Origin of the sequence: Chelativorans xinjiangensis, from assembly GCF_009812055.1 — a bacterium.
In the GTDB taxonomy this organism is placed as follows: domain Bacteria; phylum Pseudomonadota; class Alphaproteobacteria; order Rhizobiales; family Rhizobiaceae; genus Chelativorans; species Chelativorans xinjiangense.
Window position 1 is genome coordinate 1 of the sequence record NZ_WQNH01000026.1, and the last position, 56,667, is coordinate 56,667.

The window sequence follows — 56,667 nt, forward strand, 5'->3', positions numbered from 1 at the left end:
CCCCCTACGAATACATCTGCAAATGCTGGACAAAGGAGCCCGAACGCTTCAGGCTCGATCCAATCTATCAAATGCCGGGACTAAACAAATAGGTCGTCTCAACGGAAGACCGGCAATTCAGCGCCCGATGCCGGCTCGCTTGTAACGTTATGTCGCATAACGTTAGCGCCGGCCCAGTCGTCGCGCACGACATTGGATGCTAGCTTGGCTGCCAGGCACCGAATTTCAGGTATAGGATTCTCGTGATGAGCACTATTCTAAACGCCCGAGGTGTCCCTCTCTCCTACAGCACCAAGTCCGTCAACCATTTTTCGGCAACGAACTCCGGGCCGCAGCTATCCGGCACGGACAGCCATGACTCCCTCTGGGGCGACGGCAGTGTCGATGTCACCATGTATGGCGGTGCCGGCGACGACATCTACTACCTGTACTCATCGACCAACAGGGCATTCGAAGCGTCGGGCAAAGGCGTCGACACGATCGTCACCTGGATGGATTATACGCTGCCGGACAATTTCGAGAACCTGAAGGTTACCGGCGACGGGCGCCGGGCCACCGGCAACGATGCCGACAACATCATCATGGGCAAGAACGGGACCCAAACCCTCGACGGCGGCAAGGGCGACGATGTGCTCGAGGGTGGCGCGGGAGCCGACAAATTTTTTGTCAAAGCCGGCAACGGAAGCGACCTGATCCTCGATTTCACGGCCGAGGACAGGGTGCGCATCGAAGGATACGGGATAACCTCATTCGCCGACCTCAAGGCGAGGATGGTCCAGTCGGGCACCGATGTTCGGGTCGACCTCGGCGGGGGCGAGATACTTGTTTTCGCGAACACCACCATCGATCAACTCGATGAGAGCCAGTTCACGATTGACGACGCACCGGAGAACAGCGTGCTCAACGCCAAGGGCGTCCCGCTTTTCTATAGCGGAGCCTCGGTCAACCACTACTCGGCGTCGGATGCCGGCCCGGAGCTTTACGGCAGCGCCGATAACGACACGATGTGGGGCGATGCGAGCGTCGATGTCACCATGTATGGCGGGGACGGAGACGACATATATCGTCTCTATTCGGCGACCAACCGCGTTAGCGAAGCCTCCGACGAGGGCGTCGACACGATCGTCACCTGGATGAGCTACACCTTGCCGGACAATATCGAGAACCTGAAAGTCACCGGCAACGGGCGTTATGCCTTCGGCAACGATGCCGACAACATCGTCATGGGCGGAGACCGCTCGCAAACGCTGGATGGCGGCAAGGGCGACGACGTTCTCGAAGGCGGCGGGGGTGCCGATATATTCAACGTCGAAGCCGGCAACGGGAGCGACCTGATCCTCGACTTCGGGGCCGAGGACATGGTGCGCCTAAACGGCTACGGGATCACCTCGTTCGAGGAGGTCCTGGCCGGAATGACCCAAGCAGGCAATGACGTCCGGCTTGACCTTGGCGGCGGCGAGACCCTGGTTTTCGCCGACACCACCGTCGACCAGTTCGAGGAAAGCCAGTTCCAGCTTCAGCTCGACAGGTCGAATTTCCAGCTGACCTTTTCGGATGAATTCAACACGCTGGATCTATGGAACGGAGAGTCCGGCACCTGGGATACGAACTTCTGGTGGGGTCGGGAGAACGGAAGCACGCTCTACAAGAACGAAGAGTTGCAATGGTACGTCCAGCCCGACTACGAGCCCACCAATCCGGTCAACCCGTTCAGCATGGACAATGGCGTTGTCACGATCACTGCCGAGCGCGCGCCAGAGGATATCCGCCCCTATATCGAGAACTATGAGTATACCTCGGGCCTGTTGACGACCTACGAGTCCTTTGCCCAGAAATACGGCTACTTCGAAATGCGTGCCGACATGCCGGAGAACGACGGCACCTGGCCGGCTTTCTGGCTTTTGCCGAAGGATCAGTCGTGGCCGCCCGAACTCGATGTCGTGGAGATGCGCGGACAGGAGCCGAACAGGCTCGACCTGACCGCCCACACGAAACAGACGGGCAGCCAGACCGAAATCCTTTCGTCGGTCAACGTCTCGGACACCGCGGGCTTTCATACCTATGGCGTGCTGTGGACCGAGGATGATCTCGTTTGGTATTTCGACGATGTCGAGGTCGCGCGCACGTCCACGCCGGCCGACATGCATAAGGAAATGTACCTGCTTGCCAACCTCGCGGTGGGCGGTATCGCCGGCGAGCCCGATGACGGCTTGGCTGTGCCTGCCGAGATGCAGATTGACTATATCCACGCGTATGCGCTGGACGATCTTCAGGCCGGTGTTGCCGCTACTGCAGACAGCGACGGGACGTTCTGAAGGGCGCGGCGGGTCTCTTGCCGGACTACTGCGGGGACAAGTGGCTCAGTAAACGATCGCGAACCGGTCGGGCGCTTTTCCCGGGTCGGCCCCCTCGGTCGCCACATCGGCAACGGAAGCCGCCGGCGGGCCCTTCGCCAGACGTTCCAACATCGTGTCGACCGCACTCCCGCGCCCGACGATCAGCGCCGTCACCGCGCCGTCAGGCTCGTTGCGCACCCAGCCGGTCAGCCCCAGCCGCTCGGCTTCCGCGCGTGTCCATGCACGGAAGTTCACGCCCTGCACCCTGCCGGTGATGCGCACGCGCCTCGCCTCCAGACCATCCTTCACGGCAGCCTCCTGTTCCCTTCGATTGGAATCTGCCGCAATGATCCGGAAAATCCAGTCGCAAACATGTGGTGGAGGAAGATCGCCGAGGGTCCACGGCTAAAGAGGCGCACTGGTGGGGGCAGCGCGATCTACCGCCCTCTCTCCTTCCGCCATGCGGCGAACTTTTCCAGATTCTCATCCTTCGTCGCCGGATAAAGGCCGATGATCGTCGCGCCGGCCTTGACCTGCTCGGCCACGAAATCCTCGTATGCCGTCATTTCGACCGCCTCATCCGCCACTTCGTCGGCCAGATGCGCGGGTATGACGATGACGCTGTCCGCGTCGCCCACCACGATGTCGCCGGGGAAGACGGCAACGTCGCCGCAGCCGATGGGCACGTCGATGTCGATGGCCTCGTGGAGCGTCAGGTTCGTCGGGGAGGAGGGGCGGTTGTGGTAGGCGGGGATGTCGAGTTCGCCGATCACCGCCGCGTCGCGAAAACCGCCGTCGGTGACGACGCCGGCGCCGCCGCGCACCATCAGCCGCGTGATGAGGATGTCGCCGGCCGACGCCGCACGGGCGTCCTTGCGGCTGTCCATCACCAGGACTGCGCCGGGCGGGCAGATCTCGATGGCCTTGCGCTGGGGGTGGTCGGGGTTGCGGAACCCGTCAAGCTGGTTGCGGTCCTCGCGGGCAGGCATGTAGCGGAGCGTGAAGGCGGAGCCGACCATGTTTCGCCCTTTGGGCGCCACGGGGCGCACGTCCTGGATGACTTGGTTGCGCAGGCCGCGCTTGAAGAGGGCGGTCGCCAGGGTGGCGACGGAGACCTGCATCAGCTTCTCGCGGGTGCCTTCAGAAAGCGTTTCAATGCCCATCGCGTCATCCATTCCTCAGTTGATTTCCGGCCTCAGTTGATTTCCGGCTCGTCTACCCTGGGGCCGAACTCGGTGCCCAGGAAGTCGAAATCGCAGCCCTTGTCGGCCTGTTGAATGTGGCGCGAGAACATCCAGCCGTAGCCGCGGCCGTAGCGCGGGGCGGGCGGGGTCCAGGCTTTGCGGCGGGCGGCGAGTTCCTCGTCGCTGACGCGCATGTCGAGCGTGCGGTTGGGGACGTCGATCTCGACGATGTCGCCGGTCTTCAAGAGCGCCAGCGGGCCGCCGACATAAGCTTCGGGCGCCACATGCAGCACGCAGGCGCCATAGGAGGTGCCGGACATGCGCGCGTCGGAGAGGCGCAGCATGTCGCGGTGGCCTTTTTTCAGAAGCGCCTTGGGCATGGGGATCATACCCCATTCGGGCATGCCCGGCCCGCCCTGGGGCCCGGCGTTGCGCAGCACCAGGACGGTGTCGGGCGAGATGTCGAGGTTCTCGTCGTCGATGATCTTTTTGAGTTCCGTATAGCTGTCGGCGACGAGCGCCGGGCCGGAATGCTTGTAGAATTTCGGGTCGCAGGCGGCGGGTTTGATGACGGCGCCGTCGGGGGCGAGGTTGCCCTTGAGCACAGCTAGCGAACCCTCGTGATAGACGGGATTGTCGATCGTACGGATAACGTCGTCGTTGTAGACCTCCGCGCCCTCCAACCCTTCCTCGAGCGGCCGGCCCGTCACGGTGAGCGCGGTGCGGTCGAGTTTGTCGCCGAGGTTCTTCATTAGCGCCCGCAGGCCGCCGGCATAGTAGAAATCCTCCATGAGGTAGGTCTGGCCGGCCGGGCGTACGTTGGCGATGACGGGGGTGGTGTGGCCGATGGCGTCCAGGTCTTCCAGGCTCAGATCGAGGCCTGCCCGGCGGGCGATGGCGATCAGGTGAATGACGGCGTTGGTGGAGCAGCCCATGGACATGGCCACGGTGGCGGCGTTGCGCACCGCGGCCTCGGTGAGGATGCTTTCGGGCGTCAGGTCTTCCCACACCATGTCGACGATGCGGCGGCCGGCGGCCGCGCACATGCGCTGGTGGTTGGAATCGGCGGCGGGGATGGAGCTGGCGCCGGGCAGCGTCAGGCCCAGGGCCTCGGCGATCGCCGTCATGGTGGAGGCGGTGCCCATGGTCATGCAGTGGCCGTAGGAGCGGGCGATGCCGGCTTCGACGCCGAGCCACTCCTCCTTGGTTATGGTGCCGGCGCGGCGCTCGTCCCAATATTTGAAGCCGTCGGTGCCGGAGCCCAGCACCTTGCCCTTGTAGTTGCCGCGCAGCATCGGCCCCGCCGGCACGTAGATGAAGGGCAGGCCCATGGAGAGCGCGCCCATGACGAGGCCCGGCGTGGTCTTGTCGCAGCCGCCCATCAGCACCGCGCCGTCGACCGGGTGCGAGCGCAGCAGCTCTTCCGTCTCCATGGCCAGCATGTTGCGGTAGAGCATGGTGGTGGGCTTGACGAAGTTCTCGCTGAGCGAAAGCGCCGGCAGCTCCATCGGGAAGCCGCCCGCCTGGAAGATGCCGCGCTTGATGTCGTCCACGCGGTGCTTGAAATGGGCGTGGCAGGGCTGGGCATCGGACCACGTGTTGACGACGGCGATGACGGGCCTGCCCACCCAGTCTTCCGGACCGTAGCCCATCTGCATGGTGCGCGAACGGTGGCCGAAGGAGCGGAAGTCGTCCGGCGCCATCCAGCGCGCGCTGCGCAGATCTTCGGGGGAGCGCCTGTTTGCGATTGTCATCTGTCCTCCAGTTGCCGCCGAGCGGCCTTTGCAGGGCTTCGAGCGGCGCGGGCGCCCAACCCTTTTCCACCCGCCGCGTGTTCGTGTTGGACGCCTGTCCGAAAGTGATGTATTAATATATCAATCTCGGACAGGCAATGTGTACGGCCGGTTACGGCGGCGTTCGAGGCAAGAATACGGGATCGAGCATGGATACCGCCATCGAGAATCGGGCCGAAACTGCGCCCAAGCACTGGGCATTCGACCGCAAGCTGCCCCTGGCGGACCAGCTTTACGGTCATCTGCGCGAGCGTATCATATCGCTGGAACTGCCGCCGGGCACCAGTCTCTCGCGCAATGAGCTCTCCGACTTTTATCGCGTCAGCCAGACGCCGCTGCGCGACGCCATCCTGCGGCTGGAGAAGGAGGGGCTCGTCGAAATCTTCCCGCAGTCGCGCACCGTCGTCACGCGCATCGACACGGGGCGTGTGCGTGAGGACCAGTTCCTGCGTTCCGCCGTTGAGACGGAGATCATCGCCCTGATCGCCGCAGACCCGGACAAGAGCCGGCTCGCCCCCGTCCGCGACGCTTTCCAGCGGCAGGTCGCCATCAGTGACCGGAATGGCGATTTCCAGGATTTCGTCAAGCTCGACAAGGCGTTCCACCGGCAGCTCTTCGCCGCTGCCGGCAAGCTCGGCCTCTATGCTCTGATCGACGAGAGGAGCGGCCAGCTCGACCGGGTGCGGCGCTTCCATCTTCATCTGCCCGACGAGGGAAAGATGCAGCAGGTGATCGCCGACCACCGCGCCATCCTTGCCGCCGTCGAGGCGGGCGACGTCGAAGGGGCGCGTACGGCCATGCGCAGCCATCTCTCCGGGACGCTGAGCAAACTCGACGAGTTGGCGGCGCGGTTTCCCGACAGCTTCGGCTGAGGCGCTGATCATCGCGCCGGCCCCATCACCGCGTCGGGGAGGAACAGCACCACCTGCGGGAAGAGTGCCATTATCGCCACGAGCGCCAGCATGGCCGCCAGGAACGGCCAGGACCAGCGGATGAACTCGGTGAAGCTGCATTTGAGGATGCCGCAGACGGTGTACATGATGACGCCGACCGGCGGCGTGTTGCCGCCCATGGTGACGAGGATGATCATCAGGACGCCGACATGCACGGGGTCGAAGCCGGCGAGCACCAGGCTCGGCAGCACCAGCGGCGTGATCAGGAGCACGTTGACCGTCGCCTCCATGATCGTGCCTGCCAGGAAGACGATGATCAGCACGACGAACAGCGTCAGGTAGCGTTCGCCGGCGAAGTCGGTGAGAAAGACGGCGATGGCATGCGGCGCCTGCTCGATGGTGAGCGCGTGGCCGAGCACGGCACCCATGGCGACGATGAGCATCACCATGCCGATGTCGCACACCGAATCCTCCATGGCCTTGAGGAAGCGCGAGAAAGTGAGCTCGCGGTGCATGAAGACGCCGACGATAAGTGCGTAGACAACGACAATGGCGCCGGCTTCCGTTGCCGTGAAGAAGCCGTAGCGGAAGCCGACCAGCAGGAAGACGGGAAAGGCGAGCGCCCAGAAGCAGCTCAGGAAAGCGCGGCCTACTTCGCCCGCGCGCGGCCTTTCGGCAAGCTCCGGCGCATAGCCGTTCCTGCGGGCGATGATCGCCGTGGTGAAAAGGAGGGTGAGCGTCATCAGGAGGCCCGGCACGACCCCGCCAAGCAGAAGCCGGCCGATCGAGACCTCCGCCACGAAGCCGAACAGGATGAGGCCGATGGAGGGCGGGATGGTCGCGGTGATGATGGAGGAAAAGGCGATAACGGAGGCGGAAAAGCCCTTCGGGTAGCCGCGCTGCGCCATCGCGTCGCCGAGCAGGCGCGCCTCCATTGCCGCGTCGGCCACCGCCGAGCCGGAGATGCCGCCCATCAAGGCGCTCAAGGCGATCGACACCTGCGCCAGCCCGCCGGTCATCCAGCCGGTGAGGAGCCGCGCGAAATGCAGAAGCCGCTCGGTGATGCCGGTGCTGTTCATCAGGTTGCCGGCGAGGATGAAGAAGGGGACGGCGAGCAGCGGATAGGACTGGGTGGCGCCGTACATGCGCTGCAGCGCCACCGTCATCGGCATATAGTCGCCCAGCATGAAGACCGGGATCGTCGCCAGCGCCAGCGCGAAAGCGACCGGAACGCTGACGAAGAGGAAGAGGAAGAAGAGGAGCGCGACGGCGGTCAGCATCACATGACGTCCCGCGCCGCGTCGTCATAGCTGGATTGGCCGCGAAGGAGGGCGACCGTCTGCTCGACGATGGTGATGAGCATCAGGGCGAAGCCGACCGGCAGCGCAGCCGCCGCCCAGGCGGTCGAAACGCCGGTCATCGGCAGCGGCCGGAACTTCGATATGCCGACCAGCTTGATGCCGAAATGGACGAGCAGCACCAGGAGCGCGAGGAGCACCAGCTTGATGGCCAGCTCCAGGGCGACTTGCAGCGGGGCCGGTAAAGGCTTCACGGCAAAATCGATGCGGAAGTGACCGCGGCGCTGCAGCGTCAGATCGGCGGCCAGGAAGACCAGCCAGGGAAACAGCGCCTGCGCCACTTCGTCGCTCCACAATACCGGTTGCCCGCCGTAGCGGCCGATGGTGCCGGCGAACACCACAGTGACGATGGCGCCGAGGACGAGGATCGCCAGAAAGAGCTCGGCCTTTCTGAGGGCCGTCAGAAGATGCGCCATCGGAAACGGAAGCCTCCCCTCACGGTCGGCGGGCTGGAGCAGGACGGGATCGGGTTGTGTCATTCTGCCGGACGGACTTTGCGGTGGGTGGGAGGGGCGGTCAAGGTCGGGGCGTCTCCCCCCTTGAGGGAGGGGCAGTCGCATATGAACGGAGTTTTTGTCCGGCGAAGCCGAACAAAAACTCCATATGCGACAGCCCTCTCGCAAAGGGGAAAGGCGTCACTCCCCAAGTGCGGCGCGGACCTCTTCCACCATTTCCGTCAGGTTGAGTTTTTCATAGACGGGCTTGACGGCTTCCTTGAACGGCGTGGTGTCGATCTCCGTCACGTTGACCCCGGCCTCGCGGATGTCGGCGAAGATCGTGTCGGCGCTTTCCACATTGTCCTTGAGTGCCGAGGCGCCCCAGTTCTTCGCCTCCTCGGTGAGGATCGCGCGCAAATCCTCGGGCAGCGACTGCAGCCAGGCATCGCTGACGAGGAGCCCGCTCATCAGATGAATGTGGCCGGTCAGCGTGATGTCGCTCACCACCTCATGCAGCTTGGAGCCCCAGATGGCCGATGGCTGCGCCTCGGCGCCGTCGATGGCGCCGGTCTGGATGGAGGGATAGACCTCCGCCCAGGCGAGCGGCGTCGGCACCGCGCCCATTGCGCCGATGGTCTCCACCCATAGGGGTTGGCCGATGGTGCGTACGCGCACGCCGTCGAGGTCGGCCGGCGTGCTGACGGGTTTCTTGGTCAGAAGATGCCGCGCGCCCTGGTACCAGTTGAACGACAGCAGTGTCAGGCCGCTCTTTTCGCGCAGCTGGTCGTTCCAATTCGCGAAGGTGTCGGTCTCCACGAAACGGGCGATTTCCTCGACGCTGTCGAAGGCGTAGGGCGCCACCAGGACGTCGAATTGCGGCACGAAGACGGAGACGCGCGAGGCCTCGACGAAGGTGCCGACATTGGCGCCGGCCGCCGCCTGGTCCATCATGTCCTGCGTGTCGCCCAGCTGGGAGCTTGGATAAAGCTCGATCTCCAGCTGGCCGCCGGAGCGCTCCTCCACCGCCTTCTTCATGCCCTCGGCCGCGACCTGCAGCGGGTCGGTTGGGGCAAGGACGGAGCCGAGCTTGAGTGTGTAGTCGGCGGCCGAAGCGCCGAACGGCATCGCCACGAGGGCGGCCACAGCCGCCGGCCAAAAGATGCGACCGATGTTCATATTCTTCCTCCCTGGTGCCGGTCCCCATGGGGTCCCAGCTTCGTTGTTACCCAAACCTCTATACTAATATATTAGTACATTAATAAAAGGGGACGTCAAGGGGAGGCGAGGCTGCCGGTGTATCCCTGCTGCCAACGCCGACGTCCGCAAATCGCGTTTTGCTATTTTGTTGCTGCGCGCCGCGTCTCGGCCCCCCACGTCCGCGCGTAGGCATCCCACGCGGCACCCGGGCTGGCGATGGGCCGGCTTTTCTGCGCTCGGGACTCGCGGGCCTCCGCGGCCAGAAGTGCGGCGCCGATGCTGGTGCCGGTGGCGCCGGCGAGGTCGGCGATGACGGGGCGGGCGGTGGCGGCGGCGAGCATGCGTGTGAAGAGGGTGTTGCCGGCGAAGGGGCCCTCGACGATCGTCTCGCCGGCCGCACCGACCAGTTCGAGGCAGGTCGCCGTCATCAGCGCCAGATAGAAAGAGGCGGCCGCCTGCTTTTCGCCGGCGCCGGCGGCCTCGCCGCGCCATTCGGATTCGCGGTCGGGGAAGGGGCCGGAGCCCTGCTGCACGGACGGGAGGAGGAAGAGCCGTTTCCTCAGGGCGGCCTCGGCGTCCGCTTCGGTCCAGCTCTCCCGGCCTTCGGTCAGCAGGGAGAACTCCCGCCCGCCCATGAAGCGGGCCGAGGGCACCGGGTCGCCGAAGGCGTTGACGTTGACCAGTGTGTCGCGCTGGGGATCGAGGTCGGGCTCCTTGCCGCCGATCGCCATGGCCACCACCCAGGTGCCCGTCGAGACAACCGAGAAGGGCGGGCGGCGGGCAATGAGATGCGGCAGCAGCGAGGCGTTGGAATCGTGCACGCCGCACAGGACCGGCGTCGAAGGGTCGAGGCCGGTCGCTTCCGCCACCGACGGGAGGACGGGGCCGAGCTTCGCGCTTGCCGGCCGCATGGGCGGCATGAGCGGCCGCCAGCCCATGCGCTCGACGAGGCTGGAGAAATCGCCGGCGGAGGGCGACCAGAGATCCGTGTGGCAGCCGAGCGAGGTCACCTCGCATGCGGCCACGCCGGTCAGCCGCAAGGCCCAGTATTGCGGGTAGGGGAGGATCGCCCGCGCGCCGGCAAAGGCGTCGGGGAAGGCTTGTCTCTGCCAGAAAAGCTGGGCGCCGAGATTGAGGCCGACCGGCAGGCGCGGCGAGCCGGTCTCGGCGAAGGGCGGACGGACGGCATCGTATTCGGCGGCGGTCCCGTCCGGTCCCGCATGCTCGTAGTCGAGCACCGGCAGGGCGAGTGCGCCCTGGCCGTCGATCAGTGTGGCCGTGGCACCGTGGGTGGTGACGGAGACGGCGTCGATGGTGCTTTTTCGCCGCAGGGCGGAAAGGCTCTCGAGGATGAAGGACCACAGGCCTTCGATGTCGTAGTGGGGGTAGGGGCGGTCCGTCAGCACCGTGTTCGGGGTGCGGCGCTGGTCGGTCTCCGCGCCGCGCTCGAGGTCGACCAGCGCCAGCTTGGCATTGGTCTTGCCGATGTCGATGACGGCGACATCGCGGATGGAACCCGTCACGCCGAACGCTCCCCCTTGAGCCGCTGCCACAGCATCGGCGCGCCGATGACGGTGATGAGAAGCAGGCCAACGAAGATGGACATGACGATGCCCGGCACGTTGGCAAGCCCGAAGCCGAAGGTGACGAGGCCCATGATGACTGCGGCGATGACGACACCGGGAATGCCGCCCGAGCCGCCCAGGATGCTGACGCCGCCGAGCACCACCATCGTCACCACCTCGAGCTCCCAGCCGAAGGCGATGGAAGGCCGCGTCGAGCCGAGACGCGCGGTGAGGCAGATGGCGGCGATGCCCGACATCAGCCCGGTCATGAGGAAGAGGATGAACTTGGTGCGTCCCACCCGCACGCCGGAGAAGAGCGCCCCGACAAGGTTGTTGCCGATGGCGTAGACCGTGCGGCCGAAGCTCGTCCAGTGCAACAGGATGCCGAAGAAGAGGGCGATTGCCAAAAACAGTACAAGTTCGAAGGAGATCACCCACCACACATATCCCTGGCCGAACCAGGCAAAGCCGGGCGGGTAGCCGGTGAAGGCCTTATCGCCGAGGATGATGTAGGCGATGCCGCGGAAGAGGCTCATGGTGCCGATGGTCACCACGATGGACGGCAGGCCGAGCCCGGTGACAAGCCAGCCGTTGAAGGCGCCGCATAGAAGCCCGACGAGAAGGCCGGTGAGCACCAGCTCCGGCGTGCCGGCGCCGTATTGCAGCGCCACGCCCATGGCGGTGGAGGCGAGCGCGATGATGGCGGCGACGGAAAGGTCGATCTCGCCCGAGATGATCAGCAGCGCCATGGCCATGGCGATCATCGCCTTCTCGGTGAAATTGAAGGTGGCGTCCGAGAGGTTCCAGGCGTTGAGGAAGTAGGGCGAGGAAAGCGCGTTGACGATGAAGACGACGATGGCGACGGCGATCAGCAGTGTCTCCCAGCTCTTGAAGAGCGAGGACCAGCGGCCTTCCAGCCGGTCGGGGATAGCGCGTGGCCCTGAGCCTGTCGAAGGGGCGTTCATGCCGCCGCCTCCCTGTTCCTGAGGATGAGCCGGCCCTTCTTGCGCTCTGCGCGGGCGTTGAAGGCGACGGCGAGGATGATGGCGCCGCCGGAGATGGCAAGCTGCCAGAAAGGCGAGATGTTGATGACGGGCAGCGCGTTCTTGACGACGCCGAAGAACAGTGCGCCGAGCACCGCTCCGCCCACCGAGCCGATGCCGCCGGCAATGGAGATGCCGCCGATGACGCAGGCGGCGATGATGTCAAGTTCGAAGCCGCCGGCGATGTCGACATAGGCCACCGCGTAGCGCGACACCCAGAGATAGCCGGAAAGCCCTGCCAGCGCGCCGGCGAAGGTGAAGGCGGCAAAGCGTGTGCGGCCGACGTCGATGCCCGTATAGACAGCGGCCGTCGGATTGCCGCCGACGGCGTAGAAGGCGCGGCCGAGCGGCGTGCGCGTGATGACCACCACCATCAGGGCGATCATGAAGAGCGCGACCCACGAGAGGACCGGCAGGCCGAGGAGAGGCGTGCGCGGGAACGCCTTGAAGGCGGCGCTCATCTGGTGCGCGTTGATCCAGGCGCCGCCCGACATCACGAAGATGATGCCGCGGAAGATGGTGAGCGTGCCGAGCGTGACGACGATGGGCGGAATCTCGACCTTCCACACGAGAATGCCGTTGAAGGCGCCGAGGGCGGCGCCGAGGAGAATGCCGAGCGCGATCAGGAGGGGGACGGGGATGCCCGGCATCGCCGCGTTCAGCATCGCCACCGTCATGCCGGTTAGCGCCAGGTTCGCCGCCATGGAAAGATCGATGCAGCGGGTGAGGATGACCATCATCTGGCCGAGCGCCAGGATGATGAGGATCGAGGTGTCGTTGAAGACGTTGGCAAGGTTGCGCGGCCGCACGAAGCCGGGGAAGCGCCAGGCGATGACGGCCAGCAGCAGGACGATGACCGCTGCCAAAAGCAGTTCGCGGGATTTGAGGAGCTTCTGCATTGGCTATGGCCTTTTGGGATGTAGAGACTGATGGACCAGCGCCCCTTCACTTCCGATTCGCATCATTCCCTCCAATCCCCGCCGCCGCACGCACCAGCATCTCCGCATCCAGCCCCTCGCGCGTATATTCACCGGCGATCCGGCCCTCGCGCATGACGATCACGCGGTCCGACATGCCGAGGACCTCCGGGATTTCGGAAGAGACCATGATGATGCTCAGGCCCTCCGCCACCAATTCGCTCATGAATTCGTGGACGGCCGCTTTGGAGCCGATGTCGATGCCCTTGGTGGGCTCGTCGAGGATGATGACCTTCGGGTGGGTAGCGAGCCATTTGGCGATCACCACCTTCTGCTGGTTGCCGCCCGAGAGTGTGCCGACGTCGCGGTCGAGGCTTGCCGCGCGCAAGTCGAGGCGGGAGGTGTATTGGCGGGCCAGCTTGAACTCTTCCGCAAGGCGCAGGAAGCCCCGGCGCGAGGTGCGCGAAAGGGACGGCAGGGTCACGTTCTGGAAGATGGGCAGGCCGGCGATCGCCCCCTGGCGGCCACGCTCCTCCGGCACGTAGACGATGCCGCGGCGGATGGCCTCGGCGGGGCTGCGGATGACGGCCACCTCGCCGCCGATCCTGACCGCCCCCCGCGAAGGCCTGGTGACGCCGAACAGCGCCTGCATCAATTCGCTGCGGCCGGCACCGACGAGGCCGTAGAAGCCGAGGATCTCGCCGTGCTTCAGTTCGAAGCCGATGTCGGCGAACTCGGTCGGGTGGTTGTAGCCGGAGACGGTCAGCACAGGTTGGCCGATCTCGACGTCGCGCTTGGGGAAAATCTGCCCCACCGGTCGGCCCACCATCAGGCGCACCAGTGCATCGTGGTCGGTCTCGGAGATGAGGCCGGCGCCGACGCATTCGCCGTCGCGGAAGACCGTGTAGCGGTCGGCGATGCGGAAGATCTCATCGAACTTGTGGCTGATGAAGAGGATGGCCTTGCCTTCCGCCTTCAGCCGCTCGACCAACGCGTAAAGTTCCTCGATCTCCTTGTAGGAAAGGGCCGCCGTCGGCTCGTCCATGATGACGATGCGCGCCTCGACCGACAGGGCGCGGGCGATGGCGACGAGATGCTTGCTGGCGATGCCGAGGTCGCGCAGGCGCACGTCGGGGTCGATCGCCGCGCCGATGCGCTTGAGGACGGCCGAAGCGTCGCGGTTCATGCGGGCCCGGTCGATAAGGCCCAAGCGTCCGCGCGGGGCGTGGCCGAGATAGATGTTCTCGGCCACGGAAAGTTCGTCGAAGAGGACGGTTTCCTGGTGGATGGCCGTGATGCCGGCCTGCGTGGCGTCATAGGCGGTGGGGAAGGAGACCTCCTCGCCGCCGAGCCGGATCGCGCCTTCGTCCGGCTGGTAGATGCCGGTGAGGATTTTTACGAGCGTCGACTTGCCGGCGCCGTTCTCGCCGACGAGGGCCGTGACGGTGCCGGGGTAGAGCTCCAGCGACACGCCGGAAAGCGCGCGCACGCCGGGGAAGCTCTTGGAGATGCCGGAGAGCGCGAGGACCGGTTCGTTGGCCGGGGTTTGGGCCTTGTTCACCGTTGCAGGTTGGGCTTGTTGGAGCATTGTGCGACTTTATCACGTTGGGCCGTGGAGGCGCCTTTCCCCTCCCCCATGTGGGACCCTTGTGGGGGAGGGTGGGCCCGCCGGCCTGCCGGCGGGGTCGGATAGGGGTGGTAGAGGCCGTGTGCCGGGTTTCAAAGGTTGTACCCGTCGCGTCGACCCCCACCCCTAACCCCTCCCCATCCTGAGCTTGTCGAAGGGGGAGGGGGATCGGCAACCCCTCAGAAGATATCCTTGAACTTGTCGATGTTCGAGGCGTCGTAGACGAACGGCTCGGCCATCGCGCCCTCCCGGTTCTCGTCGAGCGTCACCGTGCCGACCCGGCCCATCGCGATCTCCGCGCCGGGCTCGGCCGTCGCCTGATCGGTCGCCAGGTTGTAGGCGATCATGGTAGCGGCGTAGCCGAGGTCGATCGGGTTCCAGATGGCGAAGCTCTTCGAGGCGCCGGACTCCACGTGGCCGGCCATCTCCGAGGGCAGCCCCAGGCCGGTGACGTTGATCTCGCCCGCCTTGCCGGCGTCGGTGACGGCCTGTGCCGCGGCGACGATGCCGACCGAGGTTGGGGCGATGATGGCCTTCAGGTCAGGGTAGCTCTGGATGAGGCCCTGCGCCTCGCGGTAGGACTTGTCGGCGAGGTCGTCGCCATAGACCGTGGTGACGAGGTTCACGCCGGGATAGTCGGGTAGGACCTTCTTCATCTCGGCGATCCAGTTGTTCTGGTTGGTGTGGGTGGCCGAGGCCGAAAGGATCGCCACCTCGCCGCCGCCCTCGGGCAGATGCTCGGCCGCCATCTTCACGCACATCTCGCCGATCAGCTGGTTGGACGAGGGGTTGAGGTTCATCTCGCGGCCTTCGGGCGCCACGCCCGAATCCCAGGAAATGACGGTAATCCCACGGTCCATCGCCTTCTTGAGCGTAGGCACGAGCGCATCGGTGTCGTTGGCCGAAACGGCGATGGCGTCGACGTTCTGGGCGATCAGCGAGTTGATGACCTCGATCTGGCCTTCGGCCGTGGTGTCGGTCGGCCCGGTGTAGATGATCTCGACATTGCCCAATTCTTCGGCTGCTTCCTGGGCGCCTTCGTTGGCGGCTTCGAAGAAGCCGATGCCGAGCGCCTTGACGACCAGCGCGATGCGCACATTGTCCTGTGCGTGTGCCTGGACCGCGCCGATGGTCAATGCGGCGGTGGCCGCCGCGGTTACCAGCAATTTCCTTAGAATGCTCATTGTTTCCTCCCTTGAGCGCTTGCTTCATCGGCCCTGCCCGCTCATGCCGGCAGGGAAGTCTCCTCTTGGCCTCGTGCCGTTCCGCGGGCGACGATCAGCCTGACGCCTGATGCCTCCAGCATCTTCGCCTCGCGGTCGGTCACGCCTTCGTCGGTGACCACCGTGGCGATCCGTTCCAGCCCGCACAGGATCAGGCTCGAGCGCTGGCGGAACTTGGACGAATCGACCAACACCACCAGTTCGTCCGCCTGGTTGATCAGCTTCTGCTCGGCCTGGATCAGCAGCGGGTCGCCCTCCATGAGGCCGAGCGGGCCCAGCCCCTGGGCGCCCATGAACATGCGGCGGGCGTAGAAATTGGCCGTCACGTCGTTGTCGAAGGGCGACAGGACGATGTTCTGCTCGCGGTAGATGGTGCCCCCCGGCAGCACCACCGTATTCTTCGAATGTTTTAGAAGATGCTCGGCGATGACGAAGGAATTGGTGAGGATGGGCATCCGGCGGCCGGCCAGGAAATGCACCATCTGGAATGTGGTCGTGCCGCCGTTGATGATGATCGGCTCGCCGTCCCGGCATAGCTCCACCGCCTCGCGGGCGATCGCCCGCTTCTTGTCGGCGTTCAGTGTCTCGTTGACCTTGAAGGGGCGGCCGGCAAGGCCGATCACCTGCGGCGGGGTGTTGGCCTCGGCGCCGCCGCGCACGCGCCGCAGCTTCTGCTGCACGTGAAGTGCTGCGATGTCGCGCCGTATCGTCGCCTCGGAAGCGCCGGTGAGGTCCACCATTTCCTGCACGGTGACGACCGGCTTCTCCTGGATGGCCGACAGGATGATGCGGTGGCGTTCCTTTTCGTGCATGGTTCCTCCCTCCGTGCCGAATTAACGCACTGGAAACGCACAGTGTCAATCACATTCCGTCACAAGTGCGCATATTGCAGCGCGATATGAGTGAACGTGAGCGATATTGATTGACATGGTAGGGCCCATTTGCCACCTTGTCGGCACGAAACGTGCGTCCGCCGAGGGCGCTGCGAGGGAGGATTCCATGCTTGAGACGCGCGGCGGAACGCGGCTTGCCGACCTTTGGGACGAGGCGAAGGCGGCCTCCATGAGCGAGCCGGAGCGCCTGCTCTACCGGTCGAACCTGCTGGGATCCGACAAGCGCATCACCAATTACGGCGGCGGCAATACCTCGGCCAAGGTGACGGAGAAGGATCCGCTGACGGGTGAGGCGGCCGAGGTCTTGTGGGTGAAGGGGTCGGGCGGCGACGTCGGCACGATCAAGCTCGACGGTTTTGCCACGCTTTATATGGAGAAGCTCGAAGGCCTGAAAAAGCTCTATCGCGGCGTCGAATACGAGGACGAGATGGTGGGGTATCTGCCTCACTGCACCTTCAACCTCAACCCGCGCGCCGCCTCCATCGACACGCCGCTGCATGCTTATGTGCCCTACCGGCATGTCGACCACATGCACCCCGACGCCGTGATCGCCATCGCCGCGGCCAAGAACAGCAAGGAGCTGACGGCGAAGATCTACGGCGAAGAGATCGGCTGGCTGCCGTGGAAGCGTCCGGGCTTCGAGCTCGGCTTGTGGCTCGAGAAATTCTGCCGCGAGAACCCGGGTGCCAAGGGCGTGGTGCTGGGCGGGCACGGGCTCTTCACCTGGGGTGATACGGCCAGGGAGTGCTACGAGACGACGATCCGCATCATCAACCGCGCCATCGAATGGTTCGAGGCGGAGACGGGGGGAAAGCCCGCTTTTGGCGGCGAAGTGCGGCCGGTCCTGCCCGAGGCGGCGCGGCGCGGGATCGCCGAGCGGCTGATGCCCGCCATCCGCGGCATGATCTCGGGCGCAGAGCGCAAGGTGGGGCATTTCGACGACCAGCCCGCCGTACTGGAGTTCGTCGCCTCGCGCGACATGGAAGGCCTCGCCGCGCAGGGCACGAGCTGTCCCGACCATTTCCTGCGCACCAAGATCAGCCCGCTGGTGATCGATTTCGATCCGGCGAAGCCCGATCTCGACAAGACGCTTGCCGGCCTCGATGCCGCGGCGGAGGAATACCGCAAGGGGCACGCCGCCTATTACGACCGCTGCAAGAGGCCCGACAGCCCGCCCATGCGCGATCCCAACGCGGTGGTCTATCTGGTGCCGGGCGTCGGCATGATCACCTTTGCCAAGGACAAGGCGACGGCGCGCGTTTCGGCCGAGTTCTACGTCAACGCCATCAACGTCATGCGCGGGGCCTCCAGCGTGTCGGCCTATGTCGGCCTGCCCGAGCAGGAGGCGTTCGACATCGAATACTGGGTGCTGGAGGAGGCGAAGCTTCAGCGCCTGCCCAAGCCCCGGCCGCTTGCCGGCAAGGTGGCGCTGATCACCGGCGGGGCAGGGGGGATCGGCAAGGCGACCGCCGAGCGCCTGCTCGCTGACGGCGCCTGCGTGGTGCTGGCGGACATCGACAAGGGAGCGCTGGAGGCGACCAAGACGGAGCTTGCCGGCCGGTACTCGGCCGATCTCGTGCGCCAGGTAAAGCTGGACGTGACAAGCGAGGCCGACGCGGCCGATGCCTTTGCATACGCTGCGCGCGAATACGGCGGGCTCGACATCCTCGTCTCCAATGCCGGCATCTCCTCGGCCGCACCCGTCGACGAGACGGATCTTGCCACGTGGAACCGCAACATGGAGATCCTCTCCACCGGCTATTTCCTCGTCGCGCGTGAGGCCTTCCGGCTGATGAAGCGGCAGAAGACCGGTGGTGAGATCGTCTTCATCGCCTCGAAGAACGGTCTTGCCGCCTCGCCCAACGCGGCGGCCTATTGCACGGCCAAGGCCGCCGAAATCCACCTCGCGCGCTGCCTGGCGTTGGAGGGGGCGGAATTCGGCATCCGCGTCAATACGGTGAACCCGGACGCGGTTTTGCGCGGCTCCAAGATCTGGTCCGGCGAGTGGCGCGAGCAGCGCGCGGCCGCCTATAATATGAGCCCGGACGAACTGGAGGAGCACTACCGCAAGCGCTCGCTTCTGAAGCGCAGCGTCTATCCGGAGGATGTGGCGGAGGCGGTGTTCTTCTTCGTGTCGGAGATGTCGGCGAAGTCGACGGGGAATATTCTCAATGTCGACGCGGGGAATGCGCAGAGTTTTACGCGGTGAGGTAACTTGAGACGGCAGCGCCCCTTCGCGCCCCCTCAGAGGAGGAAACCGTGACCGAACACCCGATTGCCACAGACCTCGTCGAGCGCGAGAACGCCGCGCACGAGACCGCCCTTAGGCGCGACTACGAAGCCTTAGGCGAAAAGCTTGACCGCCGCGGCATCGCCATCGATGCCATCCGCGACCGTGTCGCCGCCTTCGGCGTCGCCGTCCCCTCATGGGGCGTGGGCACGGGCGGTACACGGTTCGCGCGCTTTCCCGGCCCCGGCGAGCCGCGCGACATCTTCGACAAGATCGAGGACTGCGCCGTTATCCAGCAGCTCACCCGCGCCACGCCGACGATCTCGCTCCACATCCCGTGGGACAAGGCGGAGCCCGGGCGCCTGAAAGAGGCAGCAAGCCGCTTCGGCCTCGGCTTCGACGCCATGAACTCCAATACCTTCCAGGACCATCCCGGCCAGGCGCATTCCTATAAGTACGGCTCCCTGTCGCACACGGACGCGGCGACGCGCGCGCAGGCCGTGGAGCACAATCTGGAATGCATCGAGATCGGCAAGGCGGTCGGCTCCAAGGCGCTGACCGTGTGGATCGGCGACGGCTCGAACTTCCCGGGCCAGAGCGATTTCGCGCGCGCCTTCGAGCGGTATCTCTCCTCGATGAAGGAGGTCTACGCCGCACTGCCGGACGACTGGCGCCTTTTCACCGAGCACAAGATGTACGAGCCGGCCTTTTATTCGACCGTCGTGCAGGACTGGGGCACCAACTACATGATCGCGCAGGAACTGGGGCCAAAGGCGTTCTGTCTCGTCGATCTCGGCCATCACGCGCCGAACGTGAACATCGAGATGATCGTCTCGCGGCTCATCCAGTTCGGCAAGCTTGGCGGCTTCCACTTCAACGATTCGAAATACGGCGACGACGACCTCGACGCCGGCTCCATCGATCCCTACCGGCTGTTCCTCGTCTTCAACGAGCTGGTCGAGGCGGAAAAGTGCGGGGCGCCGGGCTTCGACCCCGCGCACATGCTCGACCAGAGCCATAACGTGACGGACCCGATCGAAAGCCTGATGGTCTCGGCGATCGAGGTCACCCGCGCCTTCGCCCAGGCGCTTCTGGTGGACCGCAAGGCGCTTGCGGCCTGCCAGGAGGAGAACGACGCATTGATGGCGAGCGAGACGCTGAAGGCCGCTTTCCGCACGGACGTGGGGCCGATCCTCGCCATGGCGCGGCTGAAATCCGGCGGCGCGGTCGATCCCGTCGGCGCCTACCGCGCCAGCGGCTACCGGGCGAAGGCCGCGGCGGAGCGGCCGGCGATCATCGGCACGGGCGGCGGGATCGTCTGAGAAACGGTCTCACCGCGCTCGCCGACGAAGGCCTGTACCGCGTAAAGCCTGCCGCCGGCGGAAGCGATCCCGAAGCCGAAACTTTTCACCCGTGGGTCGAGGATATTGCGCCGGTGGCCGGGGCTCCCCATCCAGCCGGCGTGGAATTCCCGCAGCTGTTCGGTGGGCGTCCGGCAGGCGATGCACGAGGCGATGTTCTCGGCGATGATGTCCCACAGCCCGCCGCCATTGGCGCGGTAGCGATCCGCCACGTCCTGGCCCTGGGGCGAGCGGTGGCTGTAGAAGTCGCGCCGCGCCATGTCCTCGGCATGGGCCTGGGCGGCGGCGTTGATCGGCGCCGTCAGCTTAAGGCCCGGCAGGCCCTGGCGGGCGCGCTCCTCGTTGACGAATGCAAGGGATGCCCGGCGCAGGCCTTCAAGGTCGGCAACCGCGTCCAGCGAGCGTTCGGGTCGCGCCGCGCAGGCAGCGCACGCAAAGGCGACGAGCAGAAGGCATGCCGCCCGCCACGAGCCGGCGTTTTCAATCAATCGAATCATGGGCGCTTGGCTAGCACGGGAATATGGCTTGTCCAGCCATCGTTCCCGCTGCGCCCTCGGTTTTTCAGCACACGGTCTCGAAGCGCTCGATGCAGGTGGAAAGCACTTCGTCGCCGGGGCGTTTCCACCAGTTGTCGCGCGAGAAGATCTCCACTTCCTGAGGACCGTTGAAGCCCGCCTCCTCGACCATGCGGCGGATGGCCGGCAGGTCGATGACGCCGTCGCCCATCATGCCGCGGTCGAGCAGGAGGTCGGTGGTGGGCACAAGCCAATCGCAGATGTGGTGGGCGAGGATGGCGCCCATCTGGCCGGCGCGGGCGATCTGGGTGGCAAGCTCCGGGTCCCACCAGACATGGTAGACGTCGATAGCCACGCCGACGCCCTCGCCGAGCTCCACGCACAGGTCCAGCGCCTGGGAGAGGGTATTCACGCAGGCGCGGTCGGCCGCGTACATCGGATGCAGCGGTTCGATGGCGAGCGGCATGCCCGCTTCGCGCGCGTAAGGCAGGATGGCGGCGATGCCGTCGGCGACCATTTTGCGCGCCTCCGGCATGTTCTTCGAGGCGCCAGGCAGGCCGCCGACCACGAGCACCAGGCAGTCGGCCTTGAGCGCGGCCGCCTCGTCGATGGCGCGCTTGTTGTCGTCGATGTTCGCCTGGATCCCGGCTTTGTCTTCGGCGGGGAACATGCCGCCGCGGCAAAGCCCCGTCACCTGAAGCCCGTTTGACTCGACGATGCGGGCGGCCTCCTTGAGCCCGATCGCCTCCACTTGGTCGCGCCAGGGGGCGATGGCCGTGATGCCGTGCCGGAGGCAGCCGTCGACGGCCTCGGCAAAGCCCCAGCTTCCGCGCGTGGTGGCGAGATTGATCGACAGACGGCCTTCAAGGCTCATGGTGCGGGTTCCTTCCTGATGTCGTCATCCCGGCCGAACCCCCGGGTCTCGCCTTCGGCGAGCCCGAGGACAGGCTCCGTGAGAGCCGGGATCCATTCCGTGACGTCGCCGTTCCGGAATGGGTCCCGGACAGCCGCGGCTTCGCTGCGGCTTCCGGGATGACGAGACTTCTCTTGCTTAGTCAAAATTGAACGCATCATGCCTAAGACAGCCGCTGCATGGCCGACCGGTCCGGCTCCACCGCCGATCCGAGGCCAGCGGCGGCGGCGAGCGTGCCGAGCGACAACCGGCCGCCGTGGATGTTGAGCCGCGTGCGGCCGTTCTGGCTGTGGTAGAGATCGCCGTGGGCGGCAAGGTAGCTTGCGGCCTCGGCATCCGGCGCGCCGGCCATGCCGTCGACAAAGTGATGGCCGTTGCGCTCGATGTGTTCGGCGCCGATCAGGCCGGCGAGCGCGAGGTCCTGCTGGATGCCGATGCCGGCCTGCGTGGTGAGGTCCTCCGCCGACATGAAATATGTGTCGGAGCCGGCTTCCGCATTCCATTTCGCCATGCGGGCGCGGTTGAGGAGGGCGCGGTAGAAGCCCTTGCAGGATTTCGAGGAAATGCCGGTGTAGCCGAGGCCCTTCGCGGTTACGAAAGATTCGATATCGGCGTCCGACTCGTCGATCTCCACGGCAATACGGGCAGCAAGCTTCGTGACGGGGGAGGCGAGCGCCTTGGCGCGGGCGATGGGCTGTTCGAGGAAGAGGATGCGCTCGCGGAGCCGGGCAAGCTCGGGCTCGGCCTCCACGGCGTCGAGCAGCGCCAGCACGTGCGCCTCGTCTTCATACTGTTCGTTGCCGTCGAGGGTCGCCCGGTAGTCGGGCTGGAAGCGGTCGAGGGCGGCGGCGATGCGGGTGAGGCGGGCGACGTCGGCGGCCACGTCGCCCGATATCTTCAGCTTGAAATAGCGGTGGCCGTAGGCGGCGATGACCTCTTCGAGCGTCTCCGGCAGGCCGTCGTTGAGGCGCTTGGCGAGGTCGCCGGCGACGAGCGCGTCGCCGAGGCCGACCGTGTGGCGGACCTCGATGGTTTTAGGCACCGACAGGCCGGCAAGGAAGGCGTCGAGGTCGAAGCCGGCGAGGTCCGGCGCCGTGCGGGCGTCGATGCCGAGGCTGTTCTGGTTCACCAGCTTTTGCGCGGGCACTCCCTGGAGCCGGCCGAGCGCGTCGATGACCGCGCGGTCGACGAGCGCCAGGCCGAAGGAGGCGATGAGGCCGTTGAGGCCAGCGCGCGCTGAGGCCGCGTGATGGGCGGGCTCCACCGCCGCGTGCAGGCCGAAGGCCGTGTCGGAGCCGGCGGTCAGCATGACATCCTTGGCCAGCCGCAGGGAGGTTCTGAGCTGGTCCGTGTTCTCGTCTGGCGTCAGCTCGGGGCTCTTGTCGAACCATTTCGGCATCATCATTTCCGCCGACCAGCCAACCGCCTCGCGCCCCGCCTCGTCGGCAATGCGAACGCGCAGGAAGGCTTGCGCAGCCGAAGTCACCTCGGCCACGCCGAAGCGGAAGGCGAAGCGGAAGGGCACAGGCCGCTCGAAGGCATCGGCCGCGATCAGGCGTATGCGGGGTGCCGTGCCCGTCATGGCTGCGCGATACCGTGCACGGCCATCACCTGGCGCATGCGGGCCGTGGCAAGCTCGGGATCGATCAGCACGCGCGCCTGGTCCGCAAGCCGGAAGAGCTCGGCCAGATGCAGCGTCGAGCGTGTCGATTCCTGACCGCCGATCATGGTGAAGTGGTCCTGCAGGCCGTTGAGATAGGCGAGGAAGACGACGCCGGTCTTATAAAAGCGCGTCGGCGCCTTGAAGATATGGCGCGAGAGCGGAACGGTCGGGTCGAGCAGGTCGAAGAATTTCTTCTCCTCGCCGGCGCCCAGCGCCGCAAGGGCGGCGGAGGCCGCTGGCGCGATGGCATCGAAGATGCCCAGAAGCGCATCCGAGTGCCCTTCCGCGTCGCCGGCGATCAGCTCGGCGTAGTTGAAGTCGTCGCCCGTATACATGCGCACGCCCGCTGGCAGGCGGCGGCGCATGGCGATTTCCTTTTCCTTCGACAGAAGCGAGATCTTGATGCCGTCCACCTTGTCCGCATGGGCGGCGATCACGCCGAGCGCCACTTCCATCGCCGCCATGTGGTCCGGGGCGCCCCAGTAGCCGTCGAGCGCGGGATCGAACATCTCGCCCAGCCAGTGGATGATGACCGGCTCCTTCACCTGGGCGAGGATGCGGTCGTAGACGCGGGCATAGTCGTCCGGGCCTTTTGCTGCGGCGGCGAGCGCCCGGCTCGCCATCAGGATGATGCGCCCGCCATGCGCCTCGATCGCCTCGACCTGCTCTTCGTAGGCGGCGATGATGCGGTCGATGGTGACGTCGGGGCCGGGCACGAGATGGTCGGTGCCGGCACCGCAGGCGATCAGCGCGCCGGAGCGGCCCTTCGCCTCCTTCAGGGCGCGCTCGATCAGCTCACGGGCCTCGGGCCAGCCGAGCCCCATGCCGCGCTGGGCGGTGTCCATGGCTTCCGCCACGCCGAAGCCGAGGTCCCACAGGTGATGGCGGAAGGCCATCGTCCTGTCCCAGTCGATGGCGGGGGTGAGCCAGGGGTCGCTATCGGCCAGCGGATCGGCCACCACGTGGGCGGCGGCATAGGCGATGCGGTTGAAGCCGGAGGCCTCGCGCCTGGCGGTCTCGACCGGGGCGTTCCTGATCTCGTAGGGCGAGATAGTGCGGTCGGCATTGGGCAGGTTGAGCATGGGCGGTTCCTAAGACGGGATGAATTTAGGTGGGGTCAATCCCACACGCGTCATCCCGGCCGAGCGGAGCGAGGGCCGGGATCCATTCCGTGACATCGATGTTCCGGAATGGGTCCCGGACAGCCTCCGCTTCGCTCCGGCTTCCGGGATGACGCGCGTTGAGTTAACTTGAGCTGAATCCATGACACCTTAGAACTCCAGTTCCGGCACATCCAGCCACCGCCGTTCGGCCCACGACTTCAAGCCCAGCTCGGCGAGCTGCACGCCCTTGGCGCCGGCCTCGAGACCGTAGGCCCACGGAGCGTCCTCGGCCACGTGGCGCAGGAACTGTTCCCACTGCACCTTGAAGCCGTTGTCGGCGGGCCAGTTGTCCGGCACCTCCTCCCAATCGTCGAAGAAGTTCATGGTCTGCGGCTGGTCCGGGTTCCACACGGGCTTCGGCGTGTTGACGCGGTGCTGCGTCCAGCACTTGTGGAGGCCGGCGACGGCCGAGCCATGTGTGCCGTCGACCTGGAAGGTCACGAGATCGTCGCGGCGCACGCGCACCGCCCAGCTCGAATTGATATGGGCGACGATGCCGCCTTCCAATTCGAAGGTGGCGTAGGCCGCGTCGTCTGCATCCGCCTTATAGGGCTTACCCTGCTCGTCCACACGCTCTGGGATATGGGTGGCGCCGAGGCAGGAGACCGCCTTGACCGGTGCGAAGGTGTTGTCGAGCACGTAGCGCCAGTGGCACAGCATGTCGATGATGATGCCGCCGCCATCGGCCTTGCGGTAGTTCCAGGAGGGGCGCTGCGCGGGCTGCCAGTCGCCCTCGAAGACCCAGTAGCCGAACTCGCCGCGCACCGAGAGGATCTTGCCGAAGAAGCCGCTATCGCGCAGCATCTTGAGCTTCATGAGGCCGGGCAGGAACAGCTTGTCCTGCACCACGCCGTGCTTGAGGCCGGAGGCGCGGGCCTTCCTGGCGATGTCGACGGCGACGGCAAGCTCGTCCGAGGTCGGCTTCTCGCAGTAGACGTGCTTGCCGGCAGCGAGCGCCTTCTCCAGGAGGCCGGCGCGGATTTTCGTGGCTCCGGCATCGAAGAAGATTTCGTCGTCCTTGCCCGCGAGCGCGGCGTCGAGATCGTCGGTGAAGCGCGAGACGTTGTGCTTCTTGGCGATCGCCCCCACTTTCTCGATGTTGCGGCCGACCAGGATCGGGTCCACCACAAGCGTATCGCCGTTGGCAAGGGCGATGCCGCCCTGGTCGCGGATGGCCAGGATGGACCTGACGAGATGCTGGTTGTAGCCCATCCGCCCGGTGATTCCGTGCATGATGATGCCGATGCGCCGCTGGGCCATGAATCCTCCCTAGGAAACTTCTCACTTGTAACTACCCAGTTACTTACTTAGGCGAAAGCGGAGTGTCAAGCCGGGCCTGGTGCATATGCGAGCCTTGACAGGCGCCGACCCTTCCTACCGACATAGGGGAGCCGAAATCGAGGAGAAGGCATGCAGATCACCCTGTGCAACGAGGTCCTCAGGCCGATGACCCTCACCGAGCAATGCGCCTTCGCGCGCGATGTCGGCTATGACGGGCTGGAGGTGGCGCCGTTCACGCTCGCCGAGGACCCGACGCGCATGACCGCGGGAGAGATCGCCGACGCGCGGCGGACGGTCGAGGATCACGGTCTCGTGGTCTCCAGCCTGCATTGGCTGACCATGGCCCCAGCTGGGCTCGATCTCACCGCGCTCGACGCGCAAGCGGTTGCGCGGACGCGGGAGGCCCTCATACGGCTGGTGGACCTTGCGGCGGGGCTCGGCGCCGGCGTCATCGTGCACGGCTCGCCGGCACAGCGGCGGCTTGGCAGCGAGCCCGAGCGCCAGCGTGCCGTTGCCATGGCGCATTTCGAGGCGGCGGCACGACGGGCGGGCGAGCACGGCATCGCCTATTGCCTGGAGGCCATCAACCGCAAGGAATGCAACTTCCTCAACACGATTGCCGAGGCCGATGCGATGATCGCCGAGATTGGCGCGCCGGCGCTGAAGCTCATGCTGGATGTGTGCCACGCCGCGCAGGAGGAAGAGGAAAGCCTCGCCGCCCTTGCCACCCGGTATATCCGGGAGGGCATGCTCGCACACATCCAGCTCAACGCGGCGAACCGGCGTGGACCGGGAGAGGGGACAAGCCCCGACGGCCCCGACGCCATAGCGCCGCTTCTGCGGGCGCTTATGGACGGCGACTATCGGGGAGCGCTGGCGATGGAACCGTTCGAATATGTACCCGACGGCCCGGCCTGCGCGGCCCGCGCCGTCGGCTATGTGCGTGGGGTTCTGGACGGGCTTGACGGAAACGCGGGTTAAGGAACTAACCAGTTACTTACTTGACAGGCCACCGAACTGACTTCACAGTTCTGGCCCAACGCCGGGGGCCGAATAGGGCTGCGGCGTTGAAGCACATCAAGGGAGGAAACCATGGGTCTTTTGACCAGAGCCGCGCTCGGCGTGGCCGTATCCGCATTCGCGCTTTCCGCCGCCGCGCCGGCCCTTGCCCAGGAGTGGCAGCCGGATCGCCCCATCAACATCATCGTGCCCTGGGGGGCCGGCGGCTCGACCGACCAGGTGACCCGCGTCACCGCGCCGATCCTTGCCGAAGAGCTTGGCCAGGCTGTGGTGGTGGTCAACCAGCCGGGCGCCTCGGGCGCCGTCGGCACGCAGGAGGTGCTGAACGCGCCGAAGGACGGCTATACCTGGACAGCCAACGCCATCGCCAACAACGCCACCTATTCGGTGACCGGGCTGGTGCCCGACACCAGCATCGACGACTGGCACATCTATCTGTCGGTCGCCAACGTTCCCGTCGTCTCGGTGCCGTCCGACAGCGAGTTCGAGGATTTCGGGCAGTTGCTCGAAGCCTTCAAGGAGCGGGGCGGCGAGATCACCGTCGGCACGGCGGGCGTCACCTCCTCCGGCGGCATGGCGATTGCCGGCCTGGGCACGGAAGGTGAATTCGAATACCGCATGGTGACCTATGACGGCGGCGGGCCGGCCGCGATCGCCACCGCGGCGGGCGAAGCCATGGTCACCACGCAGCTTGCCGTGGAGCAGGCCGAGCTGATCCGCGGCGGCCGCCTGCGTCCGCTTGCGGTCTTGAGCGACCAGCCGCTGACCATCGAGGGCGTGGATCCCATCCCGCCGATTACCGAATGGCTGCCGGAATTCCCCATCGCACCGGACTATTTCGGCATCTTCATCCCACAGGGCGTGCCCGAGGAGGTGGTGGCGACGGTGAACCGCATCTGGGAGGAGAAGGTGATGAACTCCGAGGCGCTGAAGAACTATGCCCAAACCAACGGTGCCGTCTTCGCTCCCTCCTATGGCGAGGAAGCGCGTGAAGTGGCCATGCCGGTGGTGATCGAGGAGGCCTGCGCGGCGGAAGAGCGCGGCCTGGAGGTGAACGACCCCTCGACCATCGGCATCGACTGCGAGACGAAGAGCGAGATGTAGCCCGAGCGGGCTAGAGCAATTCCAGGAAACCGGTTTTCCGTCCGGAATTGCGACAAAACAACGAGTTGGATCAGTTCATCGATTCCAACGAAACGATGAACCGGTCGAGCGAAAAGCCGGCACCCTTCCGGGGTGTCGGCAATACCGGCAGATCAGAGGTATTCATGACCGATCCTTCGGCCGATCCGCAGACGGAACGCCATATGAACCGTGTCGATCTCATCACCGGCGGCGTGTTCGCGGTGCTGGGACTGGCGATCGCCTACCTGTCCTGGACCATGCCCCGGCTGGAAATGCGCGGCATCCACCCTGCCACCGTGCCGGGCCTCGTGCCCGGCCTCCTGGGGCTTGCTCTGGCGTTTTGCGGCGCCGTGCTTGGCCTCAAAGCCTATCGCGAGGGGCGCGGCGCGGGGGGCTGGAGCGATCTCCTGGCGCTCTTCCGCACCGAAGAGGCGGGGCGTTTCTGCGCCGTGGCGGGGCTGGCGCTCGTCTATGCGCTCGTTCTGGTGGGGCTCTTGCCGTTCTGGCTCGCCAGCACGGCCTTCGTCTTCGCCTTCATCGTCGTCTTCGAGGCCTGGCTGTCGCCGCAGCCAAGGCCGCTTCTGCGCTCAGCCCTCTGGGCAGCCGTCCAGGGTGTGATCGTCGGCGTCGCCGTCACCCTCGTCTTCCAATACGGCTTCCTCGTTCGCCTGCCCTAACCCGAGAGCTCAATACATGCCTGAAGGCCTTACCCTTCTTGGACACGGCATCGCCCATTTCCTCACCTGGGAGGGGTTGTTCAACCTCGCCTGGGCGAGCCTGCTCGGCATCGTCATCGGCGCGCTTCCGGGCCTGACGGCGACCATGGGCGTGGCGCTGCTCGTCACGCTCACCTACAAGATGCCGCCGGACCAGGCGATCCTGTGCCTGATGGCGCTCTACGTGGGGGCGATCTATGGCGGCAGCCGGTCGGCCATCCTGCTCGCCATTCCCGGCACCCCGGCAAGTGCCGCCACCACGCTCGACGGCTATCCCCTGGCACGCGCCGGCAAGGCCGGCATGGCCATGGGGATCGCCACCACCTCCTCGGCGCTCGGCACGCTGGTCGGCATCTTCTTTCTGGCGCTGATCGCGCCTTGGCTGGCTGAATTCGCGCTGCGCTTCGGCTCCTATGAGTTCTTCTGGCTGGCGTTGTTCGGCGTCCTGATCTCGGGCCGGCTGACCGCCATCGAGGATCCGTTGAAAGGCTATATCGCCGGCATTCTGGGGCTGCTCGCGGCGATGATCGGCATGGAAGGCCTGCATGCCTTTCAGCGCTTCACCTTCGGTGTCAGTGCGCTCGGCGGCGGCATCAACCTCATCCCTGCCATGGTCGGCGCCTTCGGCTTCGCCGAGATCCTCGCGGTCATGAAGCGGCGCTTTACGGCCGAGCTCGTCACCAGCGACGACAGGGTGCTGCCGCGGCTGGCCGATATCACGCGCTACTGGCGCACCACGATCCGCTCCGGCATCGTCGGCACGATCGCCGGCATCATCCCCGGCGTCGGCGAGGACATAGGCGCCTGGGCCTCCTACGCGGCCGCACGGCGCGCGAGCAAGGAGGCCGACCAGTTCGGCAAGGGCTCCATCGAGGGGCTGGTGGCCGCGGAGACCGGCAATTCGGCGGTCATCCCCGGCGCCATGATCCCCACGCTCACCCTGGCGCTGCCGGGCTCGGCGGCGGCCGCGGTGCTGATTGCCGCGATGTTCATCCACGGCATCAGGCCCGGGCCGCTGCTGATGACCGAGAATCCCGCTTTCCTTTATCAGATCGTCGGCATTCTGCTTCTGACGACCATCGCCATCACCGTCTTCGGCCTGTCGCTTACCAAGCTCCTGGTGCGCGTGCTGCTCGTCCCGCGCGAGAAGCTGATGCCGGTGGTCTATGTGCTGTGCGTGGTCGGCTCCTTCGCCATCACCCAGCGCATGTTCGACGTCTATGTGATGATCGCCTTCGGGCTGATCGGCTTCGTCTTGCGCGAGATGCGCTATCCGATGGCGCCGCTGGTTCTGGGCATCGTTCTCGGCGACCTGCTCGACGTCAATCTGCGCCGCGGCCTGCTTCTGTCGGACGGCGACGTCACGCCCTTCTTCACGCGACCGATCAGCGCCGTGCTCTTCGCGATCATCGCGGTGACGATCCTCATGAGCCTGCCCATGGTGAGCCGACGTGTCACGGACCTCTTCAAGCGCCTCGACCCGCAGCGCCGTGCCGGCTGAAGCGCAGGCGCCCCGCACCCGCGATCCCGTCCGCACAAGGGCGGCGATCCTGGCGGCGGCGCGCGTGGAGTTTTCAGAGCGCGGGCTCGAAGGCGCGCGCATCGATGCCATCGCCGCAAGGGCGGCCACCAACAAGCGCATGCTCTACCACTATTTCGGCAACAAGGACGCGCTCTACTGCGCCGTCCTGGAGGAGGCCTATCGCGAGATCCGCGAAGGCGAGCGGGCGCTGCAGCTCGACCAGTACGAGCCGGTGGAGGCGGTCGAGCGGCTCGTGCGCTTCACCTTCCGCCATTTCCTCGAATGCCCGTGGTTCATCGCGTTGCTCACCAACGAGAACCTCATGAAGGCGCGTTACCTGCGCACCCTGCCGGAGATGCACGGCCTGCATTCGCCCCTCGTCGACCAGTTGCGCAAGCTCATCCGCCGCGGCGGCCGGAGCGGCGTCTTCCGCCTCGGCATCGATCCCGTGCAGCTCTACATTTCCATCGCCGCGCTCGGCTATTTCTACGTCTCCAACAACGCCACGCTTTCGGTGATCTTCGATACCGACCTTTCAAGCAACGCCCACATCGCGGCGCGCGAGGCGCATGCGGTCGAGATGGTGCTCGATCATTTGCGGGTGAAGGCTTGAGGCAAGGGCTAAGGCGGGGATGACCCGACCTAATCTCATCTGGCTATAGACGTCCTCACACGGTGTTGTGTTGTTGTGATCGGCGGCCAGTCGTATCGGTATGTCCCATGTTATCGCCGAGCAGCATAGCCGGAGACGATCATGGATATCAGGAGAGGTGCCGTTCACAATTGTCGTTTGGCATTGGCTGCCGTCGTGTCGGGGTTTGCAGCGGTGGCCGTTGCCGGCGCGGAGCCACAGGTCATTGAGCTGACGCAAACGGCCTGCCAGTTCCTCGAGTCCGAAGATGGTGTCGATCACGGTTTCAAGTCGAGCAAGAAGGCCGACTGCGATGCGATCAACGCAAAAACGGGAAAGGAGCGGCTGGCAAAGGCCGAGGTGCTCACGCTTGAGCCCGGCGATTACATCTTCAGGGTGACGAACAGGGATGTACCCTACGAACTCGGGTTCTGGCTGCGCGACGCCGACTACGATTTCCGCAATCCGTTGCACAAGCTGACCAAGACCAGCGTGTCGGGCGGCGGTCTGTTCGTTGGCGATACGCAAGAGTACGAAGTCACCCTCAAACCCGGTGAGTATTTCTACTCCTGCCCGCTCAACACCACGCCCGACTACCGCCTCGTTGTGAGTGCCGACTGACCTGCCTACTACCCCGCCCTCACCGAAGCCAGCACCGTCTTCACCACATGAGCCTCCCACTCGGCAAGGCGGGCGGGGTCGGAAAGGTTGCGGCCGAAGATGGCCGACAGGGTGTGGCGGTTGGAGAGGTAGAAATAGCCGAGCGCGGCGATGGTGATGTAGACGTTGATGGGGTCGATGCCGGGCCGGAAGAGGCCGTCTTCGGCGCCGCGCCGAAGCACCTCCGCCAGCTCGGTGACGAAGTGCGAGTGCATCTCCATCAGCTTGCGCGAGCCCCGCAGGTGCTCCGCATTGTGGAGGTTCTCCGTATTGAGCAGGCTGATGAATTCCGGGTGCTTCAAGAAGTAGTGCCAGGTGAAGCGCGACAGTTCCGACAGCGCCTCCTCCGGTGCCTTGTGGGCAAGGTCCAGCTCGCGCTCGGCCGAGCGGATCGCGCCGTAGGCGGCTTCAAGGACGGCGACGTAGAGGCCGATCTTGTCGCCGAAATAGTGGTAGAGCATGCGCTTGTTGGTGCCGGCGCGCTCGGCGATCATGTCGACCCGCGCCCCGCCGATGCCCTTCTCCGCGAATTCCGCGGTCGCCGCCTCGAGGATGGCAGCCTGCGTGCGCTCCGGGTCGCGGCTTACCTTCTGCCGGCCTCCCTGCGCCGGCTTCACCTTGATATCGCTCCCCAACTGCGTCTCTCCACTGTGCGTTTTCCCACGCTGGGACAATGCCTTATAGCCGACGGCCGGCGAAAGGCTCAATCGCGGGCAATTTTTTACGCCGCCGCGCCGAACATTCGCCCGTTCTGTTGCTTAGAATAAGAGAACCGGACAGCGCCCGACGCATTCGCGCATTCGTCAGCAAAGACAGTTGGAAGGGCTGAACGATGACCGCTACAGGCCTAGAAGTTTTCGACAAGACCGTCCAGACAACGAACATCTGGCTCAACGAGATCATGGACGACCATGGCGACGACCGCCATGTCGCGTGGCACATACTGGGTGCGGTGCTCAAGGCGCTGCGGGACAGGCTTCCCGCCGACCTCTCGGCCCATCTGGGCGCCGAGCTGCCCATTCTGGTGCGCGGCCTCTACTACGACCAGTATCAGCCGTCACAGCAGCCGCGGGTCACCCGTACCCTCGACGACTTTCTGGAGCAGGTCCAGGAGGGGCTGAAGGACACCAGGCCGGTCAACTCGACTGAGGCCACGCGCACGGTCTTCCGCGTCATCGCCCATCACGTCGACCTCGGACAGTCGGCCAAGGTGCGCGAGGCTCTGCCGAAGGATGTTCAGGCGCTGTGGCTGGAGACGGTGGGAACCTGAGATAAGGCAGAGGCGGGATGGCCGATGCCTAGAGCATGATCCCGAAAAGTGGATACCGGTTTTCGGATAAGATCATGCTAAAACAAAGAGATAGATCGTGATGCCGATTCCAGGAAAAGGTATCACGATCTAGCCGTCGTCCGGTTCGACGGAACCAGCGCGGTGACACGGGTTGCGGCCGAGCGGCCGCAGGGAACCCCGAGATATATCCGTCTGGAGCTTAGAGATGGCACGGATAGCAAGCGACGTACGGGAAGTCCGCATTGATCCCGAAGGGCTCGACGGCTTCCTCGGCGTGCCGCCGGACGCCCAGGGCATCGTCATCTTCGCTCACGGCAGTGGCAGCGGCCGGCACAGCCCGCGCAACAATTACGTCGCCACGCAACTCAGGAAGGCGGGGCTGGCGACCTTCCTGCTCGACCTCCTGACGCCCTCCGAGGAGGCAGACCGGCGCAACGTATTCGACATCCCGCTGCTCGCCTCGCGCCTCGAGCGGGCAACCCGGTGGGTCGCCAGCGCGGCCGACACGGCCCATCTTAATCCCGGCTATTTCGGTGCCAGCACCGGCGCCGCCGCGGCGCTGACGGCGGCGGCGGATGCCGGATCGCCCATCGGTGCGGTCGTCTCGCGCGGCGGCAGGCCGGATATGGCATTATCCGTCCTGTCAAAGGTTCGGGCGCCGACGCTGCTCCTCGTCGGCAGCCTCGACGGCCCGGTCATCGACATGAACCGGCAGGCATACGACGCGCTCTCCTCAAAGAAGAGCCTCATCATCGTCGAGGGTGCAAGCCATCTTTTCGAGGAACCGGGCAAGCTCGACGAGGTTGTCCGCCACGCGACGGAGTGGTTCCTGACCCACTTGACGGATAGAGTGGGGACGTCAGGATGATCGACATGTTCGCCACGCAAACGGAATTCAACGACCGCCACGAAGCCGGGCAACGCCTGGCAGAGGCGCTCGAGCACCTCAAGGAGGAGAATCCGCTGGTGCTTGCCCTGCCGCGCGGCGGCGTGCCTGTCGCTTTCGAGGTGGCCAAGGCGCTTCAGGCGCAGATCGACCTCCTGATGGTGCGCAAGCTCGGTGCCCCGGGCCATCCCGAATACGGCATCGGCGCGCTGGTCGACGGCGCCGACCCGCAGCTCGTGCTGAACGAGGAGGCCATGCAGGTGGTCAAGCCGTCTCCCGAATATGTGGAGGCGGAGAAGCAGCGGCAGTTGGCGGAGATCGAAAGGCGGCGCGAGACCTATTTCGCCGGCCGGCAGCCGATCCCGCTCGCCGGCCGCACGGTGATCGTCGTCGACGACGGCATCGCCACCGGTGGCACGGTGCGCGTGGCGCTGAAGGCGCTGCGTCGTGCAAAGGTCAAGCGCGCGGTTCTGGCGGTGCCCGTCGCCCCGCGCGACACGCTCGATTCGCTGAAGGCCGATGCCGACGAGGTTGTGTGCCTCGCGGCGCCGCTGAATTTCCGCGCCGTCGGGCTGCATTACCGGAATTTTAGCCAGACAAGCGATGCGGAGGTGGTGCGGCTCTTGAACGCCGCGCGCGAATGGCTGCCCGAGCCGCAATAGCGACGCGCATCTTCTACTTCGTCATTCGCGGCGGCAACCGGCACTCGGTCGACGCGCGGATCGGCCGCGAGTTCTAGAGCGGGATGAATTTAAACCGGGTCATTCCCGCGCGCGTCATCCCGGAAAGCCGAAGGCTTGTCCGGGATCCATTTCGTGACTCGTCCACGTTCCGGAATGGGTCCCGGACAGCCTTCGCTATCGCTCCGGCTTCCGGGATGACGCGCGCGGGAATGACCCGGCTTGAATTCATCGTCCTCTGAAGCCCGTTAGCGCGGGGCCTGCTCCACCTCGTAGGTCCTGATCGATTCCGGCTTCATCTGGATCGAGAAGCCCGGCGCCCGGGGCGGCATGTAGGCCGCGTTCTCGATCACGCAGGGCTCCAGGAAGTGCTCGTGCAGGTGGTCGACATATTCGATCACCCGGCCTTCCTTATCGCCGGAGACGGCGACGTAGTCGATCATGGAAAGGTGCTGCACGTATTCGCACAGGCCGACGCCGCCGGCGTGCGGCCAGACGGGCAGGTCGTACTTGGCGGCCATGAGGAGCACGGCCAGCACCTCGTTGAGCCCGCCCATGCGGCAGGCGTCGATCTGCACCACGTCGATGGCGCCGCCGGCAATCATCTGCTTGAAAACGATGCGGTTCTGGCACATCTCGCCGGTGGCGACCTTCACCGGGGCCACCGCCTTGCGGATCTTCGCGTGGCCGGCGATGTCGTCGGGGCTGGTCGGCTCCTCGATGAAATAGGGCTTGGCGAAGGAAAGGCGCTTCACCCAGTCGATAGCCTCCCCGACTTCCCACACCTGGTTGGCGTCGATCATGAGATAGCGGTCGGGGCCGAGCACCTCACGGGCGATCTTCAGCCGCCTTACGTCGTCGTCGAGATCGCGGCCGACCTTCAGCTTCACATGGTTGAAGCCGGCGTCCACCGCCTCCTGGCAGAGCCGCCGCAATTTGTCGTCGGGATAGCCGAGCCAGCCGGCCGAGGTGGTGTAGCAGGCGTAGCCCTCGCGCTTCAGCGTGGCGATGCGCTCGGCCTTGCCCTTCTCGGTGCGCTTGAGGATGGCGAGCGCCTCCTCCGGCGTGATGGCGTCGGTGAGATAGCGGAAGTCGACGATGCCGACGATCTCCTCCGGGCTCATCTCCGCCACCAATTGCCAGACCGGCTTTTCCTCGGCTTTCGCCCACAGGTCCCAGACGGCGTTGACGACGGCACCGGTGGCAAGGTGCATTGCGCCCTTGTCCGGGCCGATCCAGCGCAACTGGCTGTCGCCCGTGACGTGGCGCCAGAAGCGGGAGGGGCTTTCCCTGATCCAGTCGAGCTCCAACCCCACCACTAGGTGCCGCATCGCCTCGATGGCGCGGCAGCAGATGTCGTTGCCGCGGCCGATGGTGAAGGTGAGGCCATGGCCCTCGAGGCCCGGCGTGTCGGTCTCAAGCACCACATAGGCGGCGGAGTAGTCCGGATCCGGGTTCATGGCGTCGGAGCCGTCGAGCGACTGCGAGGTGGGGAAGCGCAGGTCGTGGGTGCTGAGGTCGGTGATGCGGGTCACGTGGGTCTCTTCGAATAGTGGCGTCAGATCGTCCAGCCGCCATCGATGGCGTAGGCCTGGCCGGAAGTGTATGTGGCGCCGGCGAGATAGACGGCGAGGTCGGCGATCTCCTCCGGCGTGCCGAGCCGGCCCATGGGCTGGCGGGCGATGAAGGCCTCGCGCGCGGCCTCGTAGTCGCCGGTGGCCATCAGCCGCTCCTTGAGCGACGGGCTTTCAACCGTGCCTGGGCAGATGGCGTTGCAGCGTATGCCCTCGGCCACATAGTCGGCGGCCACGGCCTTGGTGAGGCCGATGACGGCGGCCTTGGTGGTGCCGTAGGCGAAGCGGTTGGGCACGCCCTTCACGCTGGAGGCGACGGACGACATGTTGACGATCGCCCCGCCGCCGCGCTCGATCATGCCGGGAAGGACGGCGCGGATGGTGCGCACCATGGCCTTGACGTTCAAGTCGAAGGCGAAGTCGAGGTCCTCGTCCTTCATCTCCAGCACCGAGCCGCCATGCACCACGCCGGCGCAGTTGAAGAGCACGTCGACGGTGCCGATCTCGGCCACCAGCGCCTTGACCGCGGCGTCGTCGAGCACGTCGAGCTTGCGCGTGGCGATGCCATTCTCGCCTTCGAGATCGGCCAGCAGCTTTTCGTTGATATCGGTGGCATAGACCTTCGCCCCGGCGCGCGCGAAGGCCAGCGCGCTGGCGCGGCCGATGCCTTGGGCGGCGGCGGTGATGAGGGCGGTTTTGTCTTGCAGGTTGGTCATTGGGGGTCTCCGGGTAGCGAATAGTGATTAGTGAGTAGAGATGGCCAAAGCGGCGGCAAGCGCTTATTCCTACTCTCTATTCACTACTCACTATTCGCTTCTTCTTCCTCTCCACCACATAGATGTGATCGGCCGCCAGCACCACCTCGTCGCGCTGGTTCATCACCTCGCAGCGCTCGATCACCCGGCCGGCGTCGGCGCGCTTCGGGTCGTCATGCTTTTCGGCGATGGTGGTCTTCGTGCGGATCGTGTCGCCGATGAAGACCGGGCGGACGAAGCGCAGGCGGTCATAGCCGTAGGAGAAGGCAACCGGGTTGATGACGTTGGCCGTCAGCCCGACGCCGATGGAAAAGACCATCGTGCCGTGGGCGATGCGCTGGCCGAAGGGCGTCGACTTCATGAACTCCGCATCCATGTGATGCGGGAAGAAATCGCCCGTGTGGCCGGCATGGACGACGAAATCGGTCTCGGTGATGGTGCGCCCCGTCGTGATGCGCGCCGAGCCGATCTCGTAGTCCTCGAAATATATTACTTGTTCCATCGTCTTCCGCCTGTCGAATTGGAGTTTACGCCTGCGGCCGCGTCATCCCGGAAGCCGGAGCGTGAGCGGAGGCTGTCCGGGACCCATTCCGGAACGTGGAAGAGCCACGGAATGGGTCCCCGACAAACCTGCGGTTTTCCGGGATGACGGCGTCGCACATTACTTCCAGCTCCATGGCTCAGGGCCTCTTCTCCAGCGATGTGGCAGGGGCCGCGCTCGACCGGTAGGCCGCTTCCACCAGCGCCATGGTGTTCCAGGCGTCTTCCACCGAGCTGACGAGATCTGCGTCCTCGCCGGAGGCGAAGCGCTGCAGATTGGCCATGCGCCCGGCAAACGCGTCGGGGAACCAGGCGCCTTCAAGCGGCACGTTCACCCAGCCTTCGCCGCCGTCCGGGTGGATCTCCAGAATATCCGGCTCGCCGCGCGGGTAGTCGAGGTTGACGCCAAGCTTCAGATAGGCGGCGCCCTTCGTGCCGCAGATGCGGAACTCGCAGGCCTGGTACCTGCGGCCGAAATCGTGGTCGTGGTTGACCGACAGGGCGCAGCGCACCTTTTCGCCATAGTCGAGGATGGCGCTGGTGCGCGTCTGCGCGACGTCGTGGTTCGGATGGCCCAGGGTCTTGGCATATACGCCCTTCGGGTCGCCCAGCACCTGGCGGATAAGGTCGAGATAGTGGATCGAATGCATGGCGATCTCGATGCGCGGCAGGCCCTTGAGGAAGGGCCAGAGCTGCCATGGCGTTGCAAGCGCCAGCCAGGCGTCGAAATCCACCACCTCGCCCAGATACCTCTTGGCAATGGCATCCTTCAGCGCCAGCATCATGGGCGCGAAGCGGAGCTGGAAGTTGACGGCGGCCCTGAGGTTCTTTTGCCGGCAAACGGTGAGGATTTCCGTCGCGCCATCAAGGTCGCTGCCCATCGGCTTCTGGATGAGCGCGGCCGCGCCGTCGGGCAGGACGCGCAGCACATCGACGTGACGGGCGGGAGGTGTGGCAAGGTCGAAGACCGCGCCTTCGACGGCGGCTGCCTCCTCGACGGAGGCGAAGGCCTTCACGCCCCACTCGGCGGCCAGCTTTTCCACTTTCTCGCAGTCCGGGTCGTAGAGACCGGCGACGGGGAAGCCCGCCTTGCGGTAAGCGGGGAAATGCGCATCGCCGACGATGGAGCCGGCGCCGAAGGTGACGATGGGGCGCGGGTCCTTGGGTGCCGGCCAGGATTGGGCGAGGGCGGTGGGGTCAAATGCCACGGGCGCCTCCCGTCTGCCATTTCCCCTCCCCCTGAGGGGAGAGCAATCGCATATGGATTCTTGAGTCCTTGATGGAACCCCCACCCCTCACCCCTCCCCTCAAGGGGGAGGGGGGCGCCGACGCCTCAGAATCCCCCTCCCCCTTGAGGGGAGGGGTGAGGGGTGGGGGTTCCGGCGAAGCCGGCGAAAATGACTCATATGCGATAGCCCTCCCCTCAAGGGGGAGGGGAGGGAGCGCTGCCTCACTCATGATGAAACACCTCCTCCATCATCGCCCACCACTCGCCCTCTTTCCGCGTCTCAAGCGGCTCCTGGCAGGGCATGCAGACGGCCCACCACTCCTGCGTCTTCGGGTCGGCGGCCATCCTGGCGGCATCGGCCTCGAAATCGGTGCCGTGATACTCCCAATAGCCGAACAGGAGGTTCTCCGGCTCCTTCAGGAAGATCGTATAATTCTGGATGTTGCAGGCCGAGATCATCTCCAGCACCTGCGGCCAGACGGCGGCGTGCAGGCGCTTGTATTCGGCCGCCTTCTCCGGTTTCAGGCCGATCACCATCCCCATGCGTTGCATGTCGTCCTCCCTCACGCGGCGATTTCGGTGGTGAACTCGGAAACGCTCTTCGCCTTCACGGCGTCCCAGTCCCAATCGATGCCGATGCCCGGTTCGTTCGGCGCCAGCGCCTCTCCATCCTCCACCTTCATGCGGCTTGCCGTCAGTTCGTCGAGCTGCGGGATATATTCGACATACCTTCCGTTCTGCACCGCGCACACCAGGCTCACATGCAATTCCATCAGGAAGTGCGGGCAGACGGGGATGTCGAAGGCCTCCGCCATATGCGCCACCTTCAGCCACGGCGTGATGCCGCCGATGCGGCCGGCATCCACCTGCACCACCGAGCAGGCGCCCTTCTGCATATACTCGCGGAAATGGCGGATCGAATAAAGGGATTCGCCGACGGCGACCGGGATCGGCGTTGTGCGCGACAGCCGCACATGGCCGTCGATGTCGTCGGCCGGCAGCGGCTCCTCGAGCCAGGCGAGATCGAGGGGCTTGAGGCGCTCGGCGCGGCGGATCGCCTCGTCGACGGTGAAGCCCTGGTTGCAGTCGGTCATGATCTCGTAGGCCTCGCCGACAGCCTCGCGCATGGCCAAGAGGCGGCGGAAGTCCTCGGCGCCGGTGGGCTTGCCGATCTTCACCTTCGAGCCGCGGAAACCTTGCGCCTTTGCCGCCAGCGCGTCCTCCACCAGTGCTTCTGTCTCGATGTGCAGCCATCCGCCCTCGGTGGTATAGAGCGGGCAGCGGTCCTTGGCTCCGCCGGCGAGCTTCCACAGCGGCAGGCCGAGCTTCCTCGCGCGCAGGTCCCACAGCGCGGTGTCGACCGCGGCCAGTGCGATCGCCGTGATGGCGCCGATGGTGGTGGCGTGGGTGGAAAACTCCAGCTCGTGCCAGATGGCCTCGATCCGGTCCGCATCGCGGCCGATCAGGCGCGGGGCGAGATGGTCGGCCAGAAGCCGCATGACGGAGGAGCCGCCGGTGCCGATCGTGTAGCTGTAGCCGGTTCCGCTAGCGCCGTCCGCATCCGTGATGGTGACGATCGGCGTCTCCTGGCTGACAAAGCTCTGGATGGCGTCGGTGCGCTTGACCTTGGGCTCAAGGTTCACCATGCGCAGCTCGATTTTCTCGATGCGTGCCATGATCAGGTTCTCAGTGTCGTTCCCGTCTCAGTGTCGAAAAGATGCGCCTGCGACAGGTCGAAGGAAAGCCGCACCTTCTCGCCTGGCTTCAAGAGCTTCGGGTTGAGCATGCGCGAGACCCATTCGCGGGCGGCGAACTCGGTGAAGACCAGCGTCTCGTTGCCGAGCGGCTCCGTTAGCATGACGGCCTGTTCCACCTCGTGCACCTCGGTTTCTTCGCCGGAGTGGATGCCGTGGCCCGTGGGGTAGAGATCGTCCGGTCTAAGCCCGAAGACGACCTTCCTGCCCGCCTCCACCTTATCACGGAACTGGCGGGGCAGGGGAAGCGTCTCGCCGCCGGCGAAGACCAGCGTCCCGTCCTCCACCGTCGCCTCCTGCAGGTTCATCGGCGGCGAGCCGATGAAACCGGCGACGAAGCGCGTGGCCGGTCGCCGGAACACGTCCTCGGGCGTTCCCACCTGCTCGATATGGCCGTCGCGCATGATGACGATGCGGTCGGCCAGCGTCATCGCCTCCACCTGGTCGTGGGTCACGTAGATGACGGTGGAGTTGACCTTGGCGTGCAGCTTCTTGATCTCGATGCGCATCTGGGTTCTGAGCTTGGCGTCGAGGTTCGACAGCGGCTCGTCGAAGAGGAAGACTTCCGGATTGCGCACGATGGCGCGGCCCATGGCGACACGCTGGCGCTGGCCGCCAGAAAGCTGCGACGGGCGGCGCTCCAAAAGCTCTTCCAGGCCCAGCGTCTTCGCCGCCTCGGCGACGCGCGCCTCGATCTCGCCTTGCGGCTTGCCGGCGATCTTCAGCGAGAAGCCCATGTTCTCGGCGACCGTCATATGCGGGTAGAGGGCGTAGGACTGGAAGACCATGGAGATGTTGCGCGAGCGCGGCGGCAGGTCGTTGACTTTCCTGCCGCCGATGCGGATCTCGCCGCCGGAAATATCCTCCAGCCCGGCGATCATCCTGAGCGTCGTCGACTTGCCGCAGCCCGACGGGCCGACGAGGGCGATGAACTCGCGGTCGGCGACCTCCAGGTCAATGCCGTGCACCACCGGCACGTTGCCGTAGCGTTTGACGAGCGAGTGAAGCGAGACTGTGGCCATGCCTTATCCTTTCACCGCGCCGGAGGTGAGGCCGGAGACGAGGTGTTTCTGGACGATGAAGGTGAGGGTGAGCGCCGGGATGATCATCACGACGGCGAGCGCGCACATGCCGCGCCAGTCGATGGTGAACTCGGCCGTGTAGTCGAGGAGGCCGACGGGCAGCGTCTTGGAGCTGGTCGAGCGCGTGAGCTGGGAGGCCAGCGCGAACTCGTTCCACGAGATCAGGAAGGCGAAGATGCCGGCGGACGCGATGCCGGGGCGGGCGAGCGGAAACTCGACCTGCCAGAAGGCCTGCCAGCGCGTGCAGCCGTCGATCTGCGCCGCCTCCGCGAGGTCCTTCGGCACCTGGCGGAAGAAGCCGTCGATCAGCCAGATGGTGAAGGGTACGTTGAGCGCCACATAGGCGAGGATCAGCCCGAAATGGGTGTCGATGATGCCGAGGCGGGCATAGACGAAGAAGAGCGGCAGGGAGAGCGCGATGCCGGGCACGGTGCGCGTCAGCATGAAGCCCAGGAAGATCGAGGATTTGAAGGCGAAGCGGTAGCGCGCGAAGGCATAGCCGCCCGCCATGCCGACGGCCAGCGCGATCACCGTCGAGGTAACGGAGATGACGAGCGAATTGCGGAAATATTCGATCACCGGAATGCCGCCCTGGCCGACGCCGGAGAACATCGCGACATAGGCGTCGAGGGAGATCTCGCGGGGGATCCACACCGGGGGCTTCGCCATGATCTCGACCGTCGGCCGCAGCGAGGAAAGCACGATCCACAGTCCCGGCAGGCAGATGATGGCCATGGCCAGGAAAAGGAGGATGAGATGCGTGGCCTTGAAGAGGCCGCGTTTCATGCGGTGAGCGGCGTTCCTGTCCATCCTCACCACTCCGCTGCGATCTGCGCCCGCGCCTTGGCAAGCTGCCGGAAGAACATGGCGGTGAAGACGATGGACAGAAGGATGGCGATATAGGCCATGGCGTTGGCAAGCCCCATGCGCGCGTCGGAATAGCCGGTGCGGGCGATCAGCGTCCACAGGATCTCCGTGCGCTTGGCCGGGCCGCCGTCGGTCATGATCTTCACGATGTCATAGGCGCGCGCGATGTCGAGGGAGCGGATGGTCATGGCGATAAAGGCGAACGGCATGAGATAGGGCCAGGTGACGTAGCGGAAGGTCTGCCACGGCGTGCAGCCGTCGACGCGCGCCGCCTCCACAGGCTCCTTCGGCATGGCCATGAGGCCGGCCAGGATGAAGATGGCGAAGACGGCGGTGGAGGACCAGATCTCGGCCGTCAGGATGGCGATGAAGGCGAGCGTGCCGTCGATCAGCCAGGGGATGGCCCGGTCCGTCAGGCCGAGGCCCTGCAGCGCGTTGTTGATGAGGCCGATATTGTCGTTGAACATGAACTTGAACTGGAAGCCCACCAGCACCGGCGAAAACATCATGGGGAACATCATGATGGTGCGCAGCAGGCGCTGGCCGCGCGTCGCCTTTTCCACGAGAACGGCAAGGCCGAGGCCGAGCACCATTTCGAGGTTGAGCGCGACGGTGAGGAGAAGCACGGTGCGCCCGAAGGCGACCCAGAACTCCCAGTCGGTGAAGAGCCGCTCATAGTTGCGCAGGCCGATGAAGGTCCAGATGGAATCGGGGCGCGTCAGGCGGAAGGGCGTGAAGCTGGAGTAGAGCGACAGCAGGAGGGGCACCACCACCACCGCCGCCAGGACGATAAATGCCGGCAAAAGCAGGAGGTAGGGTGCCAGCAGTCTCCAACTCTTCATGCTGTCCGCTTTCGATTGTTCTGGTGTTTTCGTTCGTGCGGCCATCTTCTGCATCGAGGGCGCGGCGTCTCCGACTCCCCTCCCCCTTGTGGGGAGGGGTAAGGGGTGGGGGTCGTGATGACGGATGCCGGCGTGCGCTTTTAGGCACTAGGCCAATCACGCATGACGGCACGCGAGCGCAACCACCCCCACCCCTTACCCCTCCCCACAAGGGGGAGGGGGTCGGTGACGCCGCGCCCGCCGCCCTTACAGTTCCCCCGCGTCCTCGAGGATCTCCGTCGCCTTCTCCGCGGCGTCGTTGAGCGCCTGCTCAGCGCTCTTGTCGCCGAGGATGGCGGCCTGCAGCTCGGGGTAGACGGCGTTGGAGATCTCGATCCAGGATGCCGTCTGCGGCACGGGGAAGGCATGCTCGGCCGCCTGCTGGAAGGCCGTCAGCACCTCCTGGCGGTAGGCGTCGCCTTCAGCTTCGGCGACCACCCATTCCCACACGGCGGTGCGCGTGGGCAGCGGGCCGGCGGCGGCTTCGAGCTTCTGGCTGTCCTCGTTGGTGAGCCACCACACAAGCGAAGCGGCGGCTTCCTTGTCGGCGCAGCTTTCGGTGACGGAGAAGCCGTGATGGCCCGACCAGCCGGTGCGCTTGCCGGAAGAACCCTTGGGCTGCACCTTGACGCCGACATCGCCGGCGACCTTGGAGGATTGGGGATCGTTGAAGAAGCCCGCCCAGCCCGGCCAGTCGAGATTGATGGCGACGGTGCCGGAGGCAAAGCCCTGGCCGAGGTCGTCCCACAGATAGTTGGTCGTGCCGGCGGGAACGGCCTTCGCCTCATAGAGGTCGACGAACCACTGAAGCGCCCGCTGGCCGGCTTCCGAGTTGAAGGCGGGGCGGCCGTCCGCGTCGAGATACTCGCCGCCCTCCGCCACCAGCATCTCGTAGAAGCGGCCATTGATGGCCTCTTCCTTGCCGGCATACTGCGTGCCGTAGAAATCCGGCGGGTTGGCGAAGAACGCCGCCTGGTCGGCGACCTCCTGCCAGGTGTCCGGCGGCACCAGGTCGTAGCCGTACTTCTCCTTGAACTCCGCCTTCTTTTCATCGTCCTCGTAGAGGCTCTTCTGGTAGTAGAGCGCGGAGACGTCGAACTGGGCGCGCGGCAGCATCACCAGCCTGCCGTCGAGTGTCGAGGCGCTGATATTGGCCGGCACGAAGGCGTCGATCTCCGACTGCGGCAGAAGGGCGACAAGATCGGTGTAGATGCCGGGATATTGCGGCGCGAAGGAGGAGTGGTTGGAGCCGACGCACCAGCCGATCGAACCCGTGGCGATGTCGGACTTGATCTCCTTGTCGAGCTCGAAGTGGTTCTTCTTCGAGATGACGTTGACCTTGGCGCCCGTCGCCTCTTCCCACTCGGCGATGCGCGCGTAAAGCGCCTCATATTGCTGGCCGCCGATCAGCTTGGCGTCGATGGTGACGCCGTCGAAGCTGCCGGGCAGTTCCTGCGCCAGGGCAGGGGCGGCGCCAAGCGCCATGGCGAGCGCGCCGGCGGAAGCACTGAAAAGCAGTCTGTTCATGAGTATCCTCCCCAGAAAGCAGTTCGCCTCGGCGCCTGCCGGGGCGGGATCGTGCGTCGCCCTCATTGGTGAGAGCTTAATTCATATACAAACATCTGCTATGGTCGTCGTCAAGCGTGAACTGCGTTGCGCACCCCGGCAGCTTGCGTATATGAAAAGCAAGCTTCACCGGAGAGGGCCGTGAAAGAAGAAGACAACGAACGCTACCGCGCGCCGGCTTTGGACAAGGGTCTCGACATCCTGGAGCTGCTCGCCGGTGTCGACGGCGGCTTGACCCAGGCCGAGATCGCCAAGCGCCTCGACCGCAGCCCCAACGAGTTCTACCGCATGCTCGACCGGCTGGTGCGGCGCGGCTATGTCACGCGCATCGACGGCGACCGCTTCTCGCTGACATTGAAGCTGTTCGGCCTCGCCCAGCTCCACGCGCCGGTGCGCCGGCTCGTCTCCTATGCCACGCCCTTGATGCGCGAGCTTGCCGAGGCTTCGCGCCAGGCCAACCAGCTCGTCGTCTTCGACCGTGGTGCTGCCGTCGTCATCGCCCAGCAGGAGGCGCCCGGCTATTGGGGCATCTCCATCCGCGTCGGCTCGCAAATCGGCCTGTTCGACACCGGCTCCGGCCATGTCCTTCTCGCCTTCCGCAGCGAGGAGGAGCGGCAGATGATGATTGCCGAGAACCTGAGGAGCAACGAGAAGCCGGAGCTTTCGCCGGAGTTCTTCGAGCGGCTCGACCAGATCCGCGACCGCGGCTACGAGATGATGCCGAGCGCCCAGACCGCCGGCGTCTTCAACCTCTCGGCGCCGGTGCTGGGCCCCGACGGGCGGGCGATTGCCGCGCTGACGGTGCCCTATATCGCGCTGGTCAACGCCAAGGGCGCGCCGGACATCACCGGCACCATGCAGCTCGTGCTCAAGACGACGCAGAAGCTCTCGCGGCTGGCCGGCGCGGACATGACGCCGGTGGCATGATGTTTTATTGGAACGGGCGATTTCATTCGCCTGAGGGAGGAGGCTACGCATGATCGTCGACACTCATCTGCACGTCATCGACCAGGCAGCGCTCAGCTATCCATGGCTTGCCGGGGTGCCGCCGCTCAACCGGGATTTCTCCTACGAGGAATACGCGCGCGAGGCGCGGCGCGTCGGCATCGAGGCGACGCTGCATATGGAGGTCGACGTCGCCGAAGACAGGATCGAGGCGGAGACAGGCTATGTCGGCTCTCTCAAGGAGCGCCCGGACAGCCTTATCGTCGGCGCCATCGCCTCCTGCCGGCCGGAGGACGAAGGCTTTGCCGCCTATCTGGAGCGGCAGCAGGCTAACCCGCTGGTCAAGGGCTTCCGCCGCGTCCTGCATGTCATGCCGGATGAACTGTCGGAGGGGCCACTTTTCCGCGAGAACCTCGCCCGGCTCTCCGGCACACGCTTCACCTTCGATCTGTGCGTGCTGCCGCGGCAGCTGCCGAAGGCCATGGCGCTTGCCGACCTGGCGCCGGACGTGCAGTTCATCCTCGACCATTGCGGCGTGCCGGACATCAAGGAGGGCGCATCCGAGCCCTGGCGCGCGCACATGGCCGAGATCGCCAAACGGCCGAACGTGACGGCGAAGATCTCCGGCGTCGTCGCCTATGCGGACCCCGAAAGCTGGACCGTCGAGACCCTGCGCCCCTGGGTCGAGCACACGGTGGACTGCTTCGGCTGGGACCGCGTGGTGTGGGGCAGCGACTGGCCCGTCTGCACGCTGGGCGGCGGGCTCTCGACATGGGTGGCGGCCACGCAGGCGCTGTTTGCGGGCGCCAGCGCGGCGGAGCGGGCGAAGCTGTTTTCGCGGAATGCGCGGAGGATTTGGGGGTTGGGGTGAGGCATTGGCCTGTGCTGTCGTCCGTGTTATATTGTACACACTATAACACGGAGCATTTTCAATGCCGGCCAGCACGACCATGACCATCCGCGTCAGCCCCGAGGTGAAGGAGAAGCTGGGGCGGCTGGCGCATGACACCAAGCGCAGCAAGTCTTTTCTCGCGGCGGAAGCGCTCGCTGGATATGTGGACCGGGAACTCGATATCATCGAGGGTATCCGGCGCGGGCTTGCCGATGCGGAGGCAGGGCGGGTCGTGGAGCATGATGAAGCCATGGCGGAGCTTTACGCCGTGATCGAGGCTGCCGAGAGCGGAAAGAAGTGAAGCGGCGCGTCCGTTGGTCCCGCGACGCATTGGACGATCTGAAAGCGCAAATCTCCTACATTGCCGCAGAGAACCCGCGTGCTGCGCGACGGGTGACGGATCGGATACGCGCTACCGGGGCGGCTCTCGGCGATATGGCCACGGGGCGGCCCGGCCGTGTGAGCGGCACTTATGAAAAGTCGGTATCCGGACTGCCGATCATCCTTGTCTATGCAATCATCGGGAAAGCCGGTGTAGAAGCCGTCCTGATCCTGCGGATGATCCACATGGCGAGGAACTGGCCGCCGGAGGATTGGCCGAAGTAGCGCGGCGCTACCCATCGCTCCCCTCCGCAAACATCCTGTTCAGATCGGCAACGATCTTTGCCCCGCCCTCCCGCCGCAGAAGCCCGTCGTTCAGCCGTGCGGACGCCTTTTCCTGGAAATCCATATACCCGTCATGGCGCGGGCGGAGCCAGGCGGCTTCGAGGGTGCGCCGCGTGGCGCGGTAGAAATTGCCGGTGGCGGCGTTGACGGTGTCGTCCTCCCAGGCGGCGGCGTGGCCGGGCTGGCCGCCGGCGGCCGCGTAGGGGCCGCGCTGGGTCTTACCGCCGGCGATCCAGTAGGCGAAGTCGGTGGCGGCTTCCTTCGCGCTCGAGAAGGCGGAGACGGCGATGCCCGTGCCGCCGAGGGCGGAGCCGACGGGACCTTCGGGCCCGAGCGCCGGGATATCGGCGAACGCGAGGCGGTGCGGGCGGAAGCTGGCAACCGCGTAGTTGACGTAGCCGTAGATCAGCGGCGCGCAGGCGACCTTCGATCCCTCGGCCGCCATGGCTTCGAAGACGGCGATCGGGTCCATGTCGAAAGCCGGGCGGCCGGCTGCATCGGCGATTTCGCGCAGCACATCGAATACGGTCTCTCCCGATTCCGGCGCGATGAGGGCCTCGGCCCTGTCGCTGGCGCAGGGTGTGCCGAGGTTGGCGGCGAGCGTGAAGAAGCACATGAGCGAATGCGGCGGCCGGAGGGGGAGGAGCACACGGCCTTCCCGCGCAAGCTCCAGGACTTCCGTCCAGGCGGTCGGCGGGCGATCCAGGAGGTCGGGGCGGAAGGCCTGCACTTGCGCGGCGGCATCGATGGGGAAGGCCCACTGCCGGCCTTGCCACTCATAGCTCGGGTAGGAAAGGCCGACGCTGCCCTTGGCCAGCGCCGCGCGCTCGGCCTCGCGGTCCGGCACGTCGAGGGGGGCGAGGCAGCCTTCGGCCGTGATCTGGCCGACATGGGGATGGTCGATGACGATCAGGTCGTAGCGGCGGGCGAGCTCCTCGACGGGATAGGATTCGAAATCCTGCAGCGAGCGCTTGTCCCAGGCGATCTCCACGCCGGTCTTCTCCCGCCACAGCCGCGAGCAGGCGGCCATGGGGTCGTAGCCGCGCGGGTGGCTCCACGTCATGCCCTTCAATTTCACGCTCACAGGCCGAACTCCCGGCGGATCGCCTCGCTGTGCTCGCCGACGCGCGGGGCGGCGCGCGCCATCTTCGGCCTCTGGCCGTCGACGCGGATGGGCGAGCGGGTGGTGAGGATCGACACGTCGTCCTCGCGGGTGACGGTCTGCAGCATGTCGAGGTGCTTGAAGCCATCGTGTTCGAGGAGGTCGTTCCAGTCGAGCACCTTGGCGCACCAGATGTCGGCCGGCTCGAGGATCGCCAGCCATTCGTCGACCGTCTTCCCGGCCGTCCGCTCGGCGATGATGGCCTTGATGGCGTCGCGCTCGGAAAACCAGCTTTCCGGCTTGTCGCGATAGGGTGACAGCGCCTCGATCTCCATCAGGTCGGCGAGCTTGGGGATCGGCGTCATGGCGATGGTGAGGAAACCGTCGCTTGCCGGATAGACGCCGTAGGGCGCGGCGAGATAGGCATGCGCGCTGCGAACAGCGGAGCGTCTCGGCTGCCGCCGCCCGTCGTTCAGGAAGGTGGTGAGCACCTCGAACTGGAAATCGACCAGCGCCTCGAGCAGGCTCGTCTGCACATGCCCGCCCTTGCCGCTGACGCCGCGGCGCACCAGGAAGGCGAGGATGCCCTGCGCGGCGGCGGCACCGGCCAGCATGTCGGCGACCGCCAGGCCGAAGGGCACCGGCCCCTGGCCGTCGTCGCCGCTCAGCCACATGGCGCCCGAGCGCGACTGGGCAAGCAGGTCCTGGCCGGGCCTGTCGACCCACGGGCCTTCCTCGCCATAGCCGCTGATGGAGGCGTAGACGATGCGCGGGTTGAGCGCGCTCACCGCGGCATAGTCGAGGCCGAGCCGCTCGATCACGCCGGGGCGGAAGTTCTGGATCATGACGTCCGCCCTGGCGAGAAGCTTCCTGAGGGCGGTAAGGTCCTGCGCATTCTTCAGGTCGACGGCAAAGCTCTCCTTGCCGCGGTTGATGGCATGGAAGATGGTGGAATCGCCGCCGATCTCCGTGTCGGAGAGGTAAAGCCGGCGCGACAGGTCGCCGCCGTCCGGCCGCTCGATCTTGATGACGCGGGCGCCGAGGTCCATCAGCCGCAGCGAGCAGTAGGGGCCGGAAAGGAACTGGCTCATGTCGACGACGACGAGCCCCTCCAGCGGCAGTGCGACCTCGCTCATCGGTGAAGCTCCCCGGTCAAGGCACCGTTCTCCGGCGCGCCCGTCTTCGCCTTCGGCATGTCTCCTCCACGAGGGTTGTTTTCTCTTGTGAAGAAAGTATTCAGATATGAGATAAATGCAAGGCCCCCTCTTCGATAGGGGCGAGCGCCATCGCCGCCACGCCCGCTTTCGCGTCTGGCCATTGACCCTTCGACTGTTCGACAAGCTCACAGCTCAGGGTGGGAAGCGGGGCGCGTCTTCGGCACCGCAGGAGGCGCTTTGGGGGCGCCTCAAATAAGGCGCGTCCAACGCGCCCCACCGGAGTCTGTCCCGCCGTCGGCCGGTCACTCGGGCTCCCCGCCCTTCCCGGCTGCACCCAATTGGGGGCTTTGCCGGGCCGGACGAGAAGCCCTGGCGGCTTCTCCGCAATGCCGGCAACGCTGTCACCCAGCGCTCCCGGCACCGCCGGCCTGTCGCGGGCCCTCAGGCCTCCGGGTACCGAGCCCGAAGGGAGAGGTCTCCGCCGCTCTCCCGAACACCCGGTGCGCATCCGGTTCCCGCGAGAGCGATGGCAAGGATTGTACGGGCGGGCTGGGCAGGGGGGCGTATTTTCCCGCGAAAAAATTGGAGAATTTTTTCTGCAGTGAGTGAAACCAATGGGTTGTCGGGAAAGAAAAAAATTGTCGCCACATTTTATCCCCGCGCAGGCAAGGCATCGCCGGCTGAGGTGAAGGGTGCCCGCCGCCCTTCCAACGTGGCGTCATCCCTACCCGCGCGCGTCATCCCCACCCGCCCGCGCGCGTCATCCCGGAAAGCCGAAGGCTTGTCCGGGACCCATTCTCGCCTCGCTGAAGCTCCGGCGAAGCGGGCCGGAAGGTGGGCGAGTCACGGAATGGGTCCCGGACAGTCTCCGCTTCGCTCCGACTTCCGGGATGACGCGCGCGCGGGTGGGATGGGGAGGATTTTAAGGGCAGGCTGGGCAGGGGGGAGTATTTTCCTGCGAAAAAAGTTGGAGAAATTATTCCGAAGCGAGGGAAAACAATGGGTTGGTGGGGAAGAAAAAATCTTTGTCGCCACATTTTATCCCCGCGCAGGCGAGGCATCGCCGGCTGAGGTGAAGGGCGCCCGCCGCCTCTCCAACGCGCGTCATCCCCACCCGCGCGCGTCATCCCGGAAAGCCGAAAGGCTTGTCCGGGACCCATTCCGTGACTCGTCCACCTCCGGAATGGGTCCCGGACAGTCTCCGCTTCGCTCCGACTTCCGGGATGACGCGCGCGGGTGGGGTGGGGAGGATTTTAAGGGCAGGCTGGGCAGGGGGGCGTATTTTCCTGCGAAAAAGTTGGAGAAATTATTCCGAAGCGAAGGAAAACAATGGGTTGGTGGGGAAGAAAAAATCTTTGTCGCCACATTTTATCCCCGCGCAGGCAAGGCATTGCCGGCTGAGGTGAAGGGCGCCCGCCGCCTTTCCAACGCGCGCGCGGTGGGTGATGGGTTTTCCTTGAAATGCCGGCGCCCCTTCGCGCCCCCCTCTGTCCTGACGGCCAATCTCCCCCCGTGTGGGGGAGATGTCCGGCCCTTCGACAAAGCTCAGGACAGAGGGGGGCGCGAAGGGGCGCTGGCTTATCCGAGGTCACGCCTTGAGCCGGTAAGGCTGCACGGTTCTCCAAACGCGTCATCACCACCCGCGCGGGCGGGCTCCAGAGATCTGCACCAGTTCGTGAAGGTTGCTTGACATAACCTATTAAGAAAGAAGGGAAAAACCTATATAACGATAAATTTGTTTCCGACATTAATTGTATGTGAGAAAAAAATCCGTTATAAAGCCGGTCATCATCTTCAGCCGGGCGGGGGGCCCCTCCGAGTTGTGATCGCGCAGCGGATTTGTGTCCGCAGGCGGCGGGGCTCTTGGCGTATGTCGGGAGTCACGAATGTCGCGCAATTGGTCAGCGACCCTTCTTTGCAGCGTGCTTTTTGCGCTTTCCTCTGTTGCCTCTGCCGGTCCCCCGACCGAAATACCTGCCATGGAAACGCAGAACGCTTCATTGCAGCCGGATGTGATGGCGGGCGATGAGGCCGCCATATCGCCGGTTACGGTGCGCATCGCCGGAAGCAAGGTCGTAAGCCAGGTCACCGGCCCCGACGGGACGAACGATACCGCGCGCCGGTGGGATGTCCATGGCACCGACCTTGGACACATGTTCCTGCACAAGGACACGCTTTACATGGTCTTCGGCGATACTTTCGGCCAGAGAGGGGTGTTCGGCCGGATGAACTGGCGCAGCAACACGATTGCGCGCATCGCCGACCCCGATCCACGCAACGGCCTGCCGATAGAGACCATGATCACCGGCGCGAACGGCGCGGCGAAGGAACTGCTCCATTCGCGCAAGATCGGCGGCGTGGAGAAGACCGTGATCCCCACCTACGGCATCTCCATCGGCGACCGCATGTATCTTCACTACATGTCGGTCAAGGGGTGGGGCGCGCCGGGACAGTGGGAGGTCCGCCATTCCGGTATCGCCTATTCCGACGACGACGGGCACACCTGGGTGGTCCCGCCCGAAGCCGTCGAGAACCGGGCGATCGGGTTCGAGCAGGTCGCCTTCGTGCGTGAGGAGGACGTGGTTTACACGTTCGGTATTCCGGAAGGGCGGTTCGGCGGCGTCAAGCTGCGCCGTGTCGCTGCCGGGCGGATATTGGACCTGGACGCTTACGAATACTGGACCGGAACCGGGTGGGTCGCCGATCCCGCCGCCGCCAGCGTGATCGTGCCGGCGCCTGCCGGCGAACTGTCGGTTGCGTGGAGCAAGACGCACGAAAGCTGGGTCATGATGTATTTCGACCCGGAGCGCCGCGCCGTCGTCCTGCGGCTCGCCCCAGACCTGACCGGCCCCTGGGGCGATGCGCAGGTGGTCGTCGGTGCGCAGGATTATCCCGGTCTTTACGCGCCCTATATCGTGCCGGGCAGCGACATCGATACCGAGCTCTATTACACGATGTCGCAATGGACGCCGTACAACGTCTTCCTCATGCGCACGAGGCTGGAGTGGCCGGCGCCGGCAGTCGCCGCCGTTCCCGAGGCGCCTTCCGAAGACGGGTAGCGGGGCGTCGGCTTATCCGAGGTCACGCCTTGAGCCGGTAGGGGTGCACGGTTCCTGCAAACATGTCATCCTCACCCGCGCGCGTCATCCCGGAAGTCGGAGCGAAGCGGAGACTGTCCGGGACCCATTCCGTGACTCGTCCACCTTCCGGCCCGCTTCGCCGGAGCTTCAGCGAGGCGAGAATGGGTCCCGGACAAGCCTTCGGCTTTCCGGGATGACGCGCGCGCGGGTGGGATGCGGTGGGGATGGGCACGTAGTACGCGCATGCCGTCGCGCGGCCGGGATGACGGCCGCTGGTGGGGGGGCGACAGGGCGCGGCGATCCTGATCCCACCCATGTTGCACCCGTTAATCCCATATGATGGAACCCTCTCCGCCACCCTGCCGTTGGCGTTCCGCCGGCGGTTCGTTCGAGCCGACCGGGCACTGAACCATGGTCAATCGTAGCGCCCGGCGCCGCCAAGGCGATCGGGGGGCGAAGCAAGACGGCTGCGGAGGCGCTCGTGGAAGCTGTCCCATCATCGGCGGTAGGGGTGCGGGAGACTGTGCCGACCATTCAGCGCGCGTATGTCTCGCGCGCGGTTTGGCTTCTTGCGCTCCTGTGGATCGCCGTTCTTCTGACGACGTTTCACTATGTCGCGACATTGCCGTGGTGGCTCGCCAGCCCCTGGCGCATGGCCGATTTCAACGCCGCGGCGCCGTTTCAGTATCGGACGCTGTTGCCGCTTGTCGTGGCGGGGATCGGTGAGGGCGTTCCATGGCTCGATGCCGATCTCGTCTTTGCCGCCATCGAGGTCGTCGCCTGGATGCTGCTGGTCGTCGTCGCGCTGCGCGGCTTGGACTTTTTCTGTCCCGATGTCTCACCGCCGGTGCGCCGGATCCTGGCGATAACGGTCGTCATTCCGGTTGCGATGCATCTGATCGTGCCGGACCTGAAGTTCCCGTCAACGTTCCAAGAGGATGGCGGGCTTCTGGAACTGGGCGAGTGGAGAACGGTCAGGCTCTTCCGCTACGTGTACGATCTGCCGGCCGCCGTTTTCACGCTCGCGCTCGTGGTCCTGCTCGCACGCTTCGCGCGGCGCCCGGACATGCGCCGTTTCGCCGCCTATCTCGGGCTGTTCGCCGTCGCCACGCTGAACCGCGAGACGACGGTGTGCATGATCCCGGCGTTCCTCGCCGTCTCATACGACCGCATCGACCGCGGGCTGCTGTTGAAGACGCTGGCGGCGCAGATCGTCGTCTTCGCCGCTGTCTACGGTTCGGCGGTATGGCTTATCCCGAACATCGACAATCCGCATGCCAACGTTGCGGGATCGGAATATGAAAACCACCTCGTGCACAACCTCGCGCTGTTTGCCAGCCCGCTCTACCTGGTGACCTATTTCGCGCGGTTCGGCGCCGGTCTTTATCTGCCGGTGCTGCTGTTGCACCGCTATCTGTCGCCTGTCCTGGGGCGGACGCTGATCTGGTTCGGGCTGCCGTTCCTGGCTTTGGCCGTGTATTTCGGCCGTCTGGCCGAGCAGCGCGTGGTTGTCGAGATCATGCCGATCATATGGCTTGCGGCGGTCCAGGCGATCACCGCCTGGAATGCCAGCCACCGCGGTTCCGCCGTCGCATCACCGTTACCCGGGCCAAGGGCGGTGAGCATCAACGCCGCCAGCGCTCCCGGAGGGGAGGCGCAAAGCGTCGCGGAAAGAGCCGGGACGGCGGTTTTCGTGCTCATGCTGATGTTTCTCGCCTTCGTGGGAGGCGCGATGGTGATGCAGGCGCGGGTCTTCCCGCACCAGTTCTTCAGCGACGCCTATCGGGCCTGGGACGCGCTGCGGGTCCAGCAACGGATCCTCAGCAATCCCATCCTGACCAACCTTTACGAGCGCGCGAGGACGGACGAGCGCGGCGTCACGGTCAACGATCCCGCCCGCGCTTTTCCGGGCTATACGCTGTTCACGTCGGGCGACGACCAGGTTGCCCGCCTCATCGCCATGGATGGGCGGGTCGTGCACGAGTGGCGGCTGCCATACGAAAGGGTGTGGGACGAGGGGGCGGCGGTCGCCGACCCGCAGCCCGGCTCCGTCATCTACATGGATCGCGCCAAGGTCTTCCCGAACGGCGATCTGCTGGCGATCTACATTTCGTCCGCCGATACGCCGTGGGGCTACGGGATGGTCAAGATGGACCGCGATTCCCGCGTTATCTGGAGCTATCTCGAGAATGCGCATCATGAGATGGCGATCGCGCCGGACGGCCGCATCTACACGCTCGTCCACCGGTTCCGCGAGGAGCAGCCGCCGGGAGCGCGACAGTTCGACCGTCCGTACCTTGAGGATTTCGTCGTCGAGCTCTCGCCTGAGGGCGAGGAGCTGAAGAGGATATCGCTGACGGAAGCGCTGCTGAAATCGCAATATGGCGGGCTCCTCCGGTTCCTGCCCTATTCCACCCTCGGCGACCCGCTGCATCCGAACAATGTCAAGTATATCGACGCGGAGGCGGCGCGGAACTTCCCGTTCGGCGAGGAAGGCGACCTCCTTGTCTCGATCAGGGAGCAGTCGCTGATCGCCGTCGTTTCCATGGAGACCGGTGAGATCAAATGGGCGACGACGGGAGCCTGGCTGCGCCAGCACGACCCGAGCATCCTGCCGAACGGCAACATACTGTTGTTCGATAATCTGGGCGGCCTGGAACGCGGCAACAGTTCGCGGGTCATCGAGATCGACCCGCAAACCTCCAACATCGTGTGGAGCTTCGGCGGCACGTCCGACCATCCCCTCTACAGTTTCCTGCGCTCGAACGCGGAGCGGCTGCCGAACGGCAACACGCTGATCACCGAATCCGACGGCGGGCGGCTCCTGGAGGTGACGCGGGAGGGGGACGTGGTGTGGAGCTATGTGAACCCGATCCGGCGCGGGGACCGGCAGCACCTCATCCCCATCGTCAACGGTGCCCAAAGGATCGGGCTGGATTATTTCGAGCAGGGATTTCGCCACAAGCTCGCGCAGCCGGCGGCGGCTCGGCGGCGGTGAAGTTGGGAGCTAGCTAAAGCTCGATGCGTTTGAAGAGGCTGCGCGGCATGAGGCGGATCACCAGCATGATCCACCGCCAGAAGAACGGCACGTAGACGACGTCCCTGCCACTGCCGATCGCCGCATGAATGCGCTTGGCGGCCGCCTCGGGCTTGGCCCATAAAAGCCCCTTCCGGAACCCGGCGGTCATCGGCGTGTCGATGAAGCCGGGTCTGATGGTGGTCACGCCGACACCGGATTTGTGGAGCCGCTGCCGCAGGCCTTCGAGGAAGGTGTCGACCGCTGCCTTTGCCGCCCCGTAGACATAGTTGCTCTGCCGGCCGCGGTCGGCCGCGACGGAGGTGATGACGGCGATCCTGCCGCTGCGCCTTTCTTCCATCCGCTCGGCGAGACGGGTGAGGAGGGCGATGGTGCTCACCGCGTTCGTCTGCAGTTCCTGCGCGGTGAGGCCCGGCGAACGCTCGCAGTCCGCCTGGACCGGCAGGGTGCCGTGGGCGATGAGCGCGATGTCGATGCCGTCCAGCGCCTTTTCCGCCTCGTCCAGAACCGCCTTGTGGCGGTCGAGCGCGTTGACGTCGAGGCTCTTATATCCTGCAACGCTGGCGCCCCGGACAGTGAGATCGTCTGCCGTCGCCTTCAGGTGCTCCTCGTTGCGGGCGACGAGGAACACGCGGTCGCCGTCCTGGGCGAAGAGGCGGGCGATGGCTGTGGCGATCGCCGAGGTGGCACCGATGATCAGAACCTTGCGCATCGCGTCACTCACTAGACCAGTTCATCGTTTCATGGAATCGATGAACTGGTCTAACTCCTTGTTTTGTCGCAATTCCGGGCAGAAAACCGGTTTCCACTTTTCCTGGAATTGCTTTAGATTGGTTGCGGAACGGCGACGCGGCGCCAGAAATCCGAGCAGATGGCCGGGTCGCGGTAGTCTTCGAGCCGCCGCCAGGACGGAAAGCCGCGCTGGAAGGTTTGCGCATCCATCCGCGCATCCTTGGCGGGATAGACCGCGCCGCCCGCTTCCGCGGTGATCTCGTCCAGCGTGTCGAGCAGCTTCAGCGTCCGCTCGCCGCGATCGGGAAAGTCGAGAGCGAGCGTCAGGCCCGGGCGGGGGAAGGACAGCCAGCCGACCGGTTTGTGATCGCCGAAGACCTTCAGCACCGAGAGGAACGATCCCTCGCCCGCACGCGCAACGCGCGCGATGAGTTCGCCGATCGCCTCGGCCGCGCTGTAGGGAACGACGCACTGATACTGATAAAATCCCCTGCGGCCGAACAGGCGGTTCCAGTTCGGCACGGCGTCGAGCGGATAGAAGGACCGCTCGTAGTGGACATATTGCCGGGACCGGCGCGGCCAGCGGCGGGTGGCCGTGTTGAAGAGCCGGACCGCCGGCTTGGGCAGCAGCGAGACGGGTGGGGTGAAAGGCAGCCCCGGCTTTGGCCGGGGGGCTGCGACGGGGC

Annotated in this window: 51 protein-coding genes and 1 pseudogene (1 of these 52 only partly in view); 20 read left to right on the forward strand and 32 right to left on the reverse strand. The window is 65.5% G+C overall.

All coding sequences use genetic code 11. The features are described from left to right. Positions 1 to 242: 242 nt before the first annotated feature. Positions 243 to 875: pseudogene (locus GM910_RS27345) on the forward strand (1,3-1,4-beta-glycanase); the annotation flags it as partial. Further along, on the forward strand, positions 873 to 2,315 hold the full coding sequence (eglC, locus tag GM910_RS15975; RefSeq protein WP_246226185.1) for an endo-1,3-1,4-beta-glycanase EglC: 1,443 nt from the start codon (positions 873 to 875) through the stop codon (positions 2,313 to 2,315). The pseudogene GM910_RS27345 and the gene eglC, both read left to right, overlap by 3 nt. Before the next feature lie 45 nt (positions 2,316 to 2,360). Here the strand turns inward: eglC and GM910_RS15980 are convergent, their stop codons facing one another. From GM910_RS15980 to araD, 3 genes are all read right to left on the reverse strand, one after another. After that, positions 2,361 to 2,645: an acylphosphatase gene (locus tag GM910_RS15980; protein WP_159588946.1), complete on the reverse strand. Its 285-nt coding sequence runs from the start codon at positions 2,643 to 2,645 to the stop codon at positions 2,361 to 2,363. Positions 2,646 to 2,773: 128 nt separating this feature from the next. After that, on the reverse strand, positions 2,774 to 3,499 hold the full coding sequence (locus GM910_RS15985; RefSeq protein WP_159588948.1) for a ribonuclease activity regulator RraA: 726 nt from the start codon (positions 3,497 to 3,499) through the stop codon (positions 2,774 to 2,776). A 32-nt stretch (positions 3,500 to 3,531) separates the two neighbouring features. Next, a complete protein-coding gene (gene araD, locus GM910_RS15990; protein ID WP_159589057.1) occupies positions 3,532 to 5,268 on the reverse strand; it encodes an L-arabinonate dehydratase in 1,737 nt (578 codons plus the stop codon). A 194-nt stretch (positions 5,269 to 5,462) separates the two neighbouring features. Here araD and GM910_RS15995 point away from each other — a divergent pair, with 194 nt between their 5' ends. Further along, positions 5,463 to 6,185, forward strand: a complete 723-nt coding sequence (locus GM910_RS15995; RefSeq protein ID WP_159588950.1) for a GntR family transcriptional regulator — start codon at positions 5,463 to 5,465, stop codon at positions 6,183 to 6,185. An 8-nt stretch (positions 6,186 to 6,193) separates the two neighbouring features. Here the strand turns inward: GM910_RS15995 and GM910_RS16000 are convergent, their stop codons facing one another. The 9 genes from GM910_RS16000 to GM910_RS16040 all read right to left on the reverse strand — a co-directional run bounded on the left by GM910_RS16000 (position 6,194) and on the right by GM910_RS16040 (position 16,385). Beyond that, positions 6,194 to 7,486 carry a TRAP transporter large permease gene (locus tag GM910_RS16000; RefSeq protein WP_159588952.1) on the reverse strand — a complete coding sequence of 431 codons (1,293 nt, stop codon included), beginning with the start codon at positions 7,484 to 7,486 and terminating at the stop codon, positions 6,194 to 6,196. Beyond that, the gene (locus GM910_RS16005) at positions 7,486 to 7,980 is read right to left on the reverse strand and encodes a TRAP transporter small permease (protein WP_159588954.1); all 495 of its coding nucleotides are present in this window, start codon (positions 7,978 to 7,980) and stop codon (positions 7,486 to 7,488) included. The genes GM910_RS16000 and GM910_RS16005 overlap by 1 nt, the downstream gene beginning before the upstream one ends. A 219-nt stretch (positions 7,981 to 8,199) precedes the next feature. Then, on the reverse strand, positions 8,200 to 9,177 hold the full coding sequence (locus GM910_RS16010; protein ID WP_159588955.1) for a C4-dicarboxylate TRAP transporter substrate-binding protein: 978 nt from the start codon (positions 9,175 to 9,177) through the stop codon (positions 8,200 to 8,202). Positions 9,178 to 9,338: 161 nt separating this feature from the next. Further along, the gene (locus GM910_RS16015; RefSeq protein ID WP_159588957.1) at positions 9,339 to 10,721 is read right to left on the reverse strand and encodes an FGGY-family carbohydrate kinase; all 1,383 of its coding nucleotides are present in this window, start codon (positions 10,719 to 10,721) and stop codon (positions 9,339 to 9,341) included. After that, entirely contained in the window at positions 10,718 to 11,728 is a 1,011-nt protein-coding gene (locus GM910_RS16020; protein WP_159588959.1) for an ABC transporter permease, read from the reverse strand. Before GM910_RS16020 ends, GM910_RS16015 begins: the two co-directional genes overlap by 4 nt. Then, positions 11,725 to 12,705: an ABC transporter permease gene (locus tag GM910_RS16025; protein ID WP_159588961.1), complete on the reverse strand. Its 981-nt coding sequence runs from the start codon at positions 12,703 to 12,705 to the stop codon at positions 11,725 to 11,727. The genes GM910_RS16020 and GM910_RS16025 overlap by 4 nt, the downstream gene beginning before the upstream one ends. A 46-nt stretch (positions 12,706 to 12,751) precedes the next feature. Next, on the reverse strand, positions 12,752 to 14,311 hold the full coding sequence (locus GM910_RS16030) for a sugar ABC transporter ATP-binding protein (RefSeq protein ID WP_159588963.1): 1,560 nt from the start codon (positions 14,309 to 14,311) through the stop codon (positions 12,752 to 12,754). 218 nt (positions 14,312 to 14,529) lie between these two features. Continuing rightward, positions 14,530 to 15,534 carry a rhamnose ABC transporter substrate-binding protein gene (gene rhaS, locus GM910_RS16035; protein WP_159588965.1) on the reverse strand — a complete coding sequence of 335 codons (1,005 nt, stop codon included), beginning with the start codon at positions 15,532 to 15,534 and terminating at the stop codon, positions 14,530 to 14,532. A 41-nt stretch (positions 15,535 to 15,575) separates the two neighbouring features. Further along, entirely contained in the window at positions 15,576 to 16,385 is an 810-nt protein-coding gene (locus GM910_RS16040; RefSeq protein ID WP_159588967.1) for a DeoR/GlpR family DNA-binding transcription regulator, read from the reverse strand. A 187-nt stretch (positions 16,386 to 16,572) separates the two neighbouring features. Here GM910_RS16040 and GM910_RS16045 point away from each other — a divergent pair, with 187 nt between their 5' ends. Continuing rightward, the gene (locus GM910_RS16045; RefSeq protein ID WP_159588969.1) at positions 16,573 to 18,675 is read left to right on the forward strand and encodes a bifunctional rhamnulose-1-phosphate aldolase/short-chain dehydrogenase; all 2,103 of its coding nucleotides are present in this window, start codon (positions 16,573 to 16,575) and stop codon (positions 18,673 to 18,675) included. Positions 18,676 to 18,740: 65 nt separating this feature from the next. Beyond that, positions 18,741 to 20,018 (forward strand): L-rhamnose catabolism isomerase, encoded by a 1,278-nt coding sequence (rhaI, locus tag GM910_RS16050; protein ID WP_425482696.1) that lies wholly within the window; start codon positions 18,741 to 18,743, stop codon positions 20,016 to 20,018. On the opposite strand, the gene GM910_RS16055 is transcribed toward rhaI, so the two are convergent. The 5 genes from GM910_RS16055 to GM910_RS16075 all read right to left on the reverse strand — a co-directional run bounded on the left by GM910_RS16055 (position 19,955) and on the right by GM910_RS16075 (position 25,571). Next, positions 19,955 to 20,554, reverse strand: a complete 600-nt coding sequence (locus tag GM910_RS16055; protein WP_159588973.1) for a CAP domain-containing protein — start codon at positions 20,552 to 20,554, stop codon at positions 19,955 to 19,957. The two genes, rhaI and GM910_RS16055, sit on opposite strands and share 64 nt — an antisense overlap. 64 nt (positions 20,555 to 20,618) lie before the next feature. After that, a complete protein-coding gene (locus GM910_RS16060; protein ID WP_159588975.1) occupies positions 20,619 to 21,446 on the reverse strand; it encodes a sugar phosphate isomerase/epimerase family protein in 828 nt (275 codons plus the stop codon). A gap of 202 nt (positions 21,447 to 21,648) precedes the next feature. Beyond that, positions 21,649 to 23,067: an enolase C-terminal domain-like protein gene (locus GM910_RS16065; protein WP_159588977.1), complete on the reverse strand. Its 1,419-nt coding sequence runs from the start codon at positions 23,065 to 23,067 to the stop codon at positions 21,649 to 21,651. Beyond that, positions 23,064 to 24,230 carry a dihydrodipicolinate synthase family protein gene (locus tag GM910_RS16070; protein WP_159588979.1) on the reverse strand — a complete coding sequence of 389 codons (1,167 nt, stop codon included), beginning with the start codon at positions 24,228 to 24,230 and terminating at the stop codon, positions 23,064 to 23,066. The genes GM910_RS16065 and GM910_RS16070 overlap by 4 nt, the downstream gene beginning before the upstream one ends. 189 nt (positions 24,231 to 24,419) lie before the next feature. Next, a complete protein-coding gene (locus GM910_RS16075; protein WP_159588981.1) occupies positions 24,420 to 25,571 on the reverse strand; it encodes a Gfo/Idh/MocA family protein in 1,152 nt (383 codons plus the stop codon). Positions 25,572 to 25,721: 150 nt separating this feature from the next. Between GM910_RS16075 and GM910_RS16080 the strand changes: the two genes are divergently transcribed. The 6 genes from GM910_RS16080 (at position 25,722) to GM910_RS16105 (ending at position 31,227) form a co-directional block, all read left to right on the forward strand. Continuing rightward, the gene (locus GM910_RS16080) at positions 25,722 to 26,573 is read left to right on the forward strand and encodes a sugar phosphate isomerase/epimerase family protein (protein WP_159588983.1); all 852 of its coding nucleotides are present in this window, start codon (positions 25,722 to 25,724) and stop codon (positions 26,571 to 26,573) included. A 111-nt stretch (positions 26,574 to 26,684) separates the two neighbouring features. Continuing rightward, positions 26,685 to 27,716, forward strand: a complete 1,032-nt coding sequence (locus GM910_RS16085) for a Bug family tripartite tricarboxylate transporter substrate binding protein (RefSeq protein WP_159588985.1) — start codon at positions 26,685 to 26,687, stop codon at positions 27,714 to 27,716. A 164-nt stretch (positions 27,717 to 27,880) separates the two neighbouring features. Then, positions 27,881 to 28,414: a tripartite tricarboxylate transporter TctB family protein gene (locus tag GM910_RS16090; RefSeq protein ID WP_159588987.1), complete on the forward strand. Its 534-nt coding sequence runs from the start codon at positions 27,881 to 27,883 to the stop codon at positions 28,412 to 28,414. A gap of 16 nt (positions 28,415 to 28,430) precedes the next feature. Further along, positions 28,431 to 29,954: a tripartite tricarboxylate transporter permease gene (locus tag GM910_RS16095; RefSeq protein WP_159588989.1), complete on the forward strand. Its 1,524-nt coding sequence runs from the start codon at positions 28,431 to 28,433 to the stop codon at positions 29,952 to 29,954. Beyond that, positions 29,905 to 30,588, forward strand: a complete 684-nt coding sequence (locus GM910_RS16100) for a TetR/AcrR family transcriptional regulator (protein ID WP_159588991.1) — start codon at positions 29,905 to 29,907, stop codon at positions 30,586 to 30,588. Before GM910_RS16095 ends, GM910_RS16100 begins: the two co-directional genes overlap by 50 nt. Before the next feature lie 141 nt (positions 30,589 to 30,729). Then, positions 30,730 to 31,227, forward strand: coding sequence for a hypothetical protein (locus tag GM910_RS16105; RefSeq protein WP_201285524.1), 498 nt, complete (start codon positions 30,730 to 30,732; stop codon positions 31,225 to 31,227). Between the two features lie 8 nt (positions 31,228 to 31,235). On the opposite strand, the gene GM910_RS16110 is transcribed toward GM910_RS16105, so the two are convergent. Next, positions 31,236 to 31,901 carry a TetR/AcrR family transcriptional regulator gene (locus tag GM910_RS16110; protein WP_159588993.1) on the reverse strand — a complete coding sequence of 222 codons (666 nt, stop codon included), beginning with the start codon at positions 31,899 to 31,901 and terminating at the stop codon, positions 31,236 to 31,238. Positions 31,902 to 32,098: 197 nt separating this feature from the next. Here GM910_RS16110 and GM910_RS16115 point away from each other — a divergent pair, with 197 nt between their 5' ends. From GM910_RS16115 to GM910_RS16125, 3 genes are all read left to right on the forward strand, one after another. Further along, a complete protein-coding gene (locus tag GM910_RS16115) occupies positions 32,099 to 32,536 on the forward strand; it encodes a DUF2267 domain-containing protein (RefSeq protein ID WP_159588995.1) in 438 nt (145 codons plus the stop codon). Between the two features lie 226 nt (positions 32,537 to 32,762). Beyond that, positions 32,763 to 33,425 carry a dienelactone hydrolase family protein gene (locus GM910_RS16120; protein WP_159588997.1) on the forward strand — a complete coding sequence of 221 codons (663 nt, stop codon included), beginning with the start codon at positions 32,763 to 32,765 and terminating at the stop codon, positions 33,423 to 33,425. 5 nt (positions 33,426 to 33,430) lie between these two features. After that, positions 33,431 to 34,105, forward strand: coding sequence for a phosphoribosyltransferase (locus GM910_RS16125; protein ID WP_159588999.1), 675 nt, complete (start codon positions 33,431 to 33,433; stop codon positions 34,103 to 34,105). A gap of 266 nt (positions 34,106 to 34,371) precedes the next feature. Here GM910_RS16125 and GM910_RS16135 read toward each other — a convergent pair whose 3' ends face one another. The 10 genes from GM910_RS16135 to GM910_RS16180 form a co-directional block, all read right to left on the reverse strand. Beyond that, a complete protein-coding gene (locus GM910_RS16135; RefSeq protein ID WP_159589001.1) occupies positions 34,372 to 35,658 on the reverse strand; it encodes an L-fuconate dehydratase in 1,287 nt (428 codons plus the stop codon). A gap of 23 nt (positions 35,659 to 35,681) precedes the next feature. Next, the gene (locus tag GM910_RS16140) at positions 35,682 to 36,413 is read right to left on the reverse strand and encodes an SDR family oxidoreductase (protein ID WP_159589003.1); all 732 of its coding nucleotides are present in this window, start codon (positions 36,411 to 36,413) and stop codon (positions 35,682 to 35,684) included. 76 nt (positions 36,414 to 36,489) lie between these two features. Next, on the reverse strand, positions 36,490 to 36,954 hold the full coding sequence (locus tag GM910_RS16145) for a MaoC/PaaZ C-terminal domain-containing protein (protein WP_159589005.1): 465 nt from the start codon (positions 36,952 to 36,954) through the stop codon (positions 36,490 to 36,492). Positions 36,955 to 37,132: 178 nt separating this feature from the next. Next, positions 37,133 to 38,200: a Gfo/Idh/MocA family protein gene (locus GM910_RS16150; RefSeq protein WP_159589007.1), complete on the reverse strand. Its 1,068-nt coding sequence runs from the start codon at positions 38,198 to 38,200 to the stop codon at positions 37,133 to 37,135. A gap of 242 nt (positions 38,201 to 38,442) precedes the next feature. After that, a complete protein-coding gene (locus GM910_RS16155; protein WP_159589009.1) occupies positions 38,443 to 38,772 on the reverse strand; it encodes an L-rhamnose mutarotase in 330 nt (109 codons plus the stop codon). An 11-nt stretch (positions 38,773 to 38,783) separates the two neighbouring features. Continuing rightward, entirely contained in the window at positions 38,784 to 39,896 is a 1,113-nt protein-coding gene (locus tag GM910_RS16160) for a mandelate racemase/muconate lactonizing enzyme family protein (RefSeq protein WP_159589011.1), read from the reverse strand. A 2-nt stretch (positions 39,897 to 39,898) separates the two neighbouring features. Continuing rightward, positions 39,899 to 40,996: an ABC transporter ATP-binding protein gene (locus tag GM910_RS16165; RefSeq protein WP_159589013.1), complete on the reverse strand. Its 1,098-nt coding sequence runs from the start codon at positions 40,994 to 40,996 to the stop codon at positions 39,899 to 39,901. A 3-nt stretch (positions 40,997 to 40,999) separates the two neighbouring features. Beyond that, positions 41,000 to 41,866, reverse strand: coding sequence for a carbohydrate ABC transporter permease (locus GM910_RS16170; protein WP_159589015.1), 867 nt, complete (start codon positions 41,864 to 41,866; stop codon positions 41,000 to 41,002). Between the two features lie 2 nt (positions 41,867 to 41,868). Beyond that, the gene (locus GM910_RS16175; RefSeq protein WP_159589017.1) at positions 41,869 to 42,765 is read right to left on the reverse strand and encodes a carbohydrate ABC transporter permease; all 897 of its coding nucleotides are present in this window, start codon (positions 42,763 to 42,765) and stop codon (positions 41,869 to 41,871) included. Positions 42,766 to 43,011: 246 nt separating this feature from the next. Next, the gene (locus GM910_RS16180; protein WP_159589019.1) at positions 43,012 to 44,331 is read right to left on the reverse strand and encodes an ABC transporter substrate-binding protein; all 1,320 of its coding nucleotides are present in this window, start codon (positions 44,329 to 44,331) and stop codon (positions 43,012 to 43,014) included. A 180-nt stretch (positions 44,332 to 44,511) separates the two neighbouring features. On the opposite strand from GM910_RS16180, the gene GM910_RS16185 reads away from it, so the two are divergent. The 4 genes from GM910_RS16185 to GM910_RS16200 all read left to right on the forward strand — a co-directional run bounded on the left by GM910_RS16185 (position 44,512) and on the right by GM910_RS16200 (position 46,813). Continuing rightward, on the forward strand, positions 44,512 to 45,297 hold the full coding sequence (locus GM910_RS16185; protein WP_159589021.1) for an IclR family transcriptional regulator: 786 nt from the start codon (positions 44,512 to 44,514) through the stop codon (positions 45,295 to 45,297). 49 nt (positions 45,298 to 45,346) lie between these two features. Then, positions 45,347 to 46,186 carry an amidohydrolase family protein gene (locus tag GM910_RS16190; RefSeq protein WP_159589023.1) on the forward strand — a complete coding sequence of 280 codons (840 nt, stop codon included), beginning with the start codon at positions 45,347 to 45,349 and terminating at the stop codon, positions 46,184 to 46,186. A gap of 61 nt (positions 46,187 to 46,247) precedes the next feature. Continuing rightward, entirely contained in the window at positions 46,248 to 46,508 is a 261-nt protein-coding gene (locus GM910_RS16195) for a CopG family ribbon-helix-helix protein (protein WP_159589025.1), read from the forward strand. Beyond that, positions 46,505 to 46,813, forward strand: a complete 309-nt coding sequence (locus GM910_RS16200; protein WP_159589027.1) for a type II toxin-antitoxin system RelE/ParE family toxin — start codon at positions 46,505 to 46,507, stop codon at positions 46,811 to 46,813. The genes GM910_RS16195 and GM910_RS16200 overlap by 4 nt, the downstream gene beginning before the upstream one ends. Before the next feature lie 7 nt (positions 46,814 to 46,820). On the opposite strand, the gene GM910_RS16205 is transcribed toward GM910_RS16200, so the two are convergent. Both GM910_RS16205 and GM910_RS16210 read right to left on the reverse strand, forming a co-directional pair. After that, positions 46,821 to 47,957 (reverse strand): extracellular solute-binding protein, encoded by a 1,137-nt coding sequence (locus GM910_RS16205; RefSeq protein ID WP_201285525.1) that lies wholly within the window; start codon positions 47,955 to 47,957, stop codon positions 46,821 to 46,823. Then, positions 47,954 to 49,111 (reverse strand): CaiB/BaiF CoA transferase family protein, encoded by a 1,158-nt coding sequence (locus tag GM910_RS16210; protein ID WP_159589029.1) that lies wholly within the window; start codon positions 49,109 to 49,111, stop codon positions 47,954 to 47,956. Before GM910_RS16210 ends, GM910_RS16205 begins: the two co-directional genes overlap by 4 nt. A gap of 2,000 nt (positions 49,112 to 51,111) precedes the next feature. On the opposite strand from GM910_RS16210, the gene GM910_RS16215 reads away from it, so the two are divergent. Both GM910_RS16215 and GM910_RS16220 read left to right on the forward strand, forming a co-directional pair. Then, positions 51,112 to 52,191 (forward strand): glycoside hydrolase family 183 protein, encoded by a 1,080-nt coding sequence (locus GM910_RS16215; RefSeq protein WP_159589030.1) that lies wholly within the window; start codon positions 51,112 to 51,114, stop codon positions 52,189 to 52,191. 502 nt (positions 52,192 to 52,693) lie between these two features. After that, positions 52,694 to 55,210: an arylsulfotransferase family protein gene (locus tag GM910_RS16220; protein ID WP_159589031.1), complete on the forward strand. Its 2,517-nt coding sequence runs from the start codon at positions 52,694 to 52,696 to the stop codon at positions 55,208 to 55,210. A gap of 13 nt (positions 55,211 to 55,223) precedes the next feature. Here the strand turns inward: GM910_RS16220 and GM910_RS16225 are convergent, their stop codons facing one another. Both GM910_RS16225 and GM910_RS16230 read right to left on the reverse strand, forming a co-directional pair. Beyond that, a complete protein-coding gene (locus tag GM910_RS16225) occupies positions 55,224 to 55,961 on the reverse strand; it encodes an SDR family oxidoreductase (protein WP_159589032.1) in 738 nt (245 codons plus the stop codon). A 113-nt stretch (positions 55,962 to 56,074) separates the two neighbouring features. Continuing rightward, a protein-coding gene (locus GM910_RS16230; protein WP_159589034.1) for an FAD-binding oxidoreductase crosses the window boundary here: on the reverse strand, positions 56,075 to 56,667 show its end. 718 nt of this gene lie beyond the right edge of the window; only the last 593 of its 1,311 coding nucleotides appear in the window; the start codon falls outside the window, past its right edge; the stop codon is at positions 56,075 to 56,077.

What these genes read in the sequence shown, in the direction of transcription:
- GM910_RS15985 (WP_159588948.1), bottom strand. Translation starts at nt 3,499, where the DNA reads ATGGGCATTGAAACGCTTTCTGAAGGCACCCGCGAGAAGCTGATGCAG.
- GM910_RS15995 (WP_159588950.1), top strand. Translation starts at nt 5,463, where the DNA reads ATGGATACCGCCATCGAGAATCGGGCCGAAACTGCGCCCAAGCACTGG.
- GM910_RS16000 (WP_159588952.1), bottom strand. Translation starts at nt 7,486, where the DNA reads ATGCTGACCGCCGTCGCGCTCCTCTTCTTCCTCTTCCTCTTCGTCAGC.
- GM910_RS16005 (WP_159588954.1), bottom strand. Translation starts at nt 7,980, where the DNA reads ATGGCGCATCTTCTGACGGCCCTCAGAAAGGCCGAGCTCTTTCTGGCG.
- GM910_RS16010 (WP_159588955.1), bottom strand. Translation starts at nt 9,177, where the DNA reads ATGAACATCGGTCGCATCTTTTGGCCGGCGGCTGTGGCCGCCCTCGTG.
- GM910_RS16020 (WP_159588959.1), bottom strand. Translation starts at nt 11,728, where the DNA reads ATGAACGCCCCTTCGACAGGCTCAGGGCCACGCGCTATCCCCGACCGG.
- GM910_RS16025 (WP_159588961.1), bottom strand. Translation starts at nt 12,705, where the DNA reads ATGCAGAAGCTCCTCAAATCCCGCGAACTGCTTTTGGCAGCGGTCATC.
- GM910_RS16030 (WP_159588963.1), bottom strand. Translation starts at nt 14,311, where the DNA reads ATGCTCCAACAAGCCCAACCTGCAACGGTGAACAAGGCCCAAACCCCG.
- rhaS (WP_159588965.1), bottom strand. Translation starts at nt 15,534, where the DNA reads ATGAGCATTCTAAGGAAATTGCTGGTAACCGCGGCGGCCACCGCCGCA.
- GM910_RS16040 (WP_159588967.1), bottom strand. Translation starts at nt 16,385, where the DNA reads ATGCACGAAAAGGAACGCCACCGCATCATCCTGTCGGCCATCCAGGAG.
- GM910_RS16045 (WP_159588969.1), top strand. Translation starts at nt 16,573, where the DNA reads ATGCTTGAGACGCGCGGCGGAACGCGGCTTGCCGACCTTTGGGACGAG.
- GM910_RS16055 (WP_159588973.1), bottom strand. Translation starts at nt 20,554, where the DNA reads ATGATTCGATTGATTGAAAACGCCGGCTCGTGGCGGGCGGCATGCCTT.
- GM910_RS16060 (WP_159588975.1), bottom strand. Translation starts at nt 21,446, where the DNA reads ATGAGCCTTGAAGGCCGTCTGTCGATCAATCTCGCCACCACGCGCGGA.
- GM910_RS16065 (WP_159588977.1), bottom strand. Translation starts at nt 23,067, where the DNA reads ATGACGGGCACGGCACCCCGCATACGCCTGATCGCGGCCGATGCCTTC.
- GM910_RS16070 (WP_159588979.1), bottom strand. Translation starts at nt 24,230, where the DNA reads ATGCTCAACCTGCCCAATGCCGACCGCACTATCTCGCCCTACGAGATC.
- GM910_RS16075 (WP_159588981.1), bottom strand. Translation starts at nt 25,571, where the DNA reads ATGGCCCAGCGGCGCATCGGCATCATCATGCACGGAATCACCGGGCGG.
- GM910_RS16080 (WP_159588983.1), top strand. Translation starts at nt 25,722, where the DNA reads ATGCAGATCACCCTGTGCAACGAGGTCCTCAGGCCGATGACCCTCACC.
- GM910_RS16085 (WP_159588985.1), top strand. Translation starts at nt 26,685, where the DNA reads ATGGGTCTTTTGACCAGAGCCGCGCTCGGCGTGGCCGTATCCGCATTC.
- GM910_RS16090 (WP_159588987.1), top strand. Translation starts at nt 27,881, where the DNA reads ATGACCGATCCTTCGGCCGATCCGCAGACGGAACGCCATATGAACCGT.
- GM910_RS16095 (WP_159588989.1), top strand. Translation starts at nt 28,431, where the DNA reads ATGCCTGAAGGCCTTACCCTTCTTGGACACGGCATCGCCCATTTCCTC.
- GM910_RS16105 (WP_201285524.1), top strand. Translation starts at nt 30,730, where the DNA reads ATGGATATCAGGAGAGGTGCCGTTCACAATTGTCGTTTGGCATTGGCT.
- GM910_RS16115 (WP_159588995.1), top strand. Translation starts at nt 32,099, where the DNA reads ATGACCGCTACAGGCCTAGAAGTTTTCGACAAGACCGTCCAGACAACG.
- GM910_RS16120 (WP_159588997.1), top strand. Translation starts at nt 32,763, where the DNA reads ATGGCACGGATAGCAAGCGACGTACGGGAAGTCCGCATTGATCCCGAA.
- GM910_RS16125 (WP_159588999.1), top strand. Translation starts at nt 33,431, where the DNA reads ATGTTCGCCACGCAAACGGAATTCAACGACCGCCACGAAGCCGGGCAA.
- GM910_RS16140 (WP_159589003.1), bottom strand. Translation starts at nt 36,413, where the DNA reads ATGACCAACCTGCAAGACAAAACCGCCCTCATCACCGCCGCCGCCCAA.
- GM910_RS16145 (WP_159589005.1), bottom strand. Translation starts at nt 36,954, where the DNA reads ATGGAACAAGTAATATATTTCGAGGACTACGAGATCGGCTCGGCGCGC.
- GM910_RS16155 (WP_159589009.1), bottom strand. Translation starts at nt 38,772, where the DNA reads ATGCAACGCATGGGGATGGTGATCGGCCTGAAACCGGAGAAGGCGGCC.
- GM910_RS16160 (WP_159589011.1), bottom strand. Translation starts at nt 39,896, where the DNA reads ATGGCACGCATCGAGAAAATCGAGCTGCGCATGGTGAACCTTGAGCCC.
- GM910_RS16165 (WP_159589013.1), bottom strand. Translation starts at nt 40,996, where the DNA reads ATGGCCACAGTCTCGCTTCACTCGCTCGTCAAACGCTACGGCAACGTG.
- GM910_RS16170 (WP_159589015.1), bottom strand. Translation starts at nt 41,866, where the DNA reads ATGGACAGGAACGCCGCTCACCGCATGAAACGCGGCCTCTTCAAGGCC.
- GM910_RS16175 (WP_159589017.1), bottom strand. Translation starts at nt 42,765, where the DNA reads ATGAAGAGTTGGAGACTGCTGGCACCCTACCTCCTGCTTTTGCCGGCA.
- GM910_RS16180 (WP_159589019.1), bottom strand. Translation starts at nt 44,331, where the DNA reads ATGAACAGACTGCTTTTCAGTGCTTCCGCCGGCGCGCTCGCCATGGCG.
- GM910_RS16190 (WP_159589023.1), top strand. Translation starts at nt 45,347, where the DNA reads ATGATCGTCGACACTCATCTGCACGTCATCGACCAGGCAGCGCTCAGC.
- GM910_RS16195 (WP_159589025.1), top strand. Translation starts at nt 46,248, where the DNA reads ATGCCGGCCAGCACGACCATGACCATCCGCGTCAGCCCCGAGGTGAAG.
- GM910_RS16210 (WP_159589029.1), bottom strand. Translation starts at nt 49,111, where the DNA reads ATGAGCGAGGTCGCACTGCCGCTGGAGGGGCTCGTCGTCGTCGACATG.
- GM910_RS16215 (WP_159589030.1), top strand. Translation starts at nt 51,112, where the DNA reads ATGGAAACGCAGAACGCTTCATTGCAGCCGGATGTGATGGCGGGCGAT.
- GM910_RS16225 (WP_159589032.1), bottom strand. Translation starts at nt 55,961, where the DNA reads ATGCGCAAGGTTCTGATCATCGGTGCCACCTCGGCGATCGCCACAGCC.